The 57,377-nt window shown below is 72.8% G+C and carries 48 protein-coding genes (2 of these 48 running past the window's edge); 17 read left to right on the forward strand and 31 right to left on the reverse strand.

Annotation, left to right across the window (positions count from 1 at the left end; all coding sequences use genetic code 11):
- From K7B10_RS12220 to K7B10_RS12230, 3 genes are all read right to left on the reverse strand, one after another.
- Positions 1-270, reverse strand: partial view of a glycogen debranching N-terminal domain-containing protein gene (locus K7B10_RS12220; RefSeq protein WP_229336125.1) — the start only. Its footprint begins 1,698 nt before the window's first position; the window shows 270 of its 1,968 coding nt (coding positions 1-270); its start codon is at positions 268-270; its stop codon lies off the left edge, out of view.
- Between the two features lie 233 nt (positions 271-503).
- Positions 504-1,766, reverse strand: coding sequence for a DUF4192 domain-containing protein (locus tag K7B10_RS12225; protein WP_229336126.1), 1,263 nt, complete (start codon positions 1,764-1,766; stop codon positions 504-506).
- 172 nt (positions 1,767-1,938) lie between these two features.
- Positions 1,939-4,098 (reverse strand): RecQ family ATP-dependent DNA helicase, encoded by a 2,160-nt coding sequence (locus K7B10_RS12230; protein WP_229336127.1) that lies wholly within the window; start codon positions 4,096-4,098, stop codon positions 1,939-1,941.
- A 370-nt stretch (positions 4,099-4,468) separates the two neighbouring features.
- Between K7B10_RS12230 and K7B10_RS12235 the strand changes: the two genes are divergently transcribed.
- A complete protein-coding gene (locus tag K7B10_RS12235; RefSeq protein ID WP_229336128.1) occupies positions 4,469-5,101 on the forward strand; it encodes a hypothetical protein in 633 nt (210 codons plus the stop codon).
- Positions 5,102-5,345: 244 nt separating this feature from the next.
- Here K7B10_RS12235 and K7B10_RS12240 read toward each other — a convergent pair whose 3' ends face one another.
- The 3 genes from K7B10_RS12240 to K7B10_RS12250 form a co-directional block, all read right to left on the reverse strand.
- Entirely contained in the window at positions 5,346-5,999 is a 654-nt protein-coding gene (locus K7B10_RS12240) for a hypothetical protein (RefSeq protein ID WP_229336129.1), read from the reverse strand.
- Between the two features lie 59 nt (positions 6,000-6,058).
- Complete coding sequence (gene rnhB, locus K7B10_RS12245) at positions 6,059-6,769, reverse strand: ribonuclease HII (protein WP_229336130.1); 711 nt, start codon at positions 6,767-6,769, stop codon at positions 6,059-6,061.
- A 69-nt stretch (positions 6,770-6,838) separates the two neighbouring features.
- Complete coding sequence (locus K7B10_RS12250) at positions 6,839-7,441, reverse strand: TetR/AcrR family transcriptional regulator (RefSeq protein ID WP_229344963.1); 603 nt, start codon at positions 7,439-7,441, stop codon at positions 6,839-6,841.
- Positions 7,442-7,582: 141 nt separating this feature from the next.
- On the opposite strand from K7B10_RS12250, the gene K7B10_RS12255 reads away from it, so the two are divergent.
- On the forward strand, positions 7,583-9,136 hold the full coding sequence (locus K7B10_RS12255) for an MFS transporter (RefSeq protein ID WP_229336131.1): 1,554 nt from the start codon (positions 7,583-7,585) through the stop codon (positions 9,134-9,136).
- 85 nt (positions 9,137-9,221) lie between these two features.
- Here K7B10_RS12255 and K7B10_RS12260 read toward each other — a convergent pair whose 3' ends face one another.
- The 7 genes from K7B10_RS12260 to nrdR form a co-directional block, all read right to left on the reverse strand.
- Complete coding sequence (locus K7B10_RS12260) at positions 9,222-10,955, reverse strand: DUF4153 domain-containing protein (protein WP_229336132.1); 1,734 nt, start codon at positions 10,953-10,955, stop codon at positions 9,222-9,224.
- Positions 10,956-11,109: 154 nt separating this feature from the next.
- Positions 11,110-12,027: an ADP-ribosylglycohydrolase family protein gene (locus tag K7B10_RS12265; RefSeq protein ID WP_229336133.1), complete on the reverse strand. Its 918-nt coding sequence runs from the start codon at positions 12,025-12,027 to the stop codon at positions 11,110-11,112.
- Between the two features lie 11 nt (positions 12,028-12,038).
- On the reverse strand, positions 12,039-12,698 hold the full coding sequence (locus tag K7B10_RS12270) for a histidine phosphatase family protein (protein ID WP_229336134.1): 660 nt from the start codon (positions 12,696-12,698) through the stop codon (positions 12,039-12,041).
- A gap of 72 nt (positions 12,699-12,770) precedes the next feature.
- A complete protein-coding gene (locus K7B10_RS12275) occupies positions 12,771-13,376 on the reverse strand; it encodes a YdbC family protein (RefSeq protein ID WP_030859610.1) in 606 nt (201 codons plus the stop codon).
- 32 nt (positions 13,377-13,408) lie between these two features.
- Entirely contained in the window at positions 13,409-14,260 is an 852-nt protein-coding gene (locus K7B10_RS12280; RefSeq protein WP_229336135.1) for an arylamine N-acetyltransferase family protein, read from the reverse strand.
- Positions 14,261-14,488: 228 nt separating this feature from the next.
- Entirely contained in the window at positions 14,489-17,377 is a 2,889-nt protein-coding gene (locus K7B10_RS12285; protein ID WP_229336136.1) for a vitamin B12-dependent ribonucleotide reductase, read from the reverse strand.
- Positions 17,378-17,509: 132 nt separating this feature from the next.
- Positions 17,510-18,022: a transcriptional regulator NrdR gene (nrdR, locus tag K7B10_RS12290; protein ID WP_229336137.1), complete on the reverse strand. Its 513-nt coding sequence runs from the start codon at positions 18,020-18,022 to the stop codon at positions 17,510-17,512.
- 472 nt (positions 18,023-18,494) lie between these two features.
- On the opposite strand from nrdR, the gene lexA reads away from it, so the two are divergent.
- Complete coding sequence (gene lexA, locus K7B10_RS12295) at positions 18,495-19,286, forward strand: transcriptional repressor LexA (RefSeq protein ID WP_030859621.1); 792 nt, start codon at positions 18,495-18,497, stop codon at positions 19,284-19,286.
- A 133-nt stretch (positions 19,287-19,419) separates the two neighbouring features.
- Here lexA and K7B10_RS12300 read toward each other — a convergent pair whose 3' ends face one another.
- The 5 genes from K7B10_RS12300 to K7B10_RS12320 all read right to left on the reverse strand — a co-directional run bounded on the left by K7B10_RS12300 (position 19,420) and on the right by K7B10_RS12320 (position 27,436).
- Positions 19,420-21,390: an ATP-dependent DNA helicase gene (locus K7B10_RS12300; protein ID WP_229336138.1), complete on the reverse strand. Its 1,971-nt coding sequence runs from the start codon at positions 21,388-21,390 to the stop codon at positions 19,420-19,422.
- 52 nt (positions 21,391-21,442) lie between these two features.
- Positions 21,443-23,323 (reverse strand): IucA/IucC family protein, encoded by a 1,881-nt coding sequence (locus tag K7B10_RS12305; RefSeq protein ID WP_229336139.1) that lies wholly within the window; start codon positions 23,321-23,323, stop codon positions 21,443-21,445.
- 83 nt (positions 23,324-23,406) lie between these two features.
- Positions 23,407-24,156 carry a GNAT family N-acetyltransferase gene (locus tag K7B10_RS12310; protein ID WP_229336140.1) on the reverse strand — a complete coding sequence of 250 codons (750 nt, stop codon included), beginning with the start codon at positions 24,154-24,156 and terminating at the stop codon, positions 23,407-23,409.
- A 6-nt stretch (positions 24,157-24,162) separates the two neighbouring features.
- Positions 24,163-26,055 (reverse strand): IucA/IucC family protein, encoded by a 1,893-nt coding sequence (locus K7B10_RS12315; protein ID WP_229336141.1) that lies wholly within the window; start codon positions 26,053-26,055, stop codon positions 24,163-24,165.
- 16 nt (positions 26,056-26,071) lie between these two features.
- Positions 26,072-27,436: a diaminobutyrate--2-oxoglutarate transaminase family protein gene (locus tag K7B10_RS12320; protein WP_229336142.1), complete on the reverse strand. Its 1,365-nt coding sequence runs from the start codon at positions 27,434-27,436 to the stop codon at positions 26,072-26,074.
- A 320-nt stretch (positions 27,437-27,756) separates the two neighbouring features.
- On the opposite strand from K7B10_RS12320, the gene K7B10_RS12325 reads away from it, so the two are divergent.
- Positions 27,757-28,935, forward strand: coding sequence for a hypothetical protein (locus tag K7B10_RS12325; protein ID WP_229336143.1), 1,179 nt, complete (start codon positions 27,757-27,759; stop codon positions 28,933-28,935).
- A 121-nt stretch (positions 28,936-29,056) separates the two neighbouring features.
- On the opposite strand, the gene hflX is transcribed toward K7B10_RS12325, so the two are convergent.
- The 6 genes from hflX to miaA form a co-directional block, all read right to left on the reverse strand.
- Complete coding sequence (gene hflX / locus K7B10_RS12330; RefSeq protein ID WP_229336144.1) at positions 29,057-30,562, reverse strand: GTPase HflX; 1,506 nt, start codon at positions 30,560-30,562, stop codon at positions 29,057-29,059.
- Between the two features lie 166 nt (positions 30,563-30,728).
- Positions 30,729-32,174 (reverse strand): M1 family metallopeptidase, encoded by a 1,446-nt coding sequence (locus K7B10_RS12335; protein ID WP_229336145.1) that lies wholly within the window; start codon positions 32,172-32,174, stop codon positions 30,729-30,731.
- Between the two features lie 126 nt (positions 32,175-32,300).
- On the reverse strand, positions 32,301-34,394 hold the full coding sequence (locus tag K7B10_RS12340; RefSeq protein ID WP_229336146.1) for a RelA/SpoT family protein: 2,094 nt from the start codon (positions 34,392-34,394) through the stop codon (positions 32,301-32,303).
- Positions 34,395-34,534: 140 nt separating this feature from the next.
- Complete coding sequence (gene dapF, locus K7B10_RS12345) at positions 34,535-35,410, reverse strand: diaminopimelate epimerase (RefSeq protein ID WP_229336147.1); 876 nt, start codon at positions 35,408-35,410, stop codon at positions 34,535-34,537.
- 78 nt (positions 35,411-35,488) lie between these two features.
- Entirely contained in the window at positions 35,489-36,004 is a 516-nt protein-coding gene (locus tag K7B10_RS12350; protein ID WP_229336148.1) for a hypothetical protein, read from the reverse strand.
- Positions 36,005-36,135: 131 nt separating this feature from the next.
- Positions 36,136-37,074, reverse strand: coding sequence for a tRNA (adenosine(37)-N6)-dimethylallyltransferase MiaA (gene miaA, locus K7B10_RS12355; protein ID WP_229336149.1), 939 nt, complete (start codon positions 37,072-37,074; stop codon positions 36,136-36,138).
- Between the two features lie 163 nt (positions 37,075-37,237).
- Between miaA and K7B10_RS12360 the strand changes: the two genes are divergently transcribed.
- Both K7B10_RS12360 and K7B10_RS12365 read left to right on the forward strand, forming a co-directional pair.
- Entirely contained in the window at positions 37,238-37,477 is a 240-nt protein-coding gene (locus K7B10_RS12360) for a hypothetical protein (protein WP_229336150.1), read from the forward strand.
- Positions 37,478-37,500: 23 nt separating this feature from the next.
- On the forward strand, positions 37,501-37,758 hold the full coding sequence (locus K7B10_RS12365; RefSeq protein ID WP_229336151.1) for an antitoxin: 258 nt from the start codon (positions 37,501-37,503) through the stop codon (positions 37,756-37,758).
- Between the two features lie 84 nt (positions 37,759-37,842).
- Here K7B10_RS12365 and K7B10_RS12370 read toward each other — a convergent pair whose 3' ends face one another.
- Positions 37,843-38,550, reverse strand: a complete 708-nt coding sequence (locus K7B10_RS12370) for a class III extradiol ring-cleavage dioxygenase family protein (protein WP_229336152.1) — start codon at positions 38,548-38,550, stop codon at positions 37,843-37,845.
- Positions 38,551-38,599: 49 nt separating this feature from the next.
- The gene (gene miaB, locus K7B10_RS12375) at positions 38,600-40,129 is read right to left on the reverse strand and encodes a tRNA (N6-isopentenyl adenosine(37)-C2)-methylthiotransferase MiaB (RefSeq protein ID WP_229336153.1); all 1,530 of its coding nucleotides are present in this window, start codon (positions 40,127-40,129) and stop codon (positions 38,600-38,602) included.
- Positions 40,130-40,224: 95 nt separating this feature from the next.
- On the opposite strand from miaB, the gene K7B10_RS12380 reads away from it, so the two are divergent.
- Positions 40,225-41,220: a TAXI family TRAP transporter solute-binding subunit gene (locus K7B10_RS12380; RefSeq protein WP_229336154.1), complete on the forward strand. Its 996-nt coding sequence runs from the start codon at positions 40,225-40,227 to the stop codon at positions 41,218-41,220.
- A 61-nt stretch (positions 41,221-41,281) separates the two neighbouring features.
- Here the strand turns inward: K7B10_RS12380 and K7B10_RS12385 are convergent, their stop codons facing one another.
- On the reverse strand, positions 41,282-42,217 hold the full coding sequence (locus K7B10_RS12385; RefSeq protein WP_229344965.1) for an ROK family protein: 936 nt from the start codon (positions 42,215-42,217) through the stop codon (positions 41,282-41,284).
- Between the two features lie 117 nt (positions 42,218-42,334).
- Positions 42,335-43,366, reverse strand: a complete 1,032-nt coding sequence (locus K7B10_RS12390; RefSeq protein WP_229336155.1) for a LacI family DNA-binding transcriptional regulator — start codon at positions 43,364-43,366, stop codon at positions 42,335-42,337.
- Between the two features lie 213 nt (positions 43,367-43,579).
- On the opposite strand from K7B10_RS12390, the gene K7B10_RS12395 reads away from it, so the two are divergent.
- Together K7B10_RS12395 and K7B10_RS12400 are read left to right on the forward strand one after the other, a co-directional pair.
- Positions 43,580-44,845 (forward strand): glycoside hydrolase 5 family protein, encoded by a 1,266-nt coding sequence (locus K7B10_RS12395; RefSeq protein ID WP_229336156.1) that lies wholly within the window; start codon positions 43,580-43,582, stop codon positions 44,843-44,845.
- 46 nt (positions 44,846-44,891) lie between these two features.
- Positions 44,892-47,090: an endo-beta-N-acetylglucosaminidase gene (locus tag K7B10_RS12400; protein WP_229336157.1), complete on the forward strand. Its 2,199-nt coding sequence runs from the start codon at positions 44,892-44,894 to the stop codon at positions 47,088-47,090.
- Between the two features lie 73 nt (positions 47,091-47,163).
- Here K7B10_RS12400 and K7B10_RS12405 read toward each other — a convergent pair whose 3' ends face one another.
- Complete coding sequence (locus K7B10_RS12405; protein ID WP_229336158.1) at positions 47,164-48,576, reverse strand: sensor histidine kinase; 1,413 nt, start codon at positions 48,574-48,576, stop codon at positions 47,164-47,166.
- A 12-nt stretch (positions 48,577-48,588) separates the two neighbouring features.
- Entirely contained in the window at positions 48,589-49,293 is a 705-nt protein-coding gene (locus K7B10_RS12410; RefSeq protein ID WP_229336159.1) for a response regulator transcription factor, read from the reverse strand.
- 274 nt (positions 49,294-49,567) lie between these two features.
- Here K7B10_RS12410 and K7B10_RS12415 point away from each other — a divergent pair, with 274 nt between their 5' ends.
- From K7B10_RS12415 to K7B10_RS12445, 8 genes are all read left to right on the forward strand, one after another.
- Positions 49,568-50,353 (forward strand): amino acid ABC transporter ATP-binding protein, encoded by a 786-nt coding sequence (locus K7B10_RS12415; protein ID WP_229336160.1) that lies wholly within the window; start codon positions 49,568-49,570, stop codon positions 50,351-50,353.
- An 88-nt stretch (positions 50,354-50,441) separates the two neighbouring features.
- Positions 50,442-51,296 (forward strand): glutamate ABC transporter substrate-binding protein, encoded by an 855-nt coding sequence (locus tag K7B10_RS12420; protein ID WP_030859667.1) that lies wholly within the window; start codon positions 50,442-50,444, stop codon positions 51,294-51,296.
- 83 nt (positions 51,297-51,379) lie between these two features.
- On the forward strand, positions 51,380-52,054 hold the full coding sequence (locus tag K7B10_RS12425) for an amino acid ABC transporter permease (protein WP_229336161.1): 675 nt from the start codon (positions 51,380-51,382) through the stop codon (positions 52,052-52,054).
- On the forward strand, positions 52,051-52,944 hold the full coding sequence (locus K7B10_RS12430; protein ID WP_229336162.1) for an amino acid ABC transporter permease: 894 nt from the start codon (positions 52,051-52,053) through the stop codon (positions 52,942-52,944). Before K7B10_RS12425 ends, K7B10_RS12430 begins: the two co-directional genes overlap by 4 nt.
- Before the next feature lie 204 nt (positions 52,945-53,148).
- Positions 53,149-54,756 (forward strand): FAD-dependent monooxygenase, encoded by a 1,608-nt coding sequence (locus K7B10_RS12435; protein WP_229336163.1) that lies wholly within the window; start codon positions 53,149-53,151, stop codon positions 54,754-54,756.
- Positions 54,757-54,828: 72 nt separating this feature from the next.
- Positions 54,829-54,876, forward strand: a complete 48-nt coding sequence (locus K7B10_RS41585; protein WP_311314449.1) for a hypothetical protein — start codon at positions 54,829-54,831, stop codon at positions 54,874-54,876.
- Between the two features lie 61 nt (positions 54,877-54,937).
- Positions 54,938-55,507 carry a cupin domain-containing protein gene (locus tag K7B10_RS12440; protein WP_229336164.1) on the forward strand — a complete coding sequence of 190 codons (570 nt, stop codon included), beginning with the start codon at positions 54,938-54,940 and terminating at the stop codon, positions 55,505-55,507.
- Positions 55,498-55,899: a rhodanese-like domain-containing protein gene (locus tag K7B10_RS12445; RefSeq protein ID WP_229344967.1), complete on the forward strand. Its 402-nt coding sequence runs from the start codon at positions 55,498-55,500 to the stop codon at positions 55,897-55,899. Before K7B10_RS12440 ends, K7B10_RS12445 begins: the two co-directional genes overlap by 10 nt.
- A 114-nt stretch (positions 55,900-56,013) precedes the next feature.
- Here the strand turns inward: K7B10_RS12445 and K7B10_RS12450 are convergent, their stop codons facing one another.
- On the reverse strand, positions 56,014-57,377 hold the 3' portion of the coding sequence (locus K7B10_RS12450) for an FtsX-like permease family protein (RefSeq protein WP_229336165.1). Its footprint extends 1,183 nt past the window's final position; the window shows 1,364 of its 2,547 coding nt (coding positions 1,184-2,547); its start codon lies beyond the right edge, outside the window — the gene reads right to left on this strand; it ends in the stop codon at positions 56,014-56,016.

The raw sequence follows: 57,377 nt of genomic DNA on the forward strand, positions 1-57,377 counted from the left end.
CGCTTCGGCCCCGGTACGGAAGGTCGCGGTGAAGGAGGCCCGGTCGGAACCGAGGCTGCGCCCCTGGACGGCGACCGGCTCCCGGCCACCGACCCGGAGCACGCAGCGGGAGAGCAGCCTGCGTCCGGAGCGGTAGATCCCGTCGATCCCGCGCCCGGTCAACTGGCCGTGTTCCGGCGAGATGACCAGGCAGGGTGCGGCGACGCAGATGACGGCGCCGTGCACGGGCGGCAACTCGGTCCTGCGGGCGGGCGGTACGGAGGGGGCCATGGGTCGCCTTGTCTGGGCTGTCTGCGCTCCGGCCTGTTTCGCTGGGCGGCGGCGCGGCCGGGCCCCCGCCACCCTCCAGCTGAACGGCCCCGCCCCCGCCCGGGTCACGGGCCCGGGTGGTGGCTGGGCCCTTACTGGGCCGTGCCGGTGACGGAGCCCGCGCCGCAGGACGGCCACGGCCGCGCCCCGGATCCGCCGCACGGAACTCCCCGCACCCCGGCCCCGGTCCCGGCTCACTGCTCGCTCCCCGCGGCGCGGCGGCGCTCCCGGCGGGGCTTCGCATCCCGGCGCCCCGGAGGGCGGGTGGTGGCGGCCACGCGGCCCCGGCGCGGTTCCCGGCGCCGCCGCTCCTCCCGCAGGCAGGCCCGCAGCCCCTCCGGGTCGATGCCCTCGTTGCAGGCGTGGTGGAGCAGCTGGGCGAAGCGGTAGTCGGCGTCGGCCCGCAGGGCCAGCCCGAGGGCGATCCGGGCTGTCGGCTCGTCCCCGGCGGACCACGAGACCCAGCCGGCGAGGGTGAGCGGGGCCGCCGCGTGCTCGCCGTAGGCGCCGACGCAGCGGCGGGCCAGCGCCCGCCAGAGCCGCAGGGCGGGGGCGGCCTCCTCGCCCTCCATCCACTCGGCGGCGATGTCGCGGATCGCGCGGTCCTGGAGGCCGAGGATCACGGTGGCGGCCTCGTCGTGCCCCAGCAGCGCGTCGTCCCACTCGTCGGCCCCCGGTCCCCCTTCGACGGGTGGGGTGAGGGTCATCCGCCGCATCAGGGTGCGGGCCAGCGTGACCGTCTCCGCGCCGACCTCCTCGCGGGTGGCGCCGTCGAGGATCTTCGGCACGAGGGCGGCTGCCGCCCGGTCCAGGGCCCGCTCCATCTCCGCCGCGACGCCGCCGCGCAGGGGTGCCAGCCGGCCCTCGATCTCCCGGAGGGAGCCCCGGACCTGGAGTCCGGCGAAGGTGGCCGTCGCCGCCATCACCGAGGTGCCGGTCGCGGCCAGCGGGCTGCCTTCCGCGGGACAGCACCGCTCGTCGGGGCAGCAGTAGGACCAGTACCGGCCGGCGGAGAGGCACAGCGCCTCCATCACGGGCACGTCGAGCGCGCCGCAGGCCAGCCGGATGCGCTGGGCCAGCGGCCGTAGCCGGGTCATGACCCGCTGGCCGCTCTCGCCGTCCGCCGGGTCCTGGCAGAGGAAGACGACGATGCCGTCGGGCTTGGCGCCGCGCCGTTCACTGCCGCGGACCAGGCAGTCGGCGACCTGACGGGCGGTGTCGTCCCATTCGGCCGGGGCCGTGGGGATGCCGACGCGGAGCCGACCGCCGAAGCGTCCGCCCTCGCCGTGCACGGTGACCATGACGAGGGAGTCGGTCGGATGGAATCCGAGCATGTAGGGCAGCGCGTCGGCCAGTTCGGCCGGGCTGCGCAGGGTGATCCGGGGAGGGAGGGCTGGTTCGGACGGGCTGATGGCGGGCCGGTCGGACGGGGTGCGGGATTCGCGGTCGTTCGTCATGCCCCGACGGTCCCGCCGACGGCCCGATCCCGAAAGCCCTGTGGATAACTGTTGATCACTCAACATCCACAGGTTTCACGGCACCCTTGACGCAACGTCAGAGCCTGCGGGTTCCATGGGGACATGAACACGCATCAGAGGCCGCGCAGCCCTTCTCCGCCCGGACCGGGGCTCAGCCTGCCGTCGCGAGGATCAGCGGGAGGACCTGGCCGCCACCCGCCTGGCGGATCAGGCGGGCGGCGACGGCCAGGGTCCAGCCGGAGTCGGAGTAGTCGTCGACGAGGAGGACGGGCCCGGGCGACTGCACCAGCGCCGCGGCCAGTTCCTCCGAGACGGCGAACGTGCCGGACAGGGCCCTGAGGCGCTGGGCGGAGTTGCTGCGCCGCGCCGCGTGCGCGCCGTCCGGCCCGGTGTACGTCAGGGTGCCCAGGTACGGGAGGCGACCGATGCGCGCGATCCCCTCCGCGAGGGAGCCCACGAGCTGCGGGCGGGCCAGGGACGGCACGGCGACGACCCCCACGGGCCGGTCGGAGGCGTCCGGGACACCGGGGGCCCAGCCGCCCGCGGAGCGCGCCCAGTCGGCGAGCACGGCCACCGCGGCGTGCAGGACGTCCTCGGGGACCGGCCCGTCGGGGGCGTTCTCGGTGAGCAGCGGGCGCAGCCGGTTGCCCCAGCCGATGTCCGAGAGCCGGCCCAGGGCCCGCCCGGTGGAGCACTGCTCCCCGGCCGGGATGCGTCCCTTGACGTTGATGCCGAGGGCGGCCATGCCGGTCGGCCACATCCGGCGCGGCTCCACCTCCACGCCCGGGCGTTCCAGTTCCTTCGCCGCGCCGGTCAGGGTCTCCGCCGACACGGACGAATCGGCCCAGGCGCCGGCGCAGTTGTCGCACCGGCCGCACGGGGCCGCCCCCTCGTCGTCCAGTTGCCGGCGCAGGAACTCCATCCGGCATCCGGAGGTGCTCACGTAGTCGCGCATGGCCTGCTGCTCGGCGGCCCGCTGGCGGGCGACCCAGGCGTACCGCTCGGAGTCGTACGTCCACTCCCGGCCGGTGGAGCTCCAGCCGCCCTTGACCCGCTTCACGGCTCCGTCGACGTCGAGCACCTTGAGCATCGTCTCCAGTCGGGTGCGCCGGAGCTCCACCGCCGCTTCCAGGGTCGGTACGGACAGCGGCCGCCCCGCGTCGGCGAGGGCGGACAGGGTCTGCCGCACCTGGGCCTCGGGCGGGAACGCGGTGTCGGCGAAGTAGCGCCAGATGGCCTCGTCCTCCTTGCCCGGCAGCAGCAGGACCTCGGCGTGCTCCACTCCGCGCCCGGCGCGGCCGACCTGCTGGTAGTAGGCGATCGGCGAGGACGGCGAGCCGAGGTGGATCACGAAGCCGAGGTCGGGCTTGTCGAAGCCCATGCCCAGCGCCGAGGTCGCGACCAGCGCCTTGACCCGGTTCGCCTGGAGGTCGTCCTCGGCCTGCAGCCGGTCGGCGTTCTCCGTCTTGCCCGTGTACGAGGCGACCGCGAAGCCGCGCTGGCGCAGGAAGGCGGCCGCTTCCTCGGCCGCGGCCACCGTCAGCGTGTAGATGATCCCCGAGCCGGGCAGCTCGTCCAGGTGCTCGGCGAGCCACGCCAGCCGGTGCGCGGCGTCCGGCAGCTCGACCACGCCGAGGCGCAGGCTCTCCCGGTCCAGCGGACCGCGCAGCACCAGGGCCTCGCCGGCACCCGTGCCGAGCTGCTCCGCCACGTCGGCGGTGACCCGGGCATTGGCGGTCGCGGTGGTGGCCAGGACCGGCACACCGGGGGCGAGCTCGGCGAGCATGGCCCGCAGCCGGCGGTAGTCGGGGCGGAAGTCGTGGCCCCAGTCGGAGATGCAGTGGGCCTCGTCGACCACGAGCAGACCGGTCGTGGCCGCGAGCTTGGGCAGCACCTGCTCGCGGAAGTCCACGGAGTTGAGGCGTTCGGGGCTGACGAGGAGCACGTCGGTCTCGCCGCGCTCCACCTCCCCGTAGATGGCGTCCCACTCCTCCGGGTTGGCCGAGTTGATGGTGCGCGCCTGGATCCCGGCCCGGGCCGCCGCCTCGACCTGGTTGCGCATCAGCGCCAGCAGTGGCGAGATGATCACCGTGGGGCCGGAGCCGCGGCGGCGCAGCAGTGCGGTGGCGACGAAGTACACCGCCGATTTGCCCCAGCCGGTGCGCTGCACCACCAGGGCCCGCCGGCGCTCCTCCACCAGGGCGGCCACGGCCTGCCACTGGTCCTCCCGCAGCCTCGCCCCGCTCCCCGGGGCGCCGATGAGCTCAGCGAGGATGGCGTCTGCTTCGGTGCGGAGCTCCAGGTTGTCCATGCCCCCCATGCAACCGGATGGCACGGACAATCGGCCAATTCACCCAGTGTGAGAAGTGCGTCGCTGAACGTCCGCCTGCCGGACGTACGCTCCCCCCGGCCTCGATCCTGTCCTCAAAGGGGTGTTTCCGCTGGTACTGGGGCTTCAGCCGTAGTCGGATGAGTCATCTTCGGCTTGACGGGGCAAGGATATGAACGGCATACCGGCGAATTCCGGTCGGCGGCGCCAATTGCTCGTTGCCGCGGGCTCACGGGCCACGCGAGAATTGGCATGCTCCCGCTCGGCCGGACGGCGCTCTCCCAGGCCGCGCCGCGGCGCGCCCGCACGACAGCTGTGCCCGTCCGCGGGCGTACAACCCGAAGGGAGGACCGTGGCCTTCGGATTCGCCCCGCCCTCGACGTCGTCACTGACAATGGCAGCCGGCGCCGCCAGCCGGCACGGCAGACTGCTGGAGCCCTCCGAGTGGACCGCGGCGGGCATTCCCCTGCTGCGCAATCCGCGCGAGGTCGTCCACGGGCTGCACTCCCGGCACGGCCCGGCGCCATCGACCGCGGTGATCGCCGTGCTCGGCCCCGAGGAGCGGCTCGTCGCGAGCGCCTCCTTCGTCCGCCGCTCGGCCTCGGCCGACGGCTGGGACTACCGCAACGCCCTGCTCGCGGCGCTGCGCCGGGTCATCCCGCACGACCTGCGGCGCCGGACCCCGGTGCGGACCGCGGTCCTGCTGTACTGCCGCGAGGGCGACGAGCGGTGGACCGAGGAGGACGGCGCCTGGATGTGGGGGCTGCGGGACGCCTGCACCCTGCACGGGCTGCGCTGCGGCGCGTACATCACGCTGACCCGCGGCGGCTGGCAGGTACTGGGCGAGGGCCGGGGCGGCAGGCATCCCAGCTCCGACTCTCGGCCCGAGCACCTCGGCGACACCGTGGCCGAATTCCCTGCGGTGGCCCTGCGCACCGGAGGCGCCGCGACCGAGGTCATGCGGAGCCGTACCGCCGCACGCTGAGGACGCGCCGCACGCCGGGAGCCCCGGCCGGGCGCAGCCCGCGCGGCGCACCGCAGGCCGCGGGACTCCGAAGGCCGGTACGCCGAAGGCCGCGGGACGCCGAAGCCCGCCCGCGCGCCGTTCCCGTACGCGGGCAGCCCTCACGGCCGTACACCCTGGATCGGGCGTACGGCTGGTCAGGCCTCGGGCTTCAGCGGGGCCGGTCCGACCGGCCCCGCCCCTTGCCCGCGCCGGGTACGGGGCGTCAGACGCCCGTGCCCAGCACGGCGTTGATCTGCTGTGCGTCGCCGCACACGATCAGCAGGGCGCCGGCCCGCGCGAAGGCGGTCGGCAGGGCGGCGGCGGTCGCCCCGGCCGGTCCGCCGTTGGCCGCGAAGACCACGACGGGACGGCCCGCGGCGCGCTGGACCTGCGCCGCGTCCGCGTAGAAGACGTCGTCCCCGGCGTCGTGCAGGGCCCAGTACGCGGCCTCGCCGAAGGACAGCTCGTGCGCGGCCCACGGGTGCGGGTCGCCGGTGGTGAGCACGAGGATGTCACCGGGCGCGCGCCCGGTGTCGAGCAGCAGGTCGACGGCCTCTTCGGCCGCGTCCAGCGCACCCTCGGCAGAGGCCGGGATCAGCTGGATCTGGGGCACCGCCGCGGAGACGGACGGTGCGGTGGGGGCTACGGGTCCGGGGGTGGCCTGCGGCGCACGCTGCGCGGGCGGTACGGGCCTGGGAGCCCCGCCCGCACGGCTCGCCGCCGCGGGGGAGGGACCGGGGCGTCCGGGCCGCGGGACGGCGGCGGGACGCGGACCAGGTACGGGGCGGGGGGTCTGCGCGGTGCGGCTCGCGGCCGGCGTGACGCGGGGACCCTGGGCACTCTCGTGAATCTGAGGCTCCTCGGGGGTGAGAGGCATGAGTTGATGTCTATCAAACACCGGTACGAAACGTACCGGCGGGTGGCACGTGGGTGCGATCAGAAATCGAAGCCGAGTTGGCCTCCGTTTTCCAGCTCCGTCGCTTCCTCGCTGCGCCGCACCTTCTTGAGGTGCCGCCACTTGGGCAGCCCGTCGAGGTACGACCACGAGAGCCGGTGGTACGGGGTGGGCCCCAGCTCCTCGAGCGCGGCCCGGTGCACCGGCGACGGATATCCGGCGTTGTCGCCGAAGGCGAACTCCACGCATCCGCCGCCCTGTTGGCCGAGCTCGGCCATCATCCGGTCGCGCCTGACCTTGGCGATCACCGAGGCGGCCGCGACGGCGACGCAGGACTGGTCGCCCTTGATCACCGTACGGACCCGCCAGGGCGCGCCGAGATAGTCGTGCTTGCCGTCGAGGATCACCGCGTCGGGCCGCACGGGAAGCGCCTCCAGGGCGCGCTCCGCGGCGAGCCGCAGGGCGGCCGTCATCCCGAGTGCGTCGATCTCCTCCGGGGAGGCGTGCCCCAGCGCGTAAGCGGTGACCCAGTCCTCCAGGACGTCGAGGAGCGCGTCGCGTCGTTTCTGGGTGAGCAGTTTGGAGTCGGTGAGACCTGCGGGCGGCCGGCGCAGACCGGTGATCGCCGCGCACACGGTGACGGGACCGGCCCAGGCCCCTCGTCCGACTTCGTCGACCCCGGCGATGACCTTGGCGCCGGTGGTTGCACGGAGGGAGCGTTCGACGGTGTGGGTGGGTGCTTCGTACGGCATGGCGCCAGCAAGGGTACGCCGCCCTGCGCCGCCTGCACACCCCGCCCCGGGTGGAGTCCGTACGGCGTCTCACGCCCTGAGCAGCGGCACCATCACCCGATCGATCATTTCCGTGATGTCCGCATCCGTCCATTCGCTCCCGCACACCTTCGCGCGGTACATCATCATGGCCGGAATGACGTCGACGACGAACGGACTCGCCGCGTCCGGCCGGACGTCTCCCCGCTCGATCCCGCGCTGCACAAGCTCCCCGATCAGGCGATGGGCCGGCTCGTGCAGCCCGGCCCGGACGACGTCGTGGAACCGGCCCGCATGGGCGCGGTCGCATTCGTGAAGGACCGCACGCAGCGCCTGACCAGCGCGCGACTCCATCACGTCACGCATCCGCACACACAACCGGAGGAAGTCCCCCCGGACCGATCCACCGTCGGCGATCTCACCCATCGGCGGCAGACCGGCCCGCAGCACCTCGGTCACCAGGTCGGCCTTCGAGGGCCACCGCCGGTACACCGCCGCTTTGCCGGTGCGCGCGCGGGCCGCGACACCCTCCATGGTGAGCCCGTTCCAGCCGACCGTGCTCAGCTGCTCCAACGCCGCGTCGAGAATCGCCCGTTCGAGCTCCGGACCCCGCCTGCGACCCGGCGACGCCACCGACCAGCGCGAACCCACCATCGCCTCCGCCTTCGACCCGCCCACGCGCCCCTCGTACGCATTTTCAGCCTTAGTGAACGGTTGTGTTCACTAACCGGGGACTCCTACCGTGGGGCCGCAGTGAACGGCTGCGTTCACTCTTTCACTATGGGGGGATCCTCGGTGAAAAGCTCTCCACTCGCCACGCCCCGGATACCGGGCGCGGCCCGCCGGGAAGGGCGGCCCGGCGTGGCACTCGCGGTCATCGCCGCCTGTCAGCTCATGGTCGTCCTCGACGCGACGATCGTGAACATCGCGCTCCCGCACATCCAGACCGCCCTCTCCTTCTCCACCACCGACCTGTCCTGGGTGATCAGCGCGTACACCCTGGCCTTCGGCGGCCTCCTGCTGCTCGGCGGCCGGGCCGGCGACATCCTCGGCCGGCGCCGCGTGTTCCTGACCGGCATCCTGCTCTTCACCCTGGCCTCCCTCCTCGGCGGCTTCGCCGAGGAGCCCTGGCAACTGCTGGCCGCCCGCGCCCTCCAGGGCGTCGGCGGCGCGATCGCCTCGCCGACCTCGCTGGCCCTGATCACCACGACGTTCGCCGAAGGCCCCGAGCGCAACCGCGCGTTCGGCGTGTTCGCCGCCGTCTCCGCGGGCGGCGGCGCGATCGGCCTGCTGACGGGCGGCATGCTCACCGAGTGGCTCGACTGGCGCTGGGTGCTCTTCGTCAACGTGCCGATCGGCCTGCTGATCGCCGTGCTCACGCCGCTCTACATCACCGAGTCCGAGCGCCACCCGGGCCGCTTCGACATCGCGGGGGCCCTCACCTCCACCGGCGGCATGGCCTCCCTCGTCTACGGATTCATCCGCGCGTCCGAGGACGGCTGGCGCGACGGGGGCACCCTCGTCTCCTTCGCCGTGGCCGTCGTCCTGCTCGGGCTCTTCGTGGCCGTCGAGTCTCGCGCCCACGAGCCGATCATCCCGCTGCGGATGTTCGCCGACCGCAACCGCGCCGGCACCTACCTGATCATGCTCGGCCTCGCCGCCGCGATGTTCGGAATGTTCTTCTTCATCGTCCAGTTCGTCCAGAACGTGCTGGACTTCTCCCCCATCCGGTCCGGGCTCGGCTTCCTGCCGGTGACCGTCGCGATCGTCACCGCCGCCGGGCTCTCGCAGCGCTTCCTGCCCCGCTTCGGCCCCAAGCCGTTCATGGTCGCCGGATCCGCCCTCACCGGCACCGGCCTCGCCTGGCTGACCTCGATCCGCACCGACAGCTCGTACGTGTCCGGGGTGCTCGGGCCGATGCTGCTCTTCGGCTTCGGCATGGGCCTGAACTTCGTGACGCTCACCCTCACCGCCGTCTCCGGGGTCGCCCAGCGGGAGGCGGGCGCGGCTTCCGGGCTGCTCAACGCCAGCCAGCAGGTGGGCGGCTCGCTCGGCCTGTCGATCCTCGTCACCGTCTTCGGCACGGCCAGCCGGAACGAGGGCGCGAAGCAGGTGCCGGACTTCATGGCCCACGCGGACCCCGATCAGATGGCCGCGTTCAAGGAGACCGGGCGGCTTCCCGACCCCTGGGGGGACCTCGTCCTCACCCAGGGGATCTCCACCGCGTTCATCGCGGCCGTGGCCATGGCCGGAATCGCCCTGGCCACCGCGCTGCTGGTGATCCGGGTACGCAAGAGCGACCTGGAGGCCCTGAACGGCGCCGTCGCGGAGGCCGGTCCGGCAGCCTGAAGCTCCGCGGCGCGGCGTACGGGGACCCCGGCGCGCGAGGTGGTCCCGCGCCGGGGCCCCCGTACGTCTCGGGCGGCTCCGGCGGCTACTCGATGCGGCTGTGGAAGGTGCCCAGGGTGCGGCACACCTCGTACGAAGCCGTCACCGGACGCTCGCGGAGGATCCGGCGGGCCCGGTACTCGCCGAGGCTCATCGCGTACCACGGCACCTCGCCGCGGCTCGACAGGTCGTTGTTGATCCCGCGCAGGGCGCAGGAGCGGCGGGGTTCCGGCAGCCGGTCCAGCGCGGGCACGGCGTCCGCAGACAGGGACTGGAAGTACGCCAGGTCGAGCTTGCCGGTCTGCTCGAAGCGGGCCGCGTTCTTCTCGGCGACCACGCCGTCCGGGGACAGCAGCCCGAAGGCCAGGACGGCGGCGGCCGCGCCGGCCGCGAAAGCGCGCGGCAGCCAGCGCGCGCCGAACACCCCGGCGGCCATGATCAGTACGATCACCAGCCCGAGCCAGAGCTCCATCGCCGCCACCGACACGCGCAGCCGGGTCAGCCCGTACGCGTCCACGTACAGGTCCATGCGGCGCAGCGCGGAGGCGACCACGACCAGGGTCAGGGCGCACAGCGTGCCGAGCACGACGCAGACGAAGCGGCGGTCACCGGCTCCGGAACGCGGGGCCCACCGCAGGGCGATCGCGATCACGGCGAGGGTGAGCAGGGTGGCCCAGAGCAGCTGCCAGAAACCCTGGCGGGCGTATTCGGCGTAGCTGAGCCCGGTGCTCTGCAGGACCTTGTCGTAGCCGCCGAACAGGACTGCCAGCTGGACGGCGTTGAAGCCGGCGAAGAGCAGGTCGAGCACGATGAGGGGAAGCGCCCATTCGACGCGGGAGCGGGCCTTGCCGGGCGCGATCCGGATGCGGTCCCAGCGCGAGGGCGCGGCGGCGGCGCGGGCGGCGGCGAGCGCGAGGGCGGCTCCGAACAGGAAGAGCACGAGGCGTACGGGTCCGTCGCCCAGGGAGATCTCCGGGGTGAGCCCGTCCAGCAGGTCGGCGAAGGCGGCGTCGGCGGAGGCGAACAGCGTGCCGAACAGCACCAGCAGGACGAGGGCCACGGCGGCGGCCTTGACCACGGGCAGCCAGCGGGCGCGGTCGACCCCGCTGCCGCGCGAGCGCAGCCCGTTCCAGGCCCAGCGGATCCCGAGCACGGTGGAGTCGACGAAGCCGAACGGACTGAGCAGGACACCGGGCCAGGTGCGGCTGCCGTGCAGGGCCAGCGCGCCGAGCAGGACGGCCGCCAGCAGGGCCAGGGTGGAGGGCCAGTCGGCGTCACGGAGGGCGGGTACGGCGAGGAGGGCGGTGCAGCCCACCACCCAGGCCACGCTCCAGGGCCGCGCACGGCGCCCCGCCACCCGGGCGGCGAGGTACGCGCCGACCGCGGCGGGCACGACGGCGAGCAGCAGCCCGAGGCCCAGGCCGTCACCGAGGAACAGACCCGAGGCGAGGCCGGCCGCCGCGGCGGCGAGCAGCACGGCGGTGGGTACGGGCCCGGCCGGCTCCGGTCGTGCGGCTTCGGCCCAAGCCAGCGGCACGATGGACCACGCCCCGGACTTGGCCCGCTGCCGGCGGACTTGGTAGGCCTGCCACGCCTGGGGGTCCCACCCGGGCGGCGGCCCCTCGCCGGCCCCACCCGCGGGCCGGCGGGCGGCCTGCGCCGGGGCGGCGGGCCGGCCGGCGGCTGCCTCCGGGTCACCGGTCGGCCGGGCCGGCTGCCCGGGATCGGCAGGCGGGCCGCCGGTCTCGTCGCCGGGCTCGCCGTCGGTGTTCTCTGACATCGGGTTCCCCTCCCCTGTCGGCCGCCCTCGTCGTCACGACGGAGGCGGCAGCGCCGACAGGTTAGGCCCGTGACGTGCGGTGTCAGCCCGGCCGGAAGTCCGCTGTGGCAGGACCGTGACAATCGCAGAGGCCCATGTCGCCGGCCCTCCGGCCCTAGCGCGCCGCCGTCTCCGGCAGCCAGGCCGGCAGGGCCTCCGTACGGGCCAGCCAGGCGGTCGGCAGCACGGCGTCGCCGCGTGCTCCCAGTACCCCGCCGACGATGGCGCAGGTCGTGTCCACGTCCCCGCCCACCTGCGCGGTGGTCCAGAACGCCCGCTCGTAGTCGTCCAGCGATCGCGCTGCCGACCACAGGGCGAACGGCACGGTGTCGTGCGCGCTCGTCCGTCGGCCACAGCCCAGCACCGCCGCGACCGTCGTGGCGTCGCCGTAGTCCAGCATGTCCCGCGCCCGCCGCAGCCCGGCTCCGACGGCGCTGCGCGGCACCAGTGCGATCACCCCGTCCAGCAGGTCGCCGGCCTTGGGCGGACCGGCCGGATCCGCCGCCAGCGCGGCGGCCGCCGCCACGGCCATGGCACCGCACACCGCCTCACGGTGCTGGTGCGTGGTGTAGGCGGAGATCTCCGCCTGGTGCGTGGCCTGCTCCGGATCGTCGGCGTACCAGGCGCCCAGCGGTGCGATCCGCATGGCCGCGCCGTTGCCCCACGAGCCCTGCCCGTTGAACAGCTCGGCGGCCAGCGTGCGCCAGTCCTCGCCCTCCCGGACGAGGCGGAGCATCCGGTTGACGGCGGGACCGTAGCCACGGTCGAAGTCGTGGTGGTGGGCGAAGGAGCTCGCCAGGGCGTCCTGGTCGATGCGCCCGTGCGCGGCGAGGACGGCCACCACCGAGCAGGCCATCTCGGTGTCGTCGGTCCACTGCCAGGTCTCGCCGCCGACGGGCAGCTCGCGGCGCTTGAGGAGGGGGTAGTTCACGGGGACGAAGTACTGGGAGCCCAGGGCGTCACCCAGGGCCAGCCCGCGGAGGCTGGCCATGGCGCGTGCGTAGCGCCTTTCGGAAGCGGAGTGAGCGGTCATCCCGCGTCAGTTTAGCCGTCCAGGTCATAAGGCTCCGGTGTGGTCCACCTCTCAAATGGGCGGTCCATGCGGTAGCGGCCGTCCGGACCCAGCAAGAGCACCCGGAATTCGCCGTTCCCGGGGTTGGACAGGGCCTCGAACTCGGACACCGACCAGTGGAACCAGCGCATGCAGAAGAGCCGCATCGTCAGCCCGTGCGTCACCAGCAGCACGTTCGGCGGGTGGTCCGGGGCCTCGAAGCTGCGGTAGAGGCTCTCCAGGAAGGAACCGACCCGGTCGTAGACGTCCGCGCCGGACTCCCCCTGCGCGAAGCGGTAGAAGAAGTGCCCGTACGCGTCGCGGTACGCCTTCTGCAGCCGTACGTCGTCACGGTCCTGCCAGTTCCCCCAGTCCTGCTCGCGCAGCCTCGGCTCCTCGCGCATCCGGACCCGCGACGGGTCCAGCCGCAGCTCCCGGAAGGTCTGGAGGGTCCGGCGGTAGGGGGAGACGTACGCGCTGATGGCCTCTTCCCCGAACAGCTCGCGCAGTCGTTCGCCCGCTTCCGCGGCCTGCCCGCGGCCCTGGGGGGTGAGCCGCAGGGCGTGGTCGGGTTCCCGCTCGTACACCGTGTCATCGGCATTCCCCTCCGATTCCCCGTGCCGGACAAGGACGATGCGCCGTGGTCGTGCCATCCCCCGACCCTATGCGGCGGCCGACGGGCCGAGCACCCGGGCTCGCCGGTCGGCCCGCCGATCGTCCTACGGTCATACCGTCCAGGAAGGTTCGAGGTCGACGACGTCACCGGTGAGGGCTTCCACGTCGGCCTCGGTCTGGGCGCGCAGCGAGAGCCGCTCGACCCGCTCCTGCCGGTACTTGCCGTGCTCGGCGGCGGCGTGCCACATCGAGAGCACCAGGAACTCCCGGCCCGGTGCCTCCCCGAACAGGCCCCGGATCATTCCGGGTGAGCCGGCCATCGCCGGGTTCCACACCTTCTCCTGCATGAGGGCGAAGTGGTCCACGCGACCCTCCCGCACCCGGGTGTGGGCGACCCGCACGACGTCCGCGTCGGTGAAGCGCGGCTCGAAGCCGGTCTTCACGTCGAAGCGGTGGTCGAAGAGCGTGACCCGCGCGTTCGTGTACGTCCCGGTCTGGGACGCGGCCAGCCGGTCGTGCGAACGGGCCATGAAGGAGTCGTAGAACGAACGGCTCTCCCAAAACGCGAAAACATGCGCGACCCCCTGACGCCCCCGGCTCCAACCGCCGCCCTGTCCCCGGAATCCCGGCTCGCCAGGCAGCCCCGCCCACTTGCGCTGCCCGCGCTCGAACCCGCGTCGGTCCGTCACCGTGCAGCGAATCCACTTGACCAGCACCGCGCCATCGTACGGGCCCGGCGCTGCCCCGGTCAGTCCCCAGCGCGGTTGATCCGCACCAGTTCCTCCGCATCCCGCCCGGACAGCCGAAGCCCGAACTCCCGGTCGAGCAGCGCGAGCAGCTCGTCGGGCTCCACGGAGCGCCGCTCGACCCGCCCGTCGGCGTGCAGTCGGTTGAGCTCCCGCCCCACGAGCGCCCGGCGCACGGGGTGGTGGACGGAGTCGCCCGGGTGCTGGACGATCACCCGCGCGACGAATACGGACCGGGGGTGGGTGGAGCTGTAGTGGTTGAGCAGGACATAGTCGACGGGGTGGTAGCGCTGCGGGGAAAACGCGTACAGGTCCCGCCAGATGCCCTCGCGCAGGATGGACAACGCGAGAATCCCCTCTTCCTCCTCGCGGACGGCGTACGTCCACTCCCCCTGCACCACTTCGGCTCCGGGCCGCGCGAGCGGGACGGGCTCGCGCGGCCCCTGGTGGCCGAACCCGGCGTCGCACAGCCAGGGTTCGCCGTCGACGGTGACGACGAGGACGGCGTGCGTCACCGCGAGCAGGGTGTCCCCCCGGGTGCGGTTGCGGGCGCCGCGCCCGGAGACCTCGAAGCCGATCCGCTCCAGGGCGGCGGCCAGCAGGGAGTTCTGCTCGTAGCAGTAGCCGCCTCGGCGGCCGTGCACGAGCTTGTCCTCCAGAGCCTTGACGCCCAACTCGACGGGGCGGCCGAGCAGCACGTCCAGGTTCTCGAAGGCGATGGCACCGGTGTGGGCCCGGTGCACTGCGTACAACGTCCCGAGGTCCGGCCGGAGTTCCCCGTCCTCCCCGACCGGTCCGTCGTATCCGATCCGTGCCAGATAGGCGTCCAGATCCAGCAGCTCACCGCTCCACATGTCTCCCCCGTCTCCCATCCGCCCCGGCCGCCGTCTCGGCTCCCGGCACATCCCGGCGGCGCTCGCCCGCCCCCGCACCATGATCCCCTTGACCGCCCTGCGCACCAACCCGCGCCGGGGAGGACCCGACCGGCGTCACGGCGCTCACCGGAACACGCCGAGGCGGGGACCGGCACGATGTGCCGGTCCCCGCCTCGTCAGCCGCTCAAGGAGCGGTGTTCAGCCGTGTCAGCTGCAGCCGCTGGTCGAGCCGCAGCCCTCGCAGATGTAGCAGGAGCCGGCGCGCTGCATCTTCGTACCGCAGGAGAAGCACAGCGGGGCGTCGGCGGAGACGCCGAGCTGCATCTCGACCAGTTCGGCGTTGGAGTGCGCCGTCTTGGGGGCCTGGACGTCGACGACCGCGACCGGCTTCGGCGCCGACGGGACGGCGGCCAGCGGGGCCGACTGGGCCAGGGACTCCGTGTCGAGGTCGTCCTCGAGCGGCTCGTACGAGCCGGTGTCCAGGTGACGCTGACGCTCCTCGGCGGTGTGGATGCCGAGCGCCGAGCGGGTCTCGAAGGGCAGGAAGTCGAGCGCCAGGCGGCGGAAGATGTAGTCGACGATCGACTGCGCCATCCGCACGTCCGGGTCGTCCGTCATGCCGGCCGGCTCGAAGCGCATGTTCGTGAACTTCGAGACGTACGTCTCCAGCGGGACGCCGTACTGCAGACCGACCGAGACGGCGATCGAGAAGGCGTCCATCATGCCCGCGAGGGTCGAGCCCTGCTTGGACATCTTCAGGAAGACCTCGCCCAGGCCGTCGTCCGGGTAGGAGTTCGCGGTCATGTAGCCCTCGGCGCCACCGACCGTGAAGGAGGTGGTGATGCCCGGGCGGCCCTTGGGGAGGCGCTTGCGGACCGGACGGTACTCGATGACCTTCTCGACCGCCGCGCGGATGGTGTCCTCCGCCTTGGCGGTGACCTCCTCCTTCTCCTCTTCCTTCTTCTTCGCGGAGAGGGGCTGGCCGACCTTGCAGTTGTCGCGGTAGATCGCGAGCGCCTTGACGCCCATCTTCCAGGCCTCGAAGTAGATCTCCTCGATCTCCTCGACGGTCGCCGACTCCGGCATGTTGACCGTCTTGGAGATCGCGCCGGAGATCCAGGGCTGGATCGCGGCCATCATCCGGACGTGGCCCATCGGGGAGATGGAGCGCTCGCCCATGGCGCAGTCGAAGATCGAGTAGTGCTCGGTCTTCAGACCCGGGGCGTCGACGACCACGCCGTGCTCGGCGATGTGCGCGACGATCGCCTCGATCTGCTCCTCCTGGTAGCCCAGGCGGCGCAGGGCCTGCGGGACGGTGCCGTTGACGATCTGCATCGAGCCGCCGCCGACGAGCTTCTTGAACTTGACCAGGGCCAGGTCCGGCTCGACACCGGTGGTGTCGCAGGACATCGCGAGACCGATGGTGCCGGTCGGCGCGAGGACGGAGGCCTGGGAGTTGCGGAAGCCGTTCTTCTCGCCGAGGCGCAGGACGTCCTGCCAGGCCTCGGTGGCCGCGGCCCAGATCGAGTTGTCCAGGTCGTCGGTGCGCGGCGCGACGGCGTTGGCGTCGCTGTGCTGCTTCATGACGCGCTTGTGCGCCTCGGCGTTGCGGGCGTAGCCGTCGTACGGGCCGACGATGGCGGCCAGCTCGGCGGAGCGCTTGTACGCGGTGCCGGTCATCAGCGAGGTGATCGACGCGGCGAGGGTGCGGCCGCCGTCCGAGTCGTACGCGTGGCCGGTCGCCATCAGCAGGGCGCCGAGGTTGGCGTAGCCGATGCCCAGCTGGCGGAAGGCGCGGGTGTTCTCGCCGATCTTCTGCGTCGGGAAGTCCGCGAAGCAGATGGAGATGTCCATCGCGGTGATGACGAGCTCGACGACCTTGGCGAAGCGCTCGGCGTCGAAGGACTGGTTGCCCTTGCCGTCGTCGTTCAGGAACTTCATCAGGTTCAGCGAGGCGAGGTTGCAGGACGTGTTGTCCAGGTGCATGTACTCGCTGCACGGGTTCGACGCGGTGATGCGGCCGGACTCGGGGCAGGTGTGCCAGTTGTTGATCACACCGTCGTACTGGATGCCCGGGTCGGCGCAGGCCCACGCGGCCTCGGCCAGCTTGCGGAAGAGCGCCTTGGCGTCGACCTTCTCGATGACCTCGCCGGTCATGCGGGCGCGCAGGCCGAACTCGGTGCCGTTCTCGACGGCCGTCATGAACTCGTCGTTCACGCGGACGGAGTTGTTGGCGTTCTGGTACTGGACGGACGTGATGTCGTCGCCGCCCAGGTCCATGTCGAAGCCCGCGTCGCGCAGGGCGCGGATCTTCTCCTCTTCCTTCACCTTGGTGGCGATGAAGTCCTCGACGTCCGGGTGGTCCACGTCCAGGACGACCATCTTGGCCGCGCGGCGGGTGGCGCCGCCCGACTTGATCGTTCCGGCGGACGCGTCGGCGCCGCGCATGAAGGAGACCGGACCGGAGGCGTTGCCGCCGGAGGAGAGGAGCTCCTTGGAGGAGCGGATGCGGGAGAGGTTCAGGCCGGCGCCGGAGCCGCCCTTGAAGATCATGCCCTCTTCCTTGTACCAGTCGAGGATCGACTCCATGGAGTCGTCGACGGCGAGGATGAAGCAGGCGGAGACCTGCTGCGGCTGGGGCGTGCCGACGTTGAACCACACCGGGGAGTTGAAGCTGAAGATCTGGTGCAGGAGGGCGTAGGTCAGCTCGTGCTCGAAGATCTCCGCGTCGGCGGGGGACGCGAAGTAGTCGTAGTCCTCGCCGGCCTTCGTGTACGTCTTCACGATGCGGTCGATGAGCTGCTTGAGACCGGTCTCGCGCTGCGGGGTGCCGACGGCCCCGCGGAAGTACTTGCTGGTGACGATGTTGACCGCGTTGACCGACCAGAAGTCGGGGAACTCGACGCCACGCTGCTCGAAGTTCACCGACCCGTCGCGCCAGTTGGTCATGACGACGTCACGGCGCTCCCAGCTCACCTCGTCGTACGGGTGTACGCCGGGCGTGGTGTGGATGCGCTCGATCCGAAGGCCGCTCTTGGCAGTCTTGGTCCCCTTGGCGCGGGAACCTCGTGCCGAGCCGCTCGCCGTCTCTGTCATGCCGCTTCCTCCCATATGCGGGCAAAAACGCCCTAAAGTGCCAGCGTTATTCCGCGGCACGGCCTGTCTTGTATCTACGTTTCTTCGCCTGGCTGTCCCGGGCCGCGGCCGCGCTGCGCTGCGGCCGCCCGGTCAGTCGGCGGCGGAGGCGGGCACGGGGACCGGAGCGGTCCCCCCGGTCTCGCACTCTTGGGGGTGAGACCGCGGCACGCGGAGTTCCGCGATGGCGGTCTCGAAGTCTTCGAGCGTGTCGAACGCCTTGTAAACGGACGCGAACCGCAGGTACGCGACCAGGTCGAGCTCCTGCAACGGGCCGAGTATGGCCAGACCCACGTCGTGGGTGGTCAGCTCGGCGCTCCCGGTGGCGCGCACCGCCTCCTCGACCCGCTGGCCGAGCTTGGCGAGGGCGTCCTCGGTGACCGGCCGTCCCTGGCACGCCTTGCGCACGCCGGAGATGACCTTGGTACGGCTGAAGGGTTCGGTCACCCCGCTGCGCTTGATCACCATCAGCGAGGCCGTCTCCACCGTCGTGAAGCGACGGGAGCAGTCGGGGCACTGACGGCGCCGGCGGATAGACGTGCCGTCGTCCGTTGTGCGGCTGTCGACGACGCGGCTGTCGGGGTGCCTGCAGAAGGGGCAGTGCATGGTTCCCTCACCCTCCCTCTTGGCACGACTGAATCACCCCGCGGGGCCCCTGAACGACCGGGACGGGTCTCGGTCGGGGGCTCGCGAAGCAGCCACCAGCATATGCGATGCCGAGGGCCTCGGCGGACCGGGGACCACAACTTCTGGGCGGCAGCGCTCATCCAACCACTAGATCTTGGGTTGTGGTGGATTTACTTCGTTCCGCGTGTCGGCGCACACGATGCCCGGACGGAGGCCTTCCCGGTGCCACACTGGGCACAGGACCGGAGGCTGGCGATCCGAGCGGGAAGGGTACCGTAAACAGCGGATGCCGGACCGAACCCGCATTCGGCGACCCGATCGTCCATACACCCCTTGATGTGCCCAGGTTGGACGATCCCCGATTTTTCACTCGAACGTGTGTTTGGCGCAACCTTTCGAAAGCAACTACCGTTGTCCAGCTAGGGAGAACATTTCGAGAGGGGCCGCCGACGTGACCACCACAGCAGACAGTGCCACCATCACTGCCCAGAACCGCTCCCAGAGCCGACTCGAGCCGGTGCATCCCATGAACGACGCAAGTCTGAACCCGGAGCCGGAGCCCGCGCGCCCCGCGCGCTCGCTGCCGGGCCGACCTCCAGGCATCCGCGCCGACAGCTCCGGGCTCACGGACAGGCAGCGCAGGGTCATCGAGGTCATCCGCGACTCGGTGCAGCGGCGCGGATACCCGCCGTCGATGCGTGAGATCGGCCAGGCGGTCGGCCTGTCCAGCACGTCGTCGGTGGCCCACCAGCTGATGGCCCTGGAGCGCAAGGGCTTCCTGCGCCGGGACCCGCACCGCCCCCGGGCGTACGAGGTCCGCGGCTCCGACCAGCCCAGCTCGCAGCCCACGGACACCACCGGCAAGCCCGCCGCCTCGTACGTGCCCCTGGTCGGCCGGATCGCGGCCGGCGGCCCGATCCTCGCCGAGGAGTCGGTGGAGGACGTGTTCCCGCTCCCCCGGCAGCTCGTCGGCGACGGCGAGCTCTTCGTCCTCAAGGTCGTCGGTGACTCGATGATCGAGGCCGCGATCTGCGACGGGGACTGGGTCACGGTCCGCCGCCAGCCGGTCGCGGAGAACGGCGACATCGTCGCCGCGATGCTCGACGGCGAGGCCACGGTCAAGCGCTTCAAGCGCGAGGACGGGCACGTCTGGCTGCTCCCGCACAACGCCGCCTACCAGCCGATCCCCGGTGACGAGGCGACCATCCTCGGCAAGGTCGTCGCGGTACTGCGCCGAGTCTGAACCCTCGCCGCTTCCTAGCCAGCCCCCGGGATCCACTGCGCCGGTCCCGGGGGTTGTTTTGTGCCCCGGACCGGCGGCGGAACCGCTCGGACTACTGTCGACCAACCCTGCCGACGGGCTACTCGCCGACGGGCTACTTCCCGTCGGCCGTGGCCTTCGCGTCGATCGCGGCCAGGGAGCGGCGGGCCTGGTTGCGGTCCGTGGTGTACCAGAAGTCCGGCAGCGTGGCCCGCAGGAAGCTCCCGTACCGGGCCGTGGCCAGCCGGGGGTCCAGGACCGCGACGACACCCCGGTCGCCGGAGGCCCGTACGAGCCGGCCCGCGCCCTGGGCCATCAGCAGCGCGGCATGCGTGGCCGCCACGGCCATGAAGCCGTTGCCCCCGTGCTCCTCGACCGACTTCTGCCGGGCGCTCATCAGCGGATCGTCCGGGCGGGGGAACGGGATGCGGTCCATCACCACGAGCTGGCAGCTGGGACCGGGCACGTCCACGCCCTGCCAGAGTGACAGCGTCCCGAACAGGCAGGTCTTCGGGTCTGCCGCGAACGCCTTGATCAGCTCGCCCAGCGTCTCCTCACCCTGGAGCAGGATCGGGTTGTCGAGCCGGCCCCGCAGCTCCTCGGCGGCGGCCTTGGCCCCCCGCATCGAGGAGAACAGACCGAGCGTGCGGCCGCCCGCGGCCTCGATCAGCTCGGCGAGCTCGTCCATCATGTCGCCCCGGGTGCCCTCCCGGCCGGGCGTGGCCAGGTGCTTCGCGACGTAGAGGATGCCCTGCTTGGGGTAGTCGAACGGCGAGCCCACGTCCAGGCCCTTCCAGACCGGGGCGTCCTCCGCCTCGACCCCTTCGGGAGACAGGCCCAGCGAGGCCGCGACCCCGTTGAAGTCGCCACCCAGTTTGAGGGTCGCCGAGGTCAGGACCACCGAGCGGTCCTCGAACAGCTTCTCGCGCAGCAGCCCGGACACCGACAGCGGGGCGACCCGCAGGGTGGCCCCGAAGCGGTCGTGCCGCTCGTACCAGACGACGTCGTACTCGGAACCGAGCAGGATCCGCTCGGCCACCCCGTGGACGCTCTCCACCGCGGCCAGGGCCTGCTTGCGGACGGCGTCCTCGTCGTGGACGGACTTGTCGCGGGTCGCGCCCATCGCGGAGATGACATTGCGCGCGGCGTCCCGCAAGGCCGCCAGCGCGTAACCGAGATCCTCGGGGACCTCCTCCAGCCGGCCCGGAAGGGCCAGCTCCATGACCCGCTCGAACGATTCGGAGGCGGTCTGGAGCGAGTCCGCCGTCTTCTCGTCGACCAGCTTGGCCGCGCGCTTCACGGCGCGGTTGACCTGGCCGGGGGTGAGCTCACCGGTGGCCACCCCGGTCACCCGGGAGACCAGCTCGTGCGCCTCGTCCACGATCAGCACCTCGTGCTGCGGCAGTACCGGGGCGCCCTCGATGGCGTCGATGGCGAGCAGCGCGTGGTTGGTGACGACCACGTCGGCGAGCTTGGCCCGCTCGCGGGCGGCCTCGGCGAAGCACTCGGCGCCGTACGCGCACTTCGTCGCACCCAGGCACTCCCGGGAGGAGACGGAGATCTGCGACCAGGCCTTGTCGGAGACGCCGGGCGTCAGGTCGTCCCGGTCGCCGGTCTCCGTCTCGTCGGCCCAGTCACGCAGGCGCAGCAGGTCCTGGCCCAGCTTGCTGGTGGGGGCCGCGGCCTCGAACTGGTCGAAGAGGCCCTCCTCCTCGTCCTGCGGCGCGCCTTCGTGCAGCCGGTGCAGGCACAGGTAGTTGGACCGGCCCTTGAGCATGGCGAACTGCGGGCGGCGGCGCAGCTGCGGATGCAGTGCGTCCACCGTCCGGGGCAGGTCGCGCTCGACGAGCTGCCGCTGGAGGGCGAGGGTGGCGGTGGCCACGACCACGCGCTCGCCGTGCGCGAGGGCCGGCACCAGGTAGCCGAGGGACTTGCCGGTGCCGGTGCCGGCCTGGATGAGCCGGTGCGTGTTGTCGTCGATCGCTTCGGCGACCGCTTCGGCCATGGCCACCTGGCCGGGCCGCTCCGAGCCGCCGACGGCGGATACGGCGGCGTGCAGGAGGTCGGGGAGGGAGGGCTTCGTCATAGCAATGACAACCCTACGGGGCGCCACCGACAGTGACCGCCACGACGGTGATTCATGGCCGGTACAAGGGGTTGGGCACGCTGCCGTACTCCACCGCGTGCGGGCGGTCGGGGCGGTCGCGGTAACCGTCCTCGTACAGCCGGTTCCGGTTCAGGCAGAGCCGTCCGATCCGCTCGCCGAGCAGGTCGAAGAGCTCGTGGCGCTCCTTGAGCTCGGGGAAGCGGGCCTGATGGCGCAGGATCTCCGCCCGTACGAGCGACCAGAACTCCGACTCCGGGACACCGAGGCGGTCCTCGCACAGGGCGGAGAGGTAGCGGAAGACCCCGACGAAGAGACCGGAGTGGATGTACTGGGGCAGGAAGTCCGCGGGCTTGTCGCCCAGCGCGGTGCGCACCTCGGCGGGAACGCCGGCGAGCTCGGGCAGCGGCTCGCGGCAGATGTTGACCTCGCCGACGAAGTCCTTGAGGGCGAGCCGGACCGGCACCTCGCGCTCGTCGAAGATCACGGTGGTGTTCTCGCCGTGCGGGGAGAAGACGGTGCCGTAGCGGTAGAGGAAGTGGAGCAGCGGGGGCAGCAGGGCGGAGAAGAGCCGCTCGAGCCAGACGGCCGGCGCGAGTCCGGACCGGGCGACGAGCTCGGCGGTGAAGGACCGGCCGCGCGGGTCGACGTGGAGGAGGGAGGCGAGCGTACGGGCCCGCTCACCGGGGGCGAGCCGGCCGGTCAGCGGCTCGCGCCAGATCGCCCCGAGGAGCTCCTTGTACTGGTAGGGGGCCTCGGGGAGCTCGTCGTAGACGGGGTGGCGCACGGTGACCGAGGCGACCTCACCGAGGAGGACCACGCGGCATTCCTCGTGGAGGAAGGGGTCGGCGTCGTGGAGCGAGCGGATCCAGGCGGTGACGGCGGGGGCGGCGGCGGACTGGTCGGAGGGCAGGCCGCGCCAGACGAGGGTGTTGAAGACGGAGAGCGGCAGTTTGACGCTGTACCGGTCGGGGCGGGTGAGGTTGAGGAAGGTGCGGATCGACTGCTGCGGGACGCGTATGTCGGGGTCGGCCGGGAGCGGGACCAGGGCGCCCGAGGCCAGGGCCGGGGCGAAGAGGGGCAGCACGATCTCGTCCCACTGCCAGGGGTGGACCGGGAGGTAGAGGTAGCCGAGCGGGTCGAGGCCGCGGGCCCGCAGGGTCCGGTCGAAGGCCGCGCGGGTGACGGGGTCGAGCTCCTGGGCGTAGAGGCGCGCCGGGTCCTCCAGGCCGGCCGTGCCGCGGTAGACCGCGAGGGAGATGTGGACGGCGAGCCAGGGCAGCCGCTGGCGGGTGCGGGCCTCGGGGGCCCAGGAGGCGGTGTCGGCGGCGGACAGTCCTATGCGGCCCTTGTTGAGGACGAGCCAGGGGTGGCCGGTCTGGTGGCCTTCGAGCTCGGCGTGGTCGAGATCGGCGAGTACGTCGGCGGTGAGCGCGGTGTGGTCGATGCGGGCGTCGGCGGCGAGGGTGGCGCTGAGCTCGCGGACGAGGTGGCCGAGGGTGGAGCCGTCGAGCCCGAGGAGGGTCCGGGTGCGCAGGAGGAAGGCGTACGGGTCGCCGAAGGCGGTCGGGGGCTCCGTGGACGGGCGCGGCGGCGTGAGCGTGATGGTGTCGGGGGCGACGTGCCAGCTGCCGTACGCGCGGCGGCGGGCCCGGAAGCCGAGGCTGCTGCCGTCGTCGAGGGTCAGCTGCCAGGCGTCGCCGGCGGCGGTGGCCGGTACGGGGGCCTGGAGGGGGCCGATGATCTCCTCGTACGCGAACTCGGCCAGCATCTTGGCGAGCAGTCGGCGGGCGGCGGACTCCCAGGTCGCGGTGGTGAGTTCGGGCGGCGTGCAGGGGTGTTGGGGGGATGACGGAACGAATGCTTCCGTGAACGCGGGGCCGGCGGAGTCGGGGGTGGCGGGGAAATGCGGCACGGCACTCCTCGGGGTTCGGGAACTTTGCTGCGCGACGCAGAGTTTTCGAAGGGTGAGGCGTGGTCGGGGGAGGCTCGGATGGATCAGATGAGATTGCGCAGGGCCCGCTCGCGGATCATCAGCGCGGCCCGCTTCCCGGGGAGGTCGATCTCCGCGGAGCAGCGGAATCCGGAGTTGAGGAAGGCTGATACGGAGGGGGTGTTGCGGATGTCCGGTTCGGCGATGACACGGGTGCAGCGGGGGCGGTTGTCGAGCACCAGGTCGGCGACGGCGCGCAGCAGGGCCGTGCCCAGACCACGGCCGCGGTTCGCGCCGTCCCCGATGAGCAGGTGGATACCCGTGTCGTGGGGGCGCGCCGGGTAGTGCCGGGAGAGCGGGTCGAGATCGGCCCGGTAGATCTCCCAGTAACTCATGGGCGTGCCGTCGAGGAGGCCCAGGCAGGGGATGCTGTGGCCGTTCCCGTCGAGCTGGGAGCGTACGTGGGCCGCGGTGACGGCGGCGGGACCGGCGAGCTCCCAGTACGTGGCCACCTCGGGGTCGTTCATCCAGCCGGCCAGCAGCTCCAGGTCGCGGCCGAGCCGTACGGGTTCGAGGCGGAAGGACCCTGCCGGCGTGGCGGCGGCGCCCCAGCCGGCCGGGGAGTCGAGCAGTTCGGCCTCGGCGAGCAGCGGCAGCACCCGGGCGGTGAGCCGTCGGCCGGGGATGCGGGCGCCGGTGGGGGCGGAGTCGACGGTGGCGGTGGCGGTCGACGCGTAGGCGGAGGTGGCCGCGTAGGCGGAGGTGGCCGCGTAGGCAGAGGTGGCCGCGTAGGTGGGTGTGTCGGTGGAGGGCATCGGCACTCAATCGTGAAGGGGGTTGGCGATGGTGACGTAGACGGACTGGGAGTCCACGGGGCCGACGAGCTCGTCGAGGCCGCCCAGGCGGGTGAGCAGGTTCGCCTTGCACCGCAGGGTGGGTGAGTCGAGCAGCCGTGCCGGGAGCGGTCCGAGTCCGGAGGCCTTGCCGAGGAACCGGCGGAAGGCGGCGAGCAGGACCCGCTCGTCGGCGAGTTGCTGGGATCCGAAGGCGCCGATGAGGCCGAGCACGTTGTTGATGCCGAGGTAGTAGGCGAAGCGTTCGTCGGTGACGGCGTCGGAGACGAAGGTGTCGCTGGCGCTGCCGATACCGGGGAGCCGGCGCTCCAGTTCCGCGCGGCGGGAGGCGCGGAAGTAGTAGCCCTGGTTGTCGCGGTAGCGGCCGCCGACCGGCCAGCCGGCCGGGTCGAGGAGGACCAGCGTGTTCTGCTGGTGCGCTTCGAGGGCGATGCCGGCGAGCGCGTCGAAGGCGAGGACCGGCAGGACGACGTGGTCGAGGTAGCGCAGGAACCACTCGGCGGCGACGGCGGCGGTCGGGCGCCCGGTGGCGGCGGCGAGCCGGGAGACGGTCTCGGCGAGCCGGGAACGCATGGTGGTCCGGCCCGGCCACGGGCGGGGCGAGGTGAGTGCGGCGATGCAGACGGCGTCGTCGTGGGAGCGGAAGGGGTTGTGCCGGAGCACGGCGTCGAGTCCGGGGACGGGGGTGCCGTCCGGGGCGTCGACGGCGATCCAGGCGGGGTCGCGCACGATGTCGAAGCCGGGGTGGGCCGCCTGCCACTGTTCCGCGAGGCCGGTGCGGAGCAGTCGGTGCACCTCGACGCCGCGGTGGAGTTCCTTGCGGAGGTTCTCGCGGCGGGAGTTGGTGATGCGCAGGCCCAGGGAGAGCTTGAGCATCGCGGGGGCGCCGGGGCGGTGGACGGTGCGGACGGAGGAGGTGGGGTGCCAGGGCTCGCCGAAGGGGCCCAGGTCGTGCAGGAGTCCCGCGTCGCGGAGGGTGGCGACGGCGGGCCGCTGGAGCAGGTCGCGCGCCTGCCAGGGGTGCAGGGGAAGGGGGGTCGTGCCCTCGGGCAGCGGGAGTCCGGGGGTGAGCCGGCCGAGGAGCCGTGCGGCGGAGACGGGGCGGCCGCGTTCGGTCCAGGCGGAGTCGGTGGCGAGGGCGGGAGGGGCGACGGCGAGCCAGTGCAGGGGGAAGGAGCCGTGGAGTTCGGGTGAGTAGTGGCGGATCTCGGCTTCGGAGAGTCCTTCGCGGCTCTTCGGGTCCGGCTGAAGGGGGTGGCCGAGGAGGAGGGACTGTTCGGCGGTGAGGAAGAGGTCACCGCCGACGGGTGCGGGCGGGGTGGGCCGTTCGCGCCGGTCGGCGATGAACTCGGCGGTGCGGCGCACGGAGTCGGCGACCCGGCCGACGAGGTCGGCGCCCGCTCGGCCGTGGGCGTCGCCCTCGCGGGCGAGGAGCGAGGCGAGGGTGACGGCGTCCAGGGCGGGGGCGTAGGCGGGCGCGCCTTCGAGCCGGGCGGGGCCGAAGCGGTGCCAGCCGGTGGCGGACCAGTACCGGACGACGACGAGCAGGGCGGTCCCGGATGCGGGGAGGGGGATGCGCAGCTTGCTCGCGACGGCCGTGCCCGGGTGCCCGGTTCCGCTCTCCCGGACCCAGCACCTCAACAGGTTCTCCACGGCGGCGCCTTCGGCGGCGACGCCCGGATCCGGGTGGTCCAGTACCTCGGCCGTCGCCCCGGCCCCTCCGCCGATCCGGGCTCGCGGCACGCCGTCCAGCTGCCGCAGCACGCCGCCGGCTCTGCTCGGAGCGCTGGAACCGGGTGCGGGCCGGTGGGCGGCTGCGGAGTTCAGCGTCGTCGTGGCGGGGTGATGGGCTTCGGCCATGGCGGGGTCCTTGGGGTCAGTGGGGGTGGCGGGAGGCGGCCGCCGGGATGGCATCCGACAGGCGGTCCAGGACCGCCGCGGCCTGGTCGTCGGTCAGGGTCAGCGGGGGCAGCAGGCGCACGACGCTGGAGTTGCGGCCGCCGAGTTCGACGATCAGACCGCGGTTCAGGCACTCTTCGCGGACCGCCGCGGCGAGGGCCTGCGCCGTGGCCCCGGTGTCCGGGTCGACGAGTTCGATGCCGATCATCAGGCCGCGGCCGCGGACGTCCCCGACGCAGGGGTGCGCGGAAGCCAGGCCGCGCAGCGCGGTCAGCATCCGCTCGCCCAGGGCCGCGGCGCGCTCGGCGAGACGGTTCTTCCGTACGTACGCCAAGGTGGCCGTCCCGGCCGCCATCGCCAGCTGGTTGCCGCGGAAGGTGCCCGCATGGGCTCCCGGGGCCCAGACGTCCAGACCCGACCGGTAGACGATCACCGCCAGCGGGAGGCTCCCGCCGATCGCCTTGGACAGGACCATCACGTCCGGCACCACCCCGGCATGGTCGACGCCCCAGAAGGCCCCGGTGCGGCCCACGCCCGTCTGCACCTCGTCCGCGATCAGCGGGATGCCCCGGTCCTGCGTGATCTCGCGCATCCGGCGCAGCCACGCGTCGGGGGCCGGGAAGACCCCGCCCTCCCCCTGCACCGGCTCGACGATCATCGCCGCGGGTGCCGGCACCCCGCCCTTGGGGTCGTCCAGCAAGCTCTCCGTCCAACGGGCGCCGAGCCGCGCGCCCTCGGGACCGCCGACCCCGAACGGGCAGCGGAAGTCCTGGGGGAAGGGAAGCCGGGTCACCCGTACGTCCGGCGCTCCCCCCGAGGCGCCCAGGGCCCCCGCGGTCATCCCGTGGTAGGCGCCCGTGAAGGCCAGCAGCCCAGATCGCCCGGTGGCGGTCCGGACCAGTTTGAGCGCGGCCTCCACCGCGTCCGTGCCGGCGGGCCCGCAGAACTGGATCCGGGCGTCGGCGGCCAGTTCCGGCGGGAGGCAGGCGAACAGCTCGGTGGTGAAGGCGTCCTTGACCGGGGTCGCGAGGTCCAGGACGTGCAGCGGGGCCCCTGAGTCCAGGACGCCCCGTACGGCTTCGAGCACCACGGGGTGGTTGTGCCCCAGGGCGAGGGTGCCGGCTCCGGAGAGGCAGTCCAGGTAGCGCCGCCCGTCCGCGCCCTCGATGGTCAGCCCCCGTGCGCGCACCGGGACGATGGGCAGCGAGCGCGCGTACGTCCGGGCCGCGGACTCCCGCATCGCCTGCCGCCGCAGGATGCCCTCCACCGCGCCGGGCCCCAGAGTTCGGCTCCCCTGCGGCGGCACCTGCGCGGCAGCCGCGTCCTGCTCCGTCAAAGCCACGACTCTCGGACCTCCCGCACGGAGTGCGCCATCGGATTGCGCCTCGAACATGAACGCCGCCCCCCATCCCCCGTACGTACCAACGACGGTGGCGGCGGCGGATCACGGGTGGCGGCAAGATCCTTGTCCCGCCCGAACTTCGTCCCGAATTCGCGCGGACGTCGCCGCGTCCCCCGGTTCCGGAACCGCGGCCCCGGGCTGTGCCGTCCCCAACGGCAGCGGCATAGTGGGGTGCTGAACTCGGGACACGCACCCCGCGTGTACCGAGTACCTCAACTGCACCGCGTCTGACATCCGGAATCACCAGGGGGATTCACGACATGCGCCCGAACCGACCGGTCACCGCGATCCTGTGCGCGGCGGCACTCACCATGACCGCCGCGGCCTGCGGACCCGGCGACGGGGAGGCCGGCGGCGACGCCAAGCCGACCGTGGCGGCGAGCCTCCCGACCGAGGCCGACGGGACGATCAAGATCCCGGACCAGCTCAAGGAGCGGCTCAAGCAGCACGGCTTCGACCTGGACAAGTGGAAGGGGGGTGCGTGGAAGAACTGGAAGCAGGAGGACTGGCTCCGCGAGGCGGGTGACTACGTCAACCCGATCATCGAGGACCTGTGGAACCCGGACCGGATGCGTGAGGCGGACAAGACCCCGCAGCCCCCGGCCGTCGACCAGGACGCGGGCAAGGACCAGGGCGTCACGGACCCGACCCCGGCTCCGGTGCAGGCCAAGGCCGCCAACGCGCCGTACCACGCCAGCGTTCCCGTGTCCGGCAAGGTCTTCTTCGACGGCCCCGAGGGCTCCATGGTCTGCTCGGCGACCGTGGTGAAGGACCCGGCCCACCCGGGCAAGTCCAACATGGTCTGGACGGCCGGCCACTGCGTGCACGCGGGCAAGTCGGGCGGCTGGTACCGCAACATCGCATTCGTCCCCTCGTACAACAACGCGGGCAAGCCGGCCGCCCAGCTCAAGGGCGCCCCGCGCGAGCAGGTGGCCCCGTACGGCGTGTGGTGGAGCGACTGGGCGCAGACCTCGGACCAGTGGATCGCGAACGGCGGTCCGACCGGTGGCGCGGGCGCCCCGTACGACTTCGCGGTGCTGCACGTGACCCCGGAGAAGAGCACCGGGAAGTCCCTGGAGGAGACCGTCGGCGCGGCGCTCCCGGTGGAGTTCAACGCCCCGGCGGTGCCGAAGGTCGCGGGCATCACGGCGACCGGCTACCCGGCGGCGGCTCCGTTCGACGGCCAGAAGGCCTTCCAGTGCACCGACAGGCCGGGCCGGCTGACGCTGGCCGCGAACGCCCCGGTGATGTACCGGATCGGCTGCACGATGACCGGCGGCTCTTCCGGGGGCGGCTGGGTGGCCGCGGGCAGTGACGGCAAGCCGGCGCTGGTGTCGAACACCTCGATCGGCCCCGCCAAGGCGGGCTGGCTGGCCGGACCCCGGCTCGGCCCGGAGGCCAAGGGGATCTTCGACGCGGTGAGCGCCAAGTTCAAGTAGTCCCGCCCGGAAGTCCCGCCCGGGTACGCGCAGAAACGGAGGGCCCCCTGCACCGCAGGGGGCCCTCCGTTTCTTCCGGCTGCCGTTGGCCGGTCACCGCTCGCCGGCTACGGCTTGCCGCTCACTGCTTCGCCGGCACGTACGGCGCGAGGTCCGCCGCCAGTTCCTGGTGGACGCGCGCCTTCAGCAGGGTGCCCTCCGGGGTGTGCTCCTCGGAGATCACCTCGCCCTCGGCGTGCGCCCGGGCGACCAGCGAGCCACGCGTGTACGGCACCAGCGCCTCCACCTCGACCTCGGGCCGCGGCAGCTCGGAGTCGATGAGCGCGAGGAGCTCCGCGATGCCCTGCCCCGTGCGCGCCGAGACGGCGATGGAGTGCCGCTCGATGCGCAGCAGGCGCTGCAGTACGAGCGGGTCCGCGGCGTCGGCCTTGTTGATCACCACGATCTCGGGCACGTTGACCGCGCCCACCTCGCGGATGACCTCGCGTACGGCCGCCAGCTGCTCCTCCGGGGCCGGGTGCGAGCCGTCCACGATGTGCAGGATGAGGTCGGAGTCGCCGACCTCCTCCATCGTGGAGCGGAACGCCTCGACCAGGTGGTGGGGCAGGTGCCGGACGAAGCCGACCGTGTCGGCCAGGGTGTAGATCCGGCCGGAGGGGGTCTCGGCCCGGCGCACGGTCGGGTCCAGGGTGGCGAACAGTGCGTTCTCCACCAGCACGCCCGCGCCCGTGAGGCGGTTGAGCAGCGAGGACTTGCCCGCGTTGGTGTAGCCGGCGATGGCGACCGAGGGCACCTTGTTGCGGCGCCGTTCCTGCCGCTTGATGTCGCGGCCGGTCTTCATGTCCGCGATCTCCCGGCGCATCTTCGCCATCTTCTCGCGGATCCGGCGCCGGTCGGTCTCGATCTTGGTCTCACCGGGGCCACGGGTGGCCATGCCGCCACCGCCGCCGCCACCCATCTGCCGGGACAGCGAGGCACCCCAGCCGCGCAGTCGCGGCAGCATGTACTGCATCTGCGCGAGGGCGACCTGCGCCTTGCCCTCTCGGGACTTGGCGTGCTGGGCGAAGATGTCGAGGATCAGGGCGGTCCGGTCGACCACCTTGACCTTGACGACGTCTTCGAGGGCGATGAGCTGGCCGGGGCTGAGCTCGCCGTCGCAGACGACGGTGTCGGCTCCGCTCTCCAGCACGATGTCGCGCAGTTCGCGGGCCTTGCCCGAGCCGATGAAGGTGGCCGGGTCCGGCTTGTCACGGCGCTGGATCACACCGTCGAGCACGAGGGCGCCCGCCGTCTCGGCGAGGGCGGCGAGCTCCGCGAGGGAGTTCTCGGCGTCCTGCACCGTTCCGGAGGTCCACACGCCCACCAGCACCACGCGCTCCAGGCGCAGCTGCCGGTACTCGACCTCGGTGACGTCTTCGAGCTCGGTGGAGAGGCCGGCGACGCGGCGCAGTGCCGCGCGCTCGGAGCGCTCGAACTGCTCGCCGTCCCGGTCTCCGTCGACCTCGTGGCTCCAGGCGACGTCCTCTTCCATCAGGGCGTCGGCCCGAAGGCTCTCGGTGTAGCTCTGCGAGTCCGGCACGTCCCGTGCGTCCCGCGCGTCCTGGGAAGGGGAAGAGGAGGAGGTCATTGGATCCTTACGTCGATGTCGAATGCGGCCGTGTCACGCACGGCCGTGGCCGGGCGGGAGAGAGCTGAGTCTGTCATGTCCAACGTGTCACATCGCCGGGAGATTCCCCCGGCGTGCGGCTCCGTCGGCCGGCCCTGTCGATGGTGACATGCCCGTTCCCCGGGGGTCACACGCTTTTCGGCCCGCCCCACTCCGGGTGCCCGGGCATCGCCGGGGTCGTCTTCCCGTACAGCCACGGCTTCAGGAAGGCCGTGAGGTCCCGTCCGGCCACCTCCGAGGCCAGGCGTACGAAGTCCTCCGTGCCGGCGGTCGCGTCCTTGTTCTCCGCCACCCAGCGCCGCTCGACCCGGTCGAAGGCCTTCTCCCCGATCTCCTGCCGCAGCGCGTACAGGATCAGCGCGGCCCCGTCGTAGACCGCCGGCCGGAACAGCCCGACCTTCTCGCCCGCGGCCGGGGGCTTCGGCGCGGCCGGGGGTCCGCCCGCCGCCCGCCACTGGTCGGAGCGCTGGTACGCCTCGCGCATGCGCCGCTCCATGGAGTACTTGCCGAGGCCGTCCGCGTACAGGGCCTCGTACCAGGTGGCGTGTCCCTCGTTGAGCCACAGGTCGGACCAGGTCCGCGGGGTGACGCTGTCACCGAACCACTGGTGGGCGAGCTCGTGGACCATCACGGCCTCGACGTACCACGCGGGGTAGCCCGTCCCCGAGAACAGGCCGTTCTCGAAGAGCGAGAGCGTCTGCGTCTCCAGCTCGAACCCGGTCTTCGCCTTGGCGATCAGCACCCCGTAGTTCTCGAAGGGGTAGCTGCCGACGCGCTGCTCCATCCACTGCACGTGCCCGGCGGTCTTCTGCAGCCAGGGCTCCAGCCTCTTGCGGTCCGCGGCCGGGACCACGCTGCGCAGCGGCAGCCCGTGCGGCCCGGTGGCCGCCACCACGGCCGAGTCGCCGATGGAGACCTGCGCGAGCTCGGTGGCCATGGGGTGCAGGGTCCGGTACGTCCAGGTGGTCGCGCCCGCGGCCCGGGGGGCCGGGAGGGCGCCCGCCACCCCGTTGGCGACGGCGGTCAGGCCGGCCGGGGCGGTGATCCGGAAGGTGAAGTACGCCTTGTCCGCGGGGTGGTCGTTGCAGGGGAAGACCCGGTGGGCGGCGTCGGCCTGGTTGGCCATGGCCAGGCCGTCCTCGGTGGGCAGCCAGCCTCCGTCGGCGATGCCCCGCGGATCACTGGTGTGGCGGATCTCGATGTGGAGCGGCACGTTCGCCGCGACCGGGCGCGCCGGCGTGAGCACGAGGTCCTCGCCGGCGCTCTCGAAGTGCGCCGGCTCGCCGTTGACCCGGGCGGACGCCACCGTGCCGTGGCTGAAGTCGAGGTTGATCCGCTCCAGCGCCTCCAGCGCGCGGGCGTCGATGACGGTGATCGCGTCGAGCGGGCTCTTGTTGTCCTTGTACGTGAAGGACAGGTCGTACGAGAGGACGTCGTACCCGGGGTTCCCGAGCTCCGGGAACAGCGTGTCGCCGATGCCCAGCGGCTTCGGCGGGGGCAGCACGGCGGCGACGAGGGTGAGGGAGGCCGCGGCCAGCAGGGCGGCGCGCAGGCGCGGGGAGGAGAGCTGCATCCCCCACCGCTTACCAGCGCCCGCCGCGCGGCCGGGCACGACGCGCGACGGGTCCACCCGAACGGGACCTTCCGTCGTAGTCCCGGCCCGGTCCCGGGCCCCGCGCGGCCGGACGGCGGGCTCGGCCTACGCCCGGCGCACGTCGTAGACCCCCGGTACGTCCCGCATCGCCCGCATCAGGGCCGGCAGCCCGGTCGCGTCGGGCAGTTGCAGGGTGTACGTGTGCCGGACCCGCTGTTCGACGGGCGGTTCCACGGTCGCGGAGACCACCTCGACCCCCTCGCGGGCGATGGCCTCGGTCAGGTCGGCCAGGAGGTGCGGGCGGCCGAACGATTCGGCGAGCAGCGTGACCCGGCAGTCCGCCGTGGCCCGCCAGTGGACGGCGACGGAGGTCCGCCCCAGCGCGCGCATCTGGGCCACCGCGGCGCAGTGGATGCGGTGGACGGTGACGGCCCCGCCCCGTACGACGAACCCGGCCACGGCGTCCGGCGGCACGGGCGTGCAGCAGCCGGCCAGCCGGACGGTGGCGTCCGGCAGATCGGCGACGGCATTGCCGCCGCCGCCCCTGGCGCCGACCACGGACAGCGGTGCCCGGGCGGGCGTGGCGGCGGGCTTCGCGACGTCGGGGTGCGCCTGGAGCCAGCTGCCGATGGCGATCCGGGCGGCCGGGGTCCTGGCGTGCTCCAGCCAGTCGGCGCCGGGCCCGGAGGAGGCGTCCTGCGCGAGCAGCAGCTGGACGGTGTCCCCGTCGGAGAGCCGGGAGGCCAGGGAGGTGAGGCGCCCGTTGACACGGGCGCCGATACAGCCGTGGGCCGCCTCGCCGTACTGCGCGTAGGCGGCGTCGATACAGCTGGCGCCGGCGGGCAGACTCAGCGTGCCGGAGGACCTGCCGTCCTCGTGGAATACCGTGATCTCCCGGTCCTGTGCCAGCTCGGCGCGCAGCACGCTCCAGAAGGTGTCGGGGTCGGGCGCGGACTGCTGCCAGTCGAGGAGCCGCGAGAGCCAGCCGGGCCGGGTCGGGTCGACCCGCTCCTCGTCGCAGTCCGGGGCGGGCTCGGCGGCCGGGGCGGTGGCGTAGGGATTGCCGAGGGCGATCACGCCGGCCTCGGCGACCCGGTGCATCTGGCGGGTGCGGACGATGACTTCGGCCACGTACCCCTCGGGCGTGGCGACGGCGGTGTGCAGCGACTGGTAGAGGTTGAACTTGGGGGCGGCGATGAAGTCCTTGAACTCCGAGACGACCGGGGTGAAGCAGGTGTGCAGCTCGCCCAGCACGGCATAGCAGTCGGCGTTCTCCCCGACGAGGACGAGGATGCGGCCGAAGTCGGAGCCGCGCAGCTCGCCGCGGCCCCGGGCGATCCGGTGGACGGAGACGAAGTGCCGGGGGCGTACGACCACCTCGGCGGCGATGCCGGCCTCGCGGAGCACGACGCGTACGGACTCGGCGATGGCGGGGAGCGGGTCGCGTTCGCCGGCGTGGGCCGCGATGAGTGCGCGGGTGTGCTCGTACTCCTCGGGGTGCAGGATCGCGAAGACGAGGTCTTCCAGCTCGGTCTTGAGGGCCTGTACGCCGAGCCGTTCGGCGAGCGGGATGAGGACGTCGCGGGTGACCTTGGCGATGCGCGCCTGTTTCTCGGGGCGCATCACGCCGAGGGTGCGCATGTTGTGCAGCCGGTCGGCGAGTTTGATGGACATGACGCGGACGTCGTTGCCGGTGGCGACGAGCATCTTGCGGAAGGTCTCGGGCTCGGCGGCGGCGCCGTAGTCGATCTTCTCTACCTTGGTGACTCCGTCGACGATGAAACAGACTTCGTCGCCGAATTCCGCGCGGACCTGATCGAGGGTCACCTCGGTGTCCTCGACCGTGTCGTGGAGCAGAGAGGCCGTCAAGGTCGTTGTCTCGGCGCCGAGTTCGGCGAGGATCAGGGTGACGGCGAGCGGGTGTGTGATGTACGGCTCACCGCTTTTGCGCATCTGGCCGCGGTGCGAGGACTCCGCGAGCACGTACGCGCGGCGCAGGAGGGACAGGTCCGCGTCCGGGTGGTGGGCGCGGTGCGCCTCGGCCACGTGGCCGATGGCGTCGGGGAGCCGGTCTCGGGATGTGGGTCCGAGAAGGGCAGCGCGCCCGAGTCGTCGCAGGTCAAGGCGGGTTCGGCCCCGTCTGCTGAGTTCGGGGCGCGCTTCGGGACGTGCTTCGGGGTTCGTGGCCTCTGCACTCATGGGCACCTCCGGCGGCTTCGACCGGCGGTGGCGGGCATGGGGTGAGCCCTCAGGGCCGGTGCCTGATGCTACCGACCCCACCACGTGGCGCAGTCCGCCTCTCGCTCAGCGTGAAACGGATCACCCATTAGAGGGAACCCTCAGCCGAAAGCCGTTTCGGTGAGCCAGGCCGTGTCGAACTCGCCCGCGGCGACGATGACGGCGGGGCCGGTCATGTCGATCTGCCCGTCGGGGTGTTCGGTGATGACGAGGGTGCCGCCGGGGAGGTCGACGGTGTACGTGACGGGCTCGCCGGTGACGGCCGGGTCGGCGCCGTCGCGGCGGATGGCCGCCACGGCGACGGCGCAGGCGCCGGTGCCGCAGGAGCGGGTCTCGCCCGAGCCGCGCTCGTGGACGCGCATGGCGACGTGCCGGGGGCCGCGGTCGACGACGAACTCCACGTTGACGCCGGTCGGGTAGACCTCGGCCGGGCTGAACGGGGGCGGGTCGAGCAGCTTTCCGGCGTGGTCGAGGCTGTCGACGAACGCGACGGCGTGCGGGTTCCCCATGTTGACGTTGCGGGCGGGCCAGGCGCGCTCGCCGACGCTGACGGTGACCTGCTCCTCGGGGAGGACCGCGCGGCCCATGGAGACCGTCACGTCGCCGCTCTTGTCGAGGTGCACGCGCTTGACGCCGCCGCGGGTGGCGACGGCGAGGTCGCCGGGCTCGACGTGGCCGGCGTACTGGAGGTATCGGGCGAAGACGCGGACGCCGTTGCCGCACATCTCGGCGACGGAGCCGTCGCTGTTGCGGTAGTCCATGAACCACTCGGCCTCGTCGGCCATGTGCGTCGCCTCGGGGTGCGCGGCGGACCGGACGACGTGCAGCACCCCGTCCGCGCCGATGCCGGCGCGCCGGTCGCACAGCTTCGCGACGGCGGTCGCGGGCAGCTCGACGGCGTTGTCCGGGTCCGGGACGATCACGAAGTCGTTCTCGGTGCCGTGGCCCTTGAGGAAGGAGAGGCTCGTCTGCGTCACGCGCCCATGGTACCGAGCGGGGCGTTCGGGCAGGTCGGCGGCACCGGCGCGAGCCGCGGCCGAGGCCGCGGCCGGCGGCTACCGCAGCCGCGCGACCCGGTACACGGCCAGCGCCACGACGGCCAGCGCGACCAGGGCGTACAGCCCGGCCATGCGCCAGTCGGGGCGGCGGCCGCTGCCGCGGGCCGGGAGCCCGGGCCAGGTGTATCCGACGCGGCGGGCGGCCATCATCCCCCAGCCGCCGGCGCAGCAGCAGATGAGGAAGCCGAGCATGGCGACCACGGCTCCGCCGTCGCCGAACTCGAAGGCGAGCGGGAAGGCGAACATCAGGGAGCCGGCCGCGGCCAGCATCACGATCGGCGCGATCTGCCAGATGCGCAGGCGGCGCTGCGGGCGCAGCTCGACCTCGAACTCGGGACCGGCGGCCGCCTCCGCCTCGGCGGTGTCCGGTGCGTCCGGGCCGTCGGGGGTCAGCCGTGCGGGATCCGCGGGCAGGCCGAGGGCCGCGGGCTCGGCGACCGCGGGATCACCGTCCCAGAGGTCCGCGTCCTGCCTCGTGCCGTCCTGCCCGGTGTCGCGAGGGCCGGCCTCCATCGCCACGCGCCCTCCCCACTCGGACTTCGTACGCCGTTGTTCACCGCCGGTGACCGCACCCGCGGAATTTGATGATGGCACGGCTCAGGGCCCCGGACGGGCACGAGGGGCGTCCCGATGCCATCACGTGATCAGGCTGTGACCGCTCGTTCGACCAACGACTGCGCGAGTCCGACGAGTTCCCCCCGGTCCGCGACGGCCCCGCTGAGCCAGTGCACACGGGGGTCCCTGCGGAACCAGGAGTCCTGGCGGCGGGCGAACCGCTTGGTGGCCCGTACGGTCTCGGCCCTGGCCTCGTCCTCGGTGCACTCGCCGGCGAGGGCGGCGAGCACCTGCTGGTAGCCGAGCGCCCTGGAAGCGGTGATTCCGTCGCGCAGGCCCCGGGCCTCCAGCGTGCGGACCTCGTCGACGAGCCCGGCCTCCCACATCCGGTCCACGCGCAGCGCGATCCGCTCGTCGAGCTCCGGCCGGGCCACGTCCACGCCGATCTGCACGGTGTCGTAGACCGAGTCGTGGCCGGGCAGGTTCGCGGTGAACGGCTTCCCGGTGATCTCGATGACCTCCAGGGCCCGGACGATGCGGCGGCCGTTGCTGGGCAGGATCGCCTGGGCGGCGGCCGGGTCGGCGGCGGCGAGGCGGGCGTGCAGGGCGCCGGGGCCGCGCAGCGTGACCTCGGCCTCCAGCCGGGCCCGGACCTCGGGGTCGGTGCCGGGGAACTCCATGGCGTCGAGGGCGCCGCGGACGTACAGGCCCGATCCGCCGACGAGGACCGGCGTACGGCCCTGGGCGAGGAGCCTGTCGATCTCTGCGCGGGCCAGGCGCTGGTACTCGGCGACGCTCGCGGTCTCGGTCACGTCCCAGATGTCGAGGAGGTGGTGCGGCACTCCGCCGCGCTCCTCGGTCGTCAGCTTGGCGGTGCCGATGTCCATCCCCCGGTACAGCTGCATGGAGTCGGCGTTGACGACTTCGCCGTCGAAACGGCGGGCGAGGGCTACGCCCAGATCGGACTTTCCGGCCGCGGTGGGACCGACGACGGCGATGACCCGCGGAGCGGGGGCTGCGTTGCTCACCGCCCCAGTCTCGCAAACGCCGCGGCATGTACCCGATCGAGTTACGTGACGGGGTGGTGTCGGGGTCGTTGCCCTGGCGAGGTTCCGCCGGGCGCACGCCGGGCGGAGGCCGGGCCGCACACGGCGGAACTTCACCCGCACGAGTAACGTTATGGGAGTAGACATGGGCGTTTTTAGTCGGTTTCGCCGCAAGGCCGCGGAAGCGAGCACGGAGGAAGCCGCCGCCGCGGCCCTGACGACGGAGTCCGAGGACGCGGTCGACGGGAACGAGGCGGAGACCGCGGCCGGAGCCGCGTCGACGGCTGGGTCGGAGAGCGCCGCGCCGGAGGGCGTGGAGATCCCGAAGCAGCAGTCGGCGGAGAAGGCCGCGGACAGCGAGGCCGGCGAAGGCGCCCGTACGTAGCTACCGCCACTGGAAGGTGACCCATGGGCCTGCTGGACACGCTGAAGGCCAAGCTCGCACCGGCGAAGGAAAAGGTCGGCGACCTCGCGCAGCAGCACGAGGGGAAGATCGGCCAGAATCTCGACAAGATGGCCAAGGCCGTGGACTCCAGGACCAAGGGCAAGTACCACGGTCACATCGAGACCGGCACGAGCAAGGCGAAGGACGCCCTGGGCAAGATCGCTCACAAGGACGCCCCCGGCGGGCCGACGCCGCCGACGCCGTCGGCGCCGTCCGCCTGAGGCGGTCGACGGAAGGGGCGCGGGTTCAGCGGAACCCGCGCCCCTTCCTCGTTGCCGGCGGCGCCTCGGCGGTGTCCCTTCCGGTCAGGACCAGGCGGCGACGAAGTAGCCGACCCCGTACGGGGCGTCCTCGTACAGCAGCCGCCCGTCGAGGCCCGCGCCCTCGGCCGCACCGGCCAGCACCTGCCAGGGCGCCCGCCCGGCGGCCTTGAGCTCGTACGCGAGCTCGGCGTCGAGGGCGCGGAGCGCGGCCACGTCGGCCGCTGCGAGCGCGCGGGCCGCGGCGGCGTCGAAGGCGGCGGCGCGGTCGTCGAGGTAGCCGGGGGCCTTCAGGGTGCGGCAGGCGCTGCCGTCACCCATGACGAGGAGCGCGACGCGCTCCTCTCGGGCCGCGAGCCCCCGGCCGGCCTCCAGGCACCGCTCGGCTTCGAGGGGCTCCCCGACGCCGAGCCCCTCGACGGGAGCGGCGCCCCAGCGGGCGTGCCGGAGCAGCCAGGCGCCGACGGCCAGGGACGGCGGCAGCAGGCGCGGCCCCTCCTCGCCGTCCCCGAGCTGTACGTCGGTCTCGACCCCGAAGCCGCGGAAACCGCCGCGGGAGCCCTGGGGGTAGGGCCCGCGGTGGTCCTGGTCGGCGGCGCCGACGACGACCAGCAGGTCGGGGCGGGAGGCGGCGAGTACCGCGAGCGCGTCGGAGCAGGCGGTACGGGCGTCCGCGAGCTCGGGGGCGGCCCCTGCGGCGACCTCGGGCACGAGCAGGGGCGGGGCGGGGCACACGGCGGCGGCAACAAGCATGATCCGCACCCTAGCCCGCGCGGCCCCCGGCGGGGGCCCCGCGGGGCTGTCAGGAAGAGGCCGGCAGGGCGCAGCCCGAAGCGGGGGCCGACGGCAGCGGGGCCGGGACGCCCAGGGTCGGGATGCCCAGCATGACGCCCTGCGGCTGCGCGGGAGCCGCGTTGCGCTTCTCCCACGCGTCACCGGCGCGGGTGCGGCGCACGGACAGGGTCGGGCCCTCCGCCAGCAGGTGGTGCGGGGCCGCGTAGGTGATGTCCACGGTCACCACGTCACCGGGACGGACTTCGCCCTCCGGCTTCGTGAAGTGCACCAGGCGGTTGTCGGGCGCGCGCCCGGACAGCCGGTGCGTGGCGCCGTCCTTGCGGCCCTCGCCCTCGGCGACCATGACCTCCAGCGTCCGCCCGACCTGCTTCTTGTTCTCGTCCCAGGAGATCTCCTCCTGGAGGGCGACCAGCCGCATGTAGCGCTCCTGGACGACCTCCTTCGGGATCTGCCCCTCCATGTCCGCCGCCGGGGTCCCGGGGCGCTTGGAGTACTGGAAGGTGAAGGCGTTCGCGAAGCGGGCCTCGCGCACGGCGTGCATCGTCTGCTCGAAGTCCTCCTCCGTCTCACCGGGGAAGCCCACGATGATGTCGGTGGAGATCGCCGCGTGCGGGATGGCCGCGCGGACCTTCTCGATGATGCCGAGGAAGCGCTCCTGGCGGTACGAGCGGCGCATCGCGCGCAGGATGGTGTCCGATCCGGACTGCATCGGCATGTGCAGCTGCGGCATCACGTTCGGGGTCTCGGCCATCGCCGCGATCACGTCGTCCGTGAAGTCGCGCGGGTGCGGGGAGGTGAAGCGGACCCGCTCCAGGCCCTCGATCTGGCCGCAGGCGCGCAGCAGCTTGCTGAAGGCCTCGCGGTCGCCCAGGTCGGACCCGTACGCGTTCACGTTCTGCCCGAGCAGGGTGATCTCGGAAACGCCCTCGGCGACCAGCGCCTCCACCTCGGCGAGGATGTCGCCGGGCCGGCGGTCCTCCTCCTTGCCGCGCAAGGCCGGGACGATGCAGAAGGTGCACGTGTTGTTGCAGCCGACGGAGATCGAAACCCACGCGGCGTACGCGGACTCGCGCCGGGTCGGCAGCGTGGAGGGGAACGCCTCCAGCGACTCGGCGATCTCGACCTGCGCCTCTTCCTGGATGCGGGCGCGCTCCAGCAGGACGGGCAGCTTGCCGATGTTGTGGGTGCCGAAGACCACGTCGACCCAGGGGGCCCGCTTGACGATCGTGTCGCGGTCCTTCTGCGCGAGGCAGCCGCCGACGGCGATCTGCATGCCGGGGCGCTTGGTCTTCATCGGGGCGAGCCGGCCGAGGTTGCCGTACAGCTTGTTGTCGGCGTTCTCCCGTACGGCGCAGGTGTTGAACACCACGACGTCGGCGTCGCCGTCGCAGCCCTCGGGCGCCCGCGTGTAGCCCGCGCCCTCCAGCAGACCGGACAGCCGCTCGGAGTCGTGCACGTTCATCTGGCACCCGTAGGTGCGCACCTCGTATGTTCCCTTGACGTCCACTGCCGTGCTCCGGTCGCTGCTGCTGGTCATACGACAAGGGTAGGCGGTACCCGGAACCCCTCCGGCCCCCTCCCGCCGCGGGCCCGGCCGTGACAGCGGCCCCGCCCCGGTGGCAGGATCGCCGCATGGCTCACGTACCGCCCCGCATCCGCAGGCGCACCGCCCTGTGGGGGCTGGTGGCCGTACTGGCGGTGCTCGGGCTGCTCGCCTGGTGGCTGAGGCCCTTCGGGGAGCCGGAGCTCAAGGGCGGTCTGACCTTCAGCACGGGGGTCCGTACCGGCGTCTACCACCGCTACGGCCAGCTGCTGGAGCAGGCCCTGGCCCAGGACATGCCGGGCGTGAACGTGGCGCTGAAGCCCAGCGAGGGCTCGCAGGAGAACCTCCAGCGGGTGGCCACCGGGAAGGCCGACTTCACCATCGCCACCGCGGACGCGGTCTCCAAGTACCGGGCCGACGGGAAGCCGGGCGCGGAGCAGCTGCGCGGCGTGGCACGGCTGTACGACGACTACGTGCAACTGGTGGTGCCGGCCGGATCGAGCGTGCAGTCGGCACGGGACCTGAAGGGCAAGCGGGTCGCGATCGGCCAGCCCGGATCCGGCGTGCGCCTGATCTCGGAGCGGCTGCTGACGGCGGCCAAGCTGGATCCGGCGCGGGACATCACCCCGGTGTCGATAGGCATCGACACCATGCCCGCGGAGCTGCAGGCCGGCCGGATCGACGCGTTCTTCTGGTCCGGCGGCCTGCCGACGCAGGCGGTGCGCGAGCTGTCGGAGCGGTATGACATCCGGCTCGTGCAGCTCGGCGACCTGGTGGAGTCGCTCCAGGCGAGCGGGACCCCGGCGCGGTACTACCGGGCGGCGGTGATGCCGCAGGACGCCTACACCCGGGCCCGGAACACCTCGTCGGTGGCGACCTTGGCCGTGCCGAACCTGCTGGTCACCACCGAGGCGACGGACCCGGAGCTGACCGAGCGGTTCACGCGGACGGTGATCAGCAGCCGCGACCGGATCGGGCACGAGGTGCACGCCGCCCAGCTGGTGGACCTGCGTACGGCGATCTACACGGACCCGCTCGACCTGCACGAGGGCGCCCAGCGCTACTACCGCTCGGTCAAGCCCTAGGGAGCGTCCGCGAAGTCCCGCCCGCCCCGCGACGCCCGGCACGCGCTGGAAGGAAGGCCGGTCAGCCGCCCGGCAAGAGCATCACCGCTGCCGCGGCGGCCCCGATCAGCCCGGCGTGCGTCCCGAGGGCCGCCGGGACCACCCGCAGCCCGCTCACGAAGGACAGCGTGGCGTAGTCGGCCAGGTGCGCGCGGATCGGTGCGAACAGCGTGTCCCCCGACGTGGCGACGCCCCCGCCGATCACCGCGATGTCGGTCTCGACCAGTGTCGCGGTGGCCGCGATCGCCGCGGCCAGAGCCCGCCCCGCACGGTCGAAGGCGGCCACGGCGACGGGATGCCCGGCCTCCGCGGCCGCGGCCACGCCCGCCGCGGAGGCGTCCCCGTCCGGGTCCGCCGGGGTCCAGCCCTGGGCCAGGGCCCACCGGGCGATGGCGGTGCCGGAGGCGATGGACTCCACGCAGCCGCGGCTCCCGCAGACGCACGGCTCACCGTCGAAAGCCACGCTGATGTGGCCGATGTGGCCCGCGTTGCCCGTGGGGCCCGGGTGGAGCCGGTTGTTCAGGATCAGTCCTCCGCCGACCCCGGTGGAGACCACCATGCACAGGGCGTTCGCGTGCCCCCGGGCCGCACCCAGCCAGTGCTCGGCGGCGGTCATCGCCACGCCGTCACCGGCGAGCACGGTCGGCAGGGCAGCGCCGTGCCGGGCCAGTTCGGCCTCGACCCGGGCCTGGATCGGGAACTGCCGCCACGCCCCGATGTTCACCGGGCTCACCGTGCCGCGCGAGGTGTCCACGGGGCCCGCGCTGCCGATGCCGCAACGGACCGCCGACGGCCACAGCGGGGAACCCGCGAGCTCGGCGACGACCTCGGCGACGGCGGCGAAGACCGCGTCGCCGTCCGCGCCGCGCGGGGTCGGGCGGCGGGTGGTGGCCGTCATCGTGCCGTCGGGGTGCACCAGCGCGCCGGCGATCTTCGTACCGCCGATGTCGACGGCCACGGTGAGGCCGGCCGCCGGATCAAGGGCGGCGGTGGCATCGGCGCCGACAGCGGCCTGTGGTGCGGGCAGTGCGGAGGTGGGACTCGTCACGGAAGCGGCTCCAGGAAGGGGTCGGAATCAGTATGCGGCCGTCGGCGGGGCCGTACTCTCCCGGGGCTCCAGCCGCGGCCGCTCGCTCTCCCGGGCCCGGGGCGGGCTCCCGGCCAGTACGGCGAGCAGCTCCTCGGCGGCGAGCCGGCCGAACCCCGCCGTGTCGCGTACGAGCGCGGTGAGCCGGGGGTGGGTGACCCTGCACAGCGCCGAGTCGTCCCAGGCGACCATGGAGATGCGGCCGGGGACCGCGATGCCCAGCTCGGCGGCGACGGCGATGCCGGCGACCGCCATCACGTCGTTGTCGTAGACGAGCGCGGTCGGCGGCGCCGGCTCGGCGAGGACCCGGCGGGTGGCGGCCGCGCCCTCGGCGTCGGAGTAGTCGGTGACCACCGAGCGCACGTGCTCCGGGTCGAGCCCGCGCGCCCCGGCCTCGGCGCGCAGCGACGCGATGCGGCGGGCGGTGTGGGCGAGGCCGGGCAGTCCGGCGATGTGGGTGATCCGCCGGTGGCCCAGTCCGTACAGGTGCTCCACGACCCGGGCCATGGCCCGGGCGTCGTCGGCCCACACCGAGGACAGCTCCCCGCCCCCGCCCGTCCCGCCGATCAGCACGGCGGGCAGCCCGAGCCGCGCGAGGAGCTCCGGCCGCGGGTCGTCCGTACGCGGGTCCACGACGAGGACCCCGTCCACGCGCCGCTCGGCCCACCAGCGGCGGTACACGGCGCATTCGGCCTCGATGCCGTCCACGACCTGGAAGAGCAGCGCGACGCGGTCCGCGGCGAGCACCTCCTGGATGCCGGAGACCAGTTGGAGGAAGAAGGACTCGACGCCGAGGGTCTGCGCGGGGCGGGCGAGCACCAGCCCGACCGCTCCGGAGCGCTCCCCGGACAGGGCCCGCGCGGCGCTGTTGGGCTGCCAGCCGAGCTCTTCGGCGACCTCGCGGATCCGGGCGCGGGTGTCCTTGGAGACGCCAGGCCGGTCGTTGAGCGCGAAGGACACCGCGCTTTCGGACACCCCGGCCCGGCGGGCGATGTCCTTGATGGTGGGCCTGCGGGCCATGGCGTGCCTGCCTCTTCCTCCGGCCGTTTTCCGTCCACATTCCGGCGCCGGAACTAAACCGCATTAGTTCGATCAGCTTGAGCGGCCGAAACCCTTCTGTCAACGGGACTGAAGCGCTTAAGTACCGGTGCATGAGGCCCTGTTGACTTCCCTTCCGGCACCCGGCAGGTTGTCCGTCACCCGGCGGATTCCCGAGAACTCCAGGACGCCCTCATGCACGACGGAATCACTCCTCGTCCCCTCCGTTTCGGCGCCAACTACACCCCGTCCCGCGGCTGGTTCCACCACTGGCTCGACTTCGACCTCGACGAGGTCAGGGCCGACCTCGACTCCGTCGCCGCGCTCGGGCTGGACCACGTACGGGTCTTCCCGCTGTGGCCGGTGTTCCAGCCGAACCGGACCCTCATCCGGCCGCGCGCCGTCGAGCAGCTCGTCGCGCTCGCCGACGCGGCCGCCGAGCGCGGGCTCGACGTCGACGTGGACGGCCTGCAGGGGCACTTGTCGAGCTTCGACTTCCTGCCCGCGTGGACCCGGACCTGGCACCGGCGCAGCATCTTCACCGACCCGGACGTCGTCGCCGCGCAGGAGGAGTACCTGCGCACGCTGGCCGCCGCCCTCGCCGACCGCCCCAACTTCCTCGGCATGACCGTCGGCAACGAGATCAACCAGTTCTCCGACGCCCCCCATCCGGACCCGGACCGGATCACCCGGGAGCAGGCCGGGCGATGGCTGGAGCTGATGCTCGCCGCGTGCGAGGAGGGCGCGCCGGACCGGTTCCACGTGCACGCCGAGTACGACGCCGCCTGGTACCGGGACGGACACCCCTTCACCCCGGCCCAGGCCGCCCGGCTGGGCGCGGCCACGGCCGTGCACTCGTGGGTGTTCAACGGCACCGCGCAGCGCCACGGCCGCACCGCGGCGGCGACCGAGCACCACGCCGCCTACCTGGTCGAGCTGGCGAAGGCCTGGGCCCGTGACCCGCACCGGCCGGTGTGGCTCCAGGAGGTCGGGGCGCCCGCGCCGCTGATCCCGCCGGAGCACGCGGCGGCGTTCACCGAGGCGACGGTGGCGAACGTGCTGGACTGCCCGGACCTGTGGGGCGTGACCTGGTGGTGCTCGCACGACGTGTCCCGGGAGCTCGCGGACTTCCCGGAGCTGGAGTACGGGCTCGGTCTGCTCACCAACGACCGCGGGGTCAAGCCCTCCGGGGCCGTCGTCGCCCGGATCGCCGCGCAGTGGCGGGGCCGGGAGCACCGCCCGGCCGTGCGGTCCACCGCGCTGGCCGTGGAGGTCGGCGGGGCGGAGGCGGCGCCGGGTCGATCGGTGTGCGCCCCGGGCGGCGCCTTCTTCGAGGCTTGGGCCGCGCTCACGGCCCGGGGGGTCCGCCCCGCGGTGGTCCTGGCGGAGCTCGCCGAGGACACGGCCCATCTGTCGGCGCGCGGCATCACGGAGGTGCTGCGCGTGCCCGACGTCACCTGACCACCGGCAACCCGACCGCTCGTCCCCCGTCACCGAGGAGCCCCGCATGTCCGAGACCGACAACGGCGCCGACCCTCGCAACTCCCGCCCGTCACGCACCGCCGGCTCGTTGCGCACGCCGCCGTCGGCACCGCCGGCACCGCCGGCACCGCCCACCCGTCGCGGCGTCCTCGCCGCCGGGGCCGGAGCGGGGGCCGCCGCCCTGCTCGGCATCACCGGCGCCACCACCACGGCGAAAGCCGCGCAGGCCGCCGCGGCCCCGGCACCCGCCGCCCCGACGGCCCCCGCAGACCTGGCCCCGTACGCCTCCTACTGGTTCCCCGACTCGCTCCCCCACGGCGCCCCCGGCCCCGGCATCACCTGGCGCTCCCTCAAGCAGTGGACCCCCGAGTCCGATCAGGACCTCGCGTACAACACCGCGACCGTGCCCCTCGCGCCCCGCTTCACCCCCGTGCCCCCGAGCCCGGGGGCACGGGGCGGCCAGGCCCGGATCTCCTCGCTCGTCTCCTTCGGGCCCACCGCCCGGAACCCCTCGCAGGGCTCCGCCACCGCCGACCACTACGCGCTCACGCACTGGGCCTACCTCGACGAGCTGGTGTTCTGGGGCGGCTCCTCCGGCGAGGGCCTCGTGCTCGCCCCGAACGCGCCCGTCGTCGACGCCGCCCACCGCAACGGCGTCCCGGTGCTCGGCAACGTCTTCCTGCCGCCCGTCGCGTACGGCGGCGACCTCCAGTGGACCCGGGACCTCGTCCAGCGGGACCCGCTCGGCCGGTTCCCGATCGCCGAGAAGCTCGTACTGGTGGCGCGGACGTACGGGTTCGACGGCTGGTTCGTGAATGCCGAGACCGACGGCGGGGACAGCTCGCTCGCCGCCCGGATGCGGGAGTTCCTGCGCGCGCTGCGGACGGCCGGCGCCCCGTACGGTCTGCGGATCACCTGGTACGACGCCATGAACAGCACGGGCCGGGTCGGCTGGCAGGGCGCGCTCAACCAGCTCAACCAGGAGTTCTTCGAGGACCGGGCGGGCCGGGTCGCGGACTCGATGTTCGTCGACTTCCGCTGGACCGGGCAGACCCTGGCCTCCTCGGGAGCGCTCGCCGACCGGCTGGGCCGTTCCCGCCACGAGCTGTGGGCGGCGCTCGACGTGGAGTCGGGCGGCTGGGATTCCGGCGTCCGCTGGGACGCGATCATCCCGCGCGACCGCGCCCACGTCGTCAGTTTCGGCTTCTACCGGCCCGAGTGGACCCGCAACCACCTCACCGACCGCTCCCCCGGCGCCTTCCACCGCGCCGACGACCGGTTCTGGACGGGCGAGTCCCTGGACCCGGCCCACCCCGCGCCCGAGGGCACCTGGCGGGCGCCCGCCACCGCCGTCGCGGACCGGTCCACCGTCACCGCGCTGCCGTTCGCCTGCGCCTTCAACACCGGGCACGGGGAGCGCTGGTTCGAGGACGGCGAGGTCACGTCCGACACCCCGTGGAACCACCTCGGGCTCCAGGACCGGCTCCCGGGCCGCCGCTGGGCCGTCGAGACCTCCGGGGCGCGTCCGTCCGTCACGCTGGACTTCGCGAAGGCCTGGCGCGGCGGCTCCAGCCTCCTCGTCTCCGGCGGCCTGAGCGCCCCGGCCGTCGTCGGCCTGCACTGCACCCGGCTGCCCCTGACCGGCTCCGCGGCCTTGGAGCTGGTGCACGCCAGCGAGGCGGGCGCGGTCACGGTGGAGGTCGGCGTGGCCACGCGCGAGCCGGCCGCCCCGGGCGGGCCCGTCCCGTACACCTGGCTGAGGACGCGGGCGCCTGGCTCCGGCCAGGGCGCCTGGCGCACCTCCCGGATCGGGCTTTCGGCCCTGGCGGGCAAGACCGCGTACGGGCTCGCGATACGGATCACGGCGCAGGGGAACAGGGCCGTGTCCTGGCGGCTCGGCGCCCTGTCGGTACGCGACGACACCGCGCGGCGGCGCCCGGCGGCCCCGGGTGCGCTGACCGTCGACGCCTCGGCCCAGCAGGACGGCAAGGCCTCCGTCCGGCTGTCCTGGCGCCGGGCCGCCGGGCCGGTCCGGCACTACGAGCTGTACCGGCTGCTCCCGGACGGGACCCGCCGCTTCCTCGGCGGTACCTGCGGCACGGCCCTGTACCTCCCGGCCGTCACCCGGGCCGGCCGGGAGCCCGCTGCCGCGTTCGAGGTCCGGGCCGTGGACGAGCTGTACGCGGCCTCGGCCCCGGCGGGCACGAAGCTCCCCTGGGTCTGAACCCCAGCGCGCCGGATTCAGGCGCTCGGACGCTCACGGGCTCACGGGCTCACGGGCTCACGGGCCCAGTCGCTCAGGAGGTGTGCGGATCGCTGCGCGGGACGGCCACCGTCACCCGCAGCCCGTGCGGCGGGTTCTTCTCGTACGCGAGGGACCCGCCGCCCGCGGCGAGCAGGGCCCGGGAGATCGACAGGCCGAGCCCCGAGCCCTTGACGTTCTGGTGGCGGCCGCTGCGCCAGAACCGGTCCCCGACGCGCAGCAGCTCCTCGTCCGTGAGCCCGGGGCCGCGGTCGGCGACGACGACGTGCACGAAGGGCCCGTCCGCGGCCACCGACACCTCGACCTCCTCACCCTCCGGGGTGAACTTGAGGGCGTTGTCGATCACGGCGTCGAGCGCGCTGGAGAGCGCGATGGGGTCGGCCCAGCCCGTGACGGCGGTCCGGCCCGTCTCGGTGACCCGTACGCCCTTCTCCTCCGCGTACGGGCGCCAGGCGGCGACCCGCTCCGCGGTCAGCCCGGCGATGTCGGTGAGGCTGAGCTCGGCGGAGGTGTGCTCGGCCAGCGCCAGGTCCAGCAGGTCGTCCAGGACCTGGGTCAGGCGCTTGCCCTCGGTCCGCACGGAGGCGATCTCCTCGTTGCCCTCGGGCAGTTCGAGGGCGAGCAGCTCGATCCGCAGGAGCAGCGCCGCGAGCGGGTTGCGCAGCTGGTGGGAGGCGTCGGCGACGAACGCCCGCTGCTGCTCCAGGACCTCTTCCACGTTGTCGGCCATCTCGTTGAACGAATGTGCCAGGCGTTGGAGTTCCGGGGGCCCGCCGGCCGCCGCGACCCGGGAGTTCATCCGTCCGGTGGCGATGCCGTGGGCGGCGGCGTCCAAGGTCCGGACGGGCTTGAGCACCCAGCGGGTGAGCACGAGGGCGGCGCCGAAGGCCACGAGCATCGCAGCCGCCAGCCCGGCGATGATGATCAGCCAGCCGTCCAGGATGCGGGCCCGCATCTGGTCGGTGGGCGACTCGGTGACGACGACCGCGACGACGTCGCCGTCGAGGACGACCGGGGAGGCGACGAGCAGCTTGCCGTGGGACTGCCAGGGCCACACCTGGGCGGGGTCGTGGCTGCGGCGCCCGGCGAGCGCCTCCTGGAAGGCGCGGCGTCCCTCGCCCGCCTCCGGCAGCTCCCACCAGCCGGGCGCGCGGGCCATGGCGTTGTCGTCGCGCAGGAAGATGCCGACCCGGATGCCGTACAGCTGCTGGTAGCGGGCCAGTTCCAGCTGGAGGGTCTCCAGGCGCTCGGTGGATCCGGTGGATCCGGATCCCTCGGCGTCGATGACGAACTGGGCGAGGGCGGCGAAGCGGGCGCTGTCGTCGATGCGGTCGACGACCACGCGCTGCTGCTGGCCCGCGGCCAGGCTCACGGCGAGCGGGAAGCCGAGGGCGAGCAGCACGCCCGCCATGAGGACGACGAGCAGGGGGAGCAGGCGGGCGCGCACGGCGGGGCCCCGCTAGGGCGCGGCCGGGGTGACGAGCCGGTAGCCCACCCCGCGGACGGTCTCGATGAGCGCGGGCATGCGCAGCTTGGAGCGCAGCGAGGCGACGTGGACCTCCAGGGTCCGCCCGGTCCCCTCCCAGCTGGTGCGCCACACCTCGCTGATGATCTGCTCGCGCCGGAAGACGACCCCGGGGCGCTGCGCGAGCAGGGCCAGCAGGTCGAACTCCTTGCGGGTGAGCGGTACGTCGGCGCCGTCGACGCTGACCCTGCGGGTCGCCAGCTCGATGCTGACGGGGCCGAGCCGGACCACGTCCGGGGCGGCCGTCCCGGTGGCGGCGGCCTCCTCGGAGGGGCCGGTGCGCCGGGCGACGGCGTGGATGCGTGCGAGGAGTTCACCCGTGTCGTACGGCTTGACGACGTAGTCGTCGGCGCCCATGTTGAGGCCGTGGATGCGGGAGCGCACGTCGCCGCGCGCGGTCACCATGATCACGGGCGTGGAAGTGCGCTTCCGGATCTTGCCGCAGACCTCGTACCCGTCCTGATCGGGCAGGCCGAGGTCCAGGAGGACGACGCCGAAGGGGGGAGCTCCGGCGGGCAGCAGGGCCTGCAGGGCCTCCTCGCCGCTGCGGGCGTGGGTCACCTGGAAGCCGTGTCGGGCGAGGATCGCGGACAGGGCGGCGGCGACGTGGTCGTCGTCCTCGACGAGCAGCAGTCTCATGGCGTCCCCCTTTCCTGTTTTCCTGATCAGGGCCCGCGGTCAGGGCCACCCTGCATCCACGCCGATGAAGGGGCCCACGTCAAGGGGGTTCCGGTCCGGCGCGTCTTCCGTTATGCACCCGGTACGGGCGATCCCGCCCCGGTGGTCGCGGTGCGCACGGAGCGTATCGGAGCGAGGCCGTTTCGTTATGCTCAATTCTCCCTCAGATGTGATGACGGTGTGCGCACGACGTCACTACTGTCCTCCCAACCGAGGAGGACGGAGCAAGAAGCCGATGAGCGGAGTATCAGTGACCAAGGACGCGCAGGATGCGGCCCCGGCCGCGGACGACCTGGTCGTACTGAGCAACGTCAACAAGCACTTCGGCGCGCTGCACGTGCTTCAGGACATCGATCTGAGCATCGCCCGCGGTGAGGTCGTCGTCGTGATCGGTCCCTCGGGATCGGGCAAGTCCACGCTGTGCCGGACCATCAACCGCCTGGAGACGATCGACTCGGGCACCATCACGGTCGACGGCAAGGAACTGCCTGCGGAGGGACGGGAACTGGCCCGGCTGCGCGCCGATGTGGGCATGGTCTTCCAGTCCTTCAACCTGTTCGCGCACAAGACGGTGCTGCAGAACGTGATGCTCGGTCAGCTCAAGGTCCGCAAGACGGACTCGGCGACCGCGCTCGAGAAGGCCAAGTCCCTGCTGGACCGGGTGGGCGTCGGCTCCCAGGCCGACAAGTACCCGGCGCAGCTGTCCGGCGGCCAGCAGCAGCGCGTGGCGATCGCCCGCGCGCTGGCGATGGACCCGAAGGTGATGCTGTTCGACGAGCCGACCTCGGCGCTCGACCCGGAAATGATCAACGAGGTGCTGGAGGTCATGCAGCAGCTCGCCCGGGAGGGCATGACGATGGTGGTCGTCACGCACGAGATGGGCTTCGCCCGTTCTGCGGCCAATCGGGTCGTGTTCATGGCCGACGGAAAGATCGTCGAAGAGGCCGCACCCGAGCAGTTCTTCAGCAACCCGCGCAGTGACCGTGCGAAGGACTTCCTTTCGAAGATCCTGCACCACTGACGGTCTTGCTCTGGTAGTGATCCCCTGGCGGCTCGGAGCACGCGTGTCGCTCGTCGTCCAACAACGTCTCATCCGAGGGAAGTTCACCATGAAGGTTTTCAAGGCCGGTGCGGCCGCAGCCGTTGCCGCAGTGCTCGCCCTGACGGCGACCGCCTGCGGCGGCAGCAGCGACAAGGCGAGCGGTGACGGCGGTGCGTCCGGTGGCGCCAAGAAGGACAAGATCGTCATCGGCATCAAGTTCGACCAGCCCGGTCTGGGCCTCAAGACGCCGGACGGCAAGTTCACCGGCTTCGACGTGGACGTCGCGACGTACGTCGCCAAGGAGCTGGGCTACCAGCCCGACCAGATCGAGTTCAAGCAGGCCGTCAGCGCCGAGCGCGAGAACCTGATCGCCAACGGCGACGTGAAGCTGGTCGTCGCGAGCTACACGATCAACGACAAGCGCAAGGCGAAGGTCGACTTCGCCGGCCCGTACTTCCTGGCCCACCAGGACCTGCTGGTCCGCGCCGACGACTCCTCGATCACCAAGGCCGAGGACCTCAACAAGAAGAAGCTCTGCTCGGTCACCGGCTCCACGTCGGCGCAGAACGTCAAGACCAAGCTGGCCCCCGAGGCGGACCTGCTGGAGCAGGGCGGCTACTCCGAGTGCCTGACCGGCCTGGAGAACAAGAAGGTCGACGCCCTCACCACGGACAACTCGATCCTCGCCGGCTACGCCGCCCAGGAGAACAACAAGGGCAAGTTCAAGCTGGTCGGCCTGAAGCTCAGCGACGAGCCCTACGGCGTCGGCCTGAAGAAGGGCGACAAGGACCTGCAGACCAAGGTCAACGCCGCGCTGAAGAAGATGGTCGAGGACGGTTCCTGGCAGAAGGCCGTGGACAGCAACTTCGGTCCCGCCAACTACAAGAGCGAGCCTGCCCCGCAGATCACCGAAGGCAGCTGATTCATCGGTGAGGGGTGTCGCCGCCCGCCTGCCACGGGCGGCGGCCCTCCTCACCGGCCATCCTGGGGAGAGCGCAGGGCAACGTGTTCGACTTTCTTAATTCCGGGCAGTACGACGTGCTCGGAGCCTTCTGGGTGACGGTTCAGCTCACCCTCTACTCAGCAGTCGGATCCCTGATCTGGGGCACCATGCTGGCCGGGATGCGGGTCAGCCCGGTCCCGCTGATGCGGACCTTCGGCACCGCGTACGTCAACACCGTGCGCAACACCCCGCTGACCCTGCTGATCCTCGGCTGCTCGCTGGGCCTCAACCAGACACTGGGCATCTCGCTCGGCGGCGGAACGTTCAAGGAGACCGGGTTCCGTCTCGCGGTCCTGGGCCTGATCGCCTACACCGGCACCTTCGTCTGCGAAGCGATCCGCTCCGGCATCAACACCGTGCCCGTGGGGCAGGCCGAGGCCGCCCGCGCGCTGGGACTGAGCTTCTTCCAGGTGCTCACCCTGATCGTGCTGCCCCAGGCCTTCCGCGCGGTCATCGCGCCGCTCGCCAACGTGCTGATCGCCCTCACCAAGAACACCACGGTGGCCGCGACCATCGGCGTGGCGGAGGCGGCGCTGCTGATGAAGGAAATGCTGGAGAACGAGTCGGACGCGATCTTCGCCGTCTTCGCGGTCTTCGCTCTCGGCTTCGTCGTGCTGACCCTGCCCACCGGCCTGCTGCTGGGCTGGGTGGCCAAGCGAGTGGCGGTGAAGCGATGAGCTCCGTTCTGTACGACACCCCCGGCCCCAAGGCCAAAACCCGCAACTGGGTCTACACCGGTGCCTTCCTGGTGGTTCTCGCTCTGGTCCTGTGGTGGGCGCTGTCCCTCATGGCCGAGAAGAACCAGCTCGATGCCGACAAGTGGTCTCCGTTCGTCACCGACAGCCAGGTCTGGACGACGTATCTGCTCCCCGGCCTCGGTGAGACCCTCAAGGCCGGTCTGATCGCCATGGTGATCGCGCTGCCCCTGGGTGCGCTCCTCGGCATCGCGCGCCTCTCGGACCACGCGTGGATCCGCGTCCCGGTCGGCACGGTCGTGGAGTTCTTCCGCGCCATCCCGGTCCTGATGCTGATGTTCTTCAGCTCCGCCCTGTACGTGATGCTCGGTACCGTCAGCTCCGACCTGCGGCCGCTGTACGCGGTGGTCACCGGCCTGGTCCTGTACAACGCCTCGGTCATCGCCGAGATCGTCCGGGCCGGCATCCTGACGCTGCCCCGCGGCCAGACGGACGCGGCGAAGGCGATCGGCATGCGCAAGGGCCAGATCATGACGTACGTCCTGGTCCCGCAGGCCGTCACGGCGATGCTGCCCGCGCTGGTCAGCCAGCTCGTGGTGATCCTCAAGGACACGGCACTCGGCGGCGCGGCCCTGGGCTTCGCCGACCTGATGTCGATGAACCGGCAGATCTCCGCCAACTACAGCAACACCATCGCGACCATGGTCGTGATCGCGCTGATCTACATCGCCGTGAACTTCGCGCTCACCACCTTCGCCTCCTGGCTCGAAGGGCGGCTGCGGAAGTCGCAGAAGGGCACCGGCGCGGTCGTCGCCGGGGACGTGGCGGAGGTCGACGCGGGCGGCGCCGCCGGCGTGGGCGAGGCTCCCTGACGGCCGGCCCGACGACCGGAAGACACGGCTCCCCCACGAAGGCGGCCTGACGCCCGGTCAGTACACTTGTGTGACACCTGTGGTGCGGCGGAACTCATCCGCCGCACCACAGGGCGTTGGCGGGGCCGGGTGTCACTTGACGCAGGCACCTCCAGTGGGTTGCATACGTTCTGTGATCACATACCGGACATCGGGAGCCGCATCATGGACCCGGTGATCGTCGTCGGCGCAGGACCCGTCGGGCTGTCCCTGGCGCTGGCCCTGGCCGGCTCTGGCGTGCCCAGCGTCGTGCTCGACGAGGGACCGGGCAAGGACCTGCCCCGACCGGCCCGTACGGTCGTCCTGCACGAGGACACCTCGGCCATGGTCCACCGGCTGGGCTGTGCCACGCTGCGCGACGAGGGGGCGCTGTTCGCCGCCTGGCGCACCATGCGGCGCCGCAGCCGGGCCGACGACGCCCGGCGCGTCACCTTCGAGGACCGTCAGGCGCCCCTGCACCTGCCGCAGCACGCCCTCACGCGCGGGCTGCGCGACGCCGCGGCCGCGCATCCGCTGATCCAGCTGGTCACCGACAGCAAGCTGGACTCCCTGGAACAGGACGACGACGGGGTCACCGCGCACACCCGGGGCGCCGAGACCACCTGGTGGCGGGGGAGTTACCTGGTCGGCTGCGACGGGGCCCGCTCCACCGTGCGCAAGCTGCTCGGCATCCGCTTCCCGGGCCGCACCGCCGTCGAACGTCACGCCGTGGCCGCCCTGCGGACCGAACTCCCCTGGCCCGGCGAGGCCCTGCTGCACCGCGACCCGCCGCAGGAGACCACCGCCCGGCCGCTGCCGGACGGGGTGTGGCGGCTGGACTGGCTGCTCCCGGCCCGCGGGGAGCTGGTCACGCCCGACGCGCTCGTCACCCTGATCCGGGACACCCTGGCCGCGTGGTGCGGGGGCACGACACCCCCGTACGAGCTCCTCGACACCGGGGTGCACACCCTGCACCACCGGCTGGCGCGGCGCTGGCGCGACCGGCGCGCCTTCCTCGCCGGGGACGCCGCCCACCTGCTGGGCGCGCTCGGCACACAGGGGGTCGACGAGGGGCTGCGGGATGCCGAGAACCTCGCCTGGAAACTGTCCCTGGCCTGGCACCAGGGCGCTTCCGAGGACCTCCTCGACAGCTACGAGGGCGAGCGCCGCACGGCGGTCGCGGCCCGGCTGCGCGCCGCCGACCAGGCGATGCCCGTACTGCGCGGTGGCGGCGGGCTGCGGACGTACTTGCCCGGAGCCACCCGCTCCGGTGAACTCCTGCTGACCGACGGCCACTTGGGGCGGGGACCGCTGGGTGCGGCGCCGACGTACGCCCCGCCGGTGGCCGTACGCGAGGTGCCCACCGACACGGAGCCGGGCGGTCAGGTCGCCAACGTTCCCGTCACCGCGCCCGACGGGTCGACGGTGCCGCTGCGCGACCTGCTGGGGCGGGGCCGGCCGCTGGTGATCCTGGTCGCCCCGGGCACCGGGGTCTGGGACCGGCGGCACTGGCTGAGCGCCGGGCTGATGCCGCGGCTCGCGGCGGCGGTGAGCGCGCTGCCGGTCCGTACCGAACTGCTGGTCGCGGACGGCTATCCGGGGGCGCCCGCGCACACGGTCCTGCTGGTCAGGCCGGACGGGCACCTGGCGGCCACCTTCGCGGGCGTGCGGCCCGCGGAGCTGTACGAGGCGGCGGACACGCTCCGGTGGGGAGCGCCCGAGGGCGCTCGGGCGCCGCTCGATCCCGCGTCGGCCACACCCGCGAACCCGACACGTCCAGCCGTGATCGATTGACCGGTCTCCGGTCCGCGTGCTTCACTCCCGAACATGACCGGCAACGACGTACGCCTGTGGCGGAGGGTCCATATGGACCTGCTCCGCTACGCGGGCTGCGTGTGTCGCCCTTCCTGCTGATTCGCCTTCCCCCGCGCGCTCCGCGCGCCCTTTCGCGAACCCCCAGGACGGTCACGCCCCCATGTCTGCGCCCCTTGCCCCCAGTGCATCCACTGCGCCCCTCGCACCTCCGCACGCCCCCGTACGCGCCCCTGCTCGTGCGGTGACGGCGGCGGAACTCCTCGACTTCGCCCTGCGCACCGCCGCCGACCCGGCGGTCATCGACTCCCTCCCCCTCGACCCCGAGGGCCGGACCTGGATCCGCCTCGACGGGCCGGGGGGCAGCGAGGCCTGGGTGATCGGCTGGCCGCCGGGCACCGGCACCGGCTGGCACGACCACGCCGAGTCGCAGGGCGCGTTCGTCACCGCCCGCGGCCACCTGAGGGAGCACTCGCTGGCCGTACGGCTCCCCTCGGAGGGCTGGCGCAGCCTGGAACTCGCCCCGGACCTGGACCGCAGCCGCAGCCTGGGCGCGGGGACGGGCCGGGCGTTCGGCGAGCACCACGTCCACGAGGTGCTCAACGAGTCGCCGACGGAGCACGCGGTCTCGGTGCACGCGTACCATCCGCCGCTGCCCCTGATCCGCCGCTTCAGCCGCAGCGGACAGGTGCTCACGCTGGAGCAGGTCGAGCGTCCGGCGGACTGGCAGTGAGCGCCCCGGTCGGCATCGACGCCCTGCTGGAGCGGGTCCGGTCGACGTACACGCGGATCGACCCGGCGCAGGCGTACGAGGCGTTCGGCGCGGGCGACGCGCTGCTGGTGGACATCCGGTACCAGGCACTGCGCGAGCGGGACGGTCTGATCCCGGGAGCGCTGGTGGTGGAGCGCAACGAACTGGAGTGGCGCCTGGACCCCCAGGGCTCCCACCGGGCCCTTGAGGCCACCTCGCACGACCTGCGGGTCGTGGTGATCTGCAACGAGGGCTACGCCTCCTCCCTGGCGGCGGTCTCCCTCCACGCCCTGGGCCTCCACCGCGCGACGGACCTCACGGGCGGCTTCCAGGCCTGGAGGGCCGCCGGCCTCCCCGTCGCCCCCGCCCCTTAGGCCGGCGTCCGGGTACCGGGTACCGGGCCGGGCAGGCCGCGTGCATCACCGGGCCCGGGGCCCGCCGTTCCGGCGGCAGAGCCCCGGGCCCGGGCCGCGGACGGCGGCGGCCCACTACCGCGAAGTGGCCACCTCGACCGGCGGCACCCGCAGGGCGACCCGCCCCGGTACGGCGGTCGCGGCCAGCGCCAGCAGCCCGGCCACGCCCACCACCCCGACGTACACCACCGGCAGCACCGCGGGCGCCGCAGCCCCCGTCATGCCCACGCTGAACGCGGTCAGTACGGCCAGCGCGATCCCCGACCCCAGCACCGCCCCGATCAGCACCACCGCCAGCGCCTCCGCCCGCAGCATCCGCAGCACCTGCCGCCGCTTCGCTCCCGCCAGCCTCAGCATCGCGAACTCCCGCAGCCGCTCCGACGTGGACATCGCCAGCGTGTTGACCACCGCGATCGCGGTGAAGGCCAGGACCAGCCCCATCGCCAGCAGGTTGATCTCGGCACCTTCCCGCTGCCGCTCCCCCCGCGCCGCGTCCGCGTCACGCGCCGACAGCACCCCGACCCCCGGGAATCCGCCGACCGCCGCGGCCAGCCGCTCGCGCCCGGTCCCCGGCTCCGCCGCCACCAGCACGCTGCTCGCCAGCGGGTTGTCCACGTGCGCCGCGACGAGATCGTGCGGCAGCGTCAGATCACCGAAGCCCAGCCCCCGCGCGTACACGGCCGAAACGGTCAGGGTGACCGGCGTCCCGTCGCCCAGCGCCAGCTGCAGCGGGCTCCCCGGCTCCAGCCCCAGCTGATCGGCGGCCAGTTCGCTCACCGCCACGCTCTGGTCGCCAAAGCCGTCCAGGCTCCCGCTCGTCACACCCGGGTCCCAGGTGCGGGTCAGCCCGGCCGGGGTGACGCCCTGCGCGCCGTACTTCGTCAGCCCCACCCGTACGGACGTGTGAACGATCTCGGTGGCGGCCGTGACCCCGGGGGTCCGCCGGACCCGCTCCGCCGCCGCACCCGTGACCCCCGGCCCCTGCGCGGCGAGCACCCAGCCGGCCCGGATCCCGTCACGGGCCTGCGCCCGTGCGGCGTTGCCCAGCGTCGGCGTGATGAACAGGACGGTGCAGGTCATGCCGATCAGCAGCGCGAGCGGGGTGACGGCGGAGGCCATCCGGGTGGCGTTGCCGCGCAGGTTCGCGGTGGCCAGGTACCCGCCGGGGCCGGCCAGCCGCAGCGGCCCGGCGAGCACGGCGGTCGCGCCCCGGACCAGCAGCGGGCCGAGCAGCGAGACCGCTCCGGCGAAGACGACGACCGCGAGGAAGGTCACCGGGGTCGATGCCGGCTCGGTGCGCAGCGCGCTGAGTACGGCGACCAGCACCACACCGCCGGCCAGCAGCAGCACCCCGATCGCGATCCGGATCCACGCGGGCCGCCCCCGCTCCACGGCGGCTTCGGCGAGCGCCTCGGCCGGGCGGATCCGGGCGATCCGCC

This window comes from Streptomyces flavotricini, assembly GCF_020639365.1.
GTDB classification, from domain to species: Bacteria; Actinomycetota; Actinomycetes; order Streptomycetales; family Streptomycetaceae; genus Streptomyces; species Streptomyces flavotricini.

What these genes read in the sequence shown, in the direction of transcription:
- K7B10_RS12365 (WP_229336151.1), top strand. Translation starts at nt 37,501, where the DNA reads ATGGGCCTGCTGGACACGCTGAAGGCCAAGCTCGCACCGGCGAAGGAA.
- K7B10_RS12430 (WP_229336162.1), top strand. Translation starts at nt 52,051, where the DNA reads ATGAGCTCCGTTCTGTACGACACCCCCGGCCCCAAGGCCAAAACCCGC.
- rnhB (WP_229336130.1), bottom strand. Translation starts at nt 6,769, where the DNA reads ATGCCGTACGAAGCACCCACCCACACCGTCGAACGCTCCCTCCGTGCA.
- K7B10_RS12315 (WP_229336141.1), bottom strand. Translation starts at nt 26,055, where the DNA reads ATGGCCGAAGCCCATCACCCCGCCACGACGACGCTGAACTCCGCAGCC.
- K7B10_RS12440 (WP_229336164.1), top strand. Translation starts at nt 54,938, where the DNA reads ATGTCTGCGCCCCTTGCCCCCAGTGCATCCACTGCGCCCCTCGCACCT.
- K7B10_RS12350 (WP_229336148.1), bottom strand. Translation starts at nt 36,004, where the DNA reads ATGGAGGCCGGCCCTCGCGACACCGGGCAGGACGGCACGAGGCAGGAC.
- K7B10_RS12265 (WP_229336133.1), bottom strand. Translation starts at nt 12,027, where the DNA reads ATGACCGCTCACTCCGCTTCCGAAAGGCGCTACGCACGCGCCATGGCC.
- K7B10_RS12325 (WP_229336143.1), top strand. Translation starts at nt 27,757, where the DNA reads ATGCGCCCGAACCGACCGGTCACCGCGATCCTGTGCGCGGCGGCACTC.
- K7B10_RS12260 (WP_229336132.1), bottom strand. Translation starts at nt 10,955, where the DNA reads ATGTCAGAGAACACCGACGGCGAGCCCGGCGACGAGACCGGCGGCCCG.
- K7B10_RS12270 (WP_229336134.1), bottom strand. Translation starts at nt 12,698, where the DNA reads ATGGCACGACCACGGCGCATCGTCCTTGTCCGGCACGGGGAATCGGAG.
- K7B10_RS12395 (WP_229336156.1), top strand. Translation starts at nt 43,580, where the DNA reads ATGCACGACGGAATCACTCCTCGTCCCCTCCGTTTCGGCGCCAACTAC.
- K7B10_RS12370 (WP_229336152.1), bottom strand. Translation starts at nt 38,550, where the DNA reads ATGCTTGTTGCCGCCGCCGTGTGCCCCGCCCCGCCCCTGCTCGTGCCC.
- miaB (WP_229336153.1), bottom strand. Translation starts at nt 40,129, where the DNA reads ATGACCAGCAGCAGCGACCGGAGCACGGCAGTGGACGTCAAGGGAACA.
- K7B10_RS12415 (WP_229336160.1), top strand. Translation starts at nt 49,568, where the DNA reads ATGAGCGGAGTATCAGTGACCAAGGACGCGCAGGATGCGGCCCCGGCC.
- K7B10_RS12240 (WP_229336129.1), bottom strand. Translation starts at nt 5,999, where the DNA reads ATGCCTCTCACCCCCGAGGAGCCTCAGATTCACGAGAGTGCCCAGGGT.
- K7B10_RS12250 (WP_229344963.1), bottom strand. Translation starts at nt 7,441, where the DNA reads ATGGTGGGTTCGCGCTGGTCGGTGGCGTCGCCGGGTCGCAGGCGGGGT.
- K7B10_RS12300 (WP_229336138.1), bottom strand. Translation starts at nt 21,390, where the DNA reads ATGACGAAGCCCTCCCTCCCCGACCTCCTGCACGCCGCCGTATCCGCC.
- K7B10_RS12230 (WP_229336127.1), bottom strand. Translation starts at nt 4,098, where the DNA reads ATGGACAACCTGGAGCTCCGCACCGAAGCAGACGCCATCCTCGCTGAG.
- K7B10_RS12410 (WP_229336159.1), bottom strand. Translation starts at nt 49,293, where the DNA reads ATGAGACTGCTGCTCGTCGAGGACGACGACCACGTCGCCGCCGCCCTG.
- K7B10_RS12285 (WP_229336136.1), bottom strand. Translation starts at nt 17,377, where the DNA reads ATGACAGAGACGGCGAGCGGCTCGGCACGAGGTTCCCGCGCCAAGGGG.
- K7B10_RS12380 (WP_229336154.1), top strand. Translation starts at nt 40,225, where the DNA reads ATGGCTCACGTACCGCCCCGCATCCGCAGGCGCACCGCCCTGTGGGGG.
- K7B10_RS12310 (WP_229336140.1), bottom strand. Translation starts at nt 24,156, where the DNA reads ATGCCCTCCACCGACACACCCACCTACGCGGCCACCTCTGCCTACGCG.
- K7B10_RS12340 (WP_229336146.1), bottom strand. Translation starts at nt 34,394, where the DNA reads ATGAGTGCAGAGGCCACGAACCCCGAAGCACGTCCCGAAGCGCGCCCC.
- K7B10_RS12435 (WP_229336163.1), top strand. Translation starts at nt 53,149, where the DNA reads ATGGACCCGGTGATCGTCGTCGGCGCAGGACCCGTCGGGCTGTCCCTG.
- K7B10_RS12280 (WP_229336135.1), bottom strand. Translation starts at nt 14,260, where the DNA reads ATGTGGAGCGGTGAGCTGCTGGATCTGGACGCCTATCTGGCACGGATC.
- hflX (WP_229336144.1), bottom strand. Translation starts at nt 30,562, where the DNA reads ATGACCTCCTCCTCTTCCCCTTCCCAGGACGCGCGGGACGCACGGGAC.
- K7B10_RS12360 (WP_229336150.1), top strand. Translation starts at nt 37,238, where the DNA reads ATGGGCGTTTTTAGTCGGTTTCGCCGCAAGGCCGCGGAAGCGAGCACG.
- K7B10_RS12390 (WP_229336155.1), bottom strand. Translation starts at nt 43,366, where the DNA reads ATGGCCCGCAGGCCCACCATCAAGGACATCGCCCGCCGGGCCGGGGTG.
- nrdR (WP_229336137.1), bottom strand. Translation starts at nt 18,022, where the DNA reads ATGCACTGCCCCTTCTGCAGGCACCCCGACAGCCGCGTCGTCGACAGC.
- K7B10_RS12335 (WP_229336145.1), bottom strand. Translation starts at nt 32,174, where the DNA reads ATGCAGCTCTCCTCCCCGCGCCTGCGCGCCGCCCTGCTGGCCGCGGCC.
- K7B10_RS12225 (WP_229336126.1), bottom strand. Translation starts at nt 1,766, where the DNA reads ATGACGAACGACCGCGAATCCCGCACCCCGTCCGACCGGCCCGCCATC.
- K7B10_RS12420 (WP_030859667.1), top strand. Translation starts at nt 50,442, where the DNA reads ATGAAGGTTTTCAAGGCCGGTGCGGCCGCAGCCGTTGCCGCAGTGCTC.
- K7B10_RS12400 (WP_229336157.1), top strand. Translation starts at nt 44,892, where the DNA reads ATGTCCGAGACCGACAACGGCGCCGACCCTCGCAACTCCCGCCCGTCA.